This is a genomic window from Bacillus sp. MT94, assembly GCF_058792475.1.
This window is the reverse complement of the sequence record NZ_JBXAEZ010000006.1, coordinates 115,344-173,014: the sequence shown is the minus strand read 5'-3', so window position 1 is coordinate 173,014 and position 57,671 is coordinate 115,344. Positions and strand designations below refer to the sequence as shown.

Here is a 57,671-nt window from a genome sequence, read left to right as displayed (position 1 = left end):
CTCTTCTAATTCAGTTACGTTTTTTTGTAATTCTTCCATTTTTTCAATTTCTTCTTGAGAAAAATACGAAAATAACGCACTTACACGAAACGATTCAACTCCTTGTTCTTTACAGAACTGAACAACCATTTCTTCAAATGAGCTTGATAACCCTTTTAAACCATCAATGTACTGCAATTGCTCTACTTGCAACTTTTGAACTGCATTTACATTTTTATTTTTTAAATTCTCATATATTTGCTCTCCAAGCGCTTGAATATTTTCATACGCTTTTTGAATAATAACGAGTTTTTCATATAATTGTATGTACATATAGCTTCCTTCCTTTTACAAGACTAAATTCACAATTAAACCATGGATTTCTCCAATTTGATTTAACATTTCTAAATGTCCTGTTTTCGTATTAATTAAATTCATCACATCTTCTAATTCATTCAATCCCATTTCTGCCTGTTTCACAATCGTCATTTTCTGTGAATATCCGTAACGCGGGTGACGAGACATGACATCTTTATACTGCAATACATTATCAACGTAAAAATTCAAAAATGATTTTACTGTATTTTTGTATTCCATTACATTATCAAGCGTTAATTCCATTTCAATTTTCTCTTTAATTTCTCCAATATTATCCACAAACGCTTCCATTTGTTCTAGTAATTTATCTTTTTTCGGATCTGCATGCAAATTATCCGAAAATGCAAGTCCTGTCCTGACATTTGCTTCTTTCGGCATTTGAGTAGCAGGCGGTATATGCGATAAAATTGGATTATGCGAGATAGAACGTAGCATATATATCACCTATTTATTTTTTTATTTCTTCCTAAACTTAATCGTAAAATCCAGTTATTTATAATTATACTCTGAACAGTAATATTTTGCAGTTATTTTTTATAAAAGATATGTTACAATTTAGCATGAGGTGGCACAATTCTATGAATATTTTCCTTTGTGGTTCAAATCAATTAACAGCATTAGATCAAGAAGAAATTAAAAAATTTTTAACTGACTATGCTCACAAACATAAAATTTACATATTATGTTATAAATCTATTGAAAATGAGGTTCTTCGTTTTTTCGTTGAGAATGAAAGACTCGCTCAAAATTTATGCCTTTACACGCTGCAACCATTGCAAGCAATAACAGATGAATTTCAAGAAGTCGTTGATTACTTAAAAAAACACGGAGCCGAATATGTTGCTTTTGATCATCCTTCTGACTCCATTTACCGATCAGATTATATGTTTTTTGTTAAACAAATTATTGAAGACACTGATTTAGTTCTCTGTTTTTATAATGGGGACAAACATACATCTGTCATCCCTGTCGATGTTGCAAAAGAAGCAGGTATTGATGCTGTCATTTATGATTTACCAGGATTACATGAAAAGCAAATGAAAAAAAGCTTTGAACAAAAAATTCGTATGATGTAAAGGGGGAGGCACAATATCATTATTGTGCCCATTGTAAATATGATAATTGAACAAGATTATGATCATTTTATCGCGAGTTTTAAACAACAATTCAATATGGATATCGCTTCTTATAAACAAGATAGAATGCGCCGTAGAATCGATGCTTTCATTTCGAGAAAAGGCTTCGAAAACTACACTAATTTTTTAAACAAATTACGCGCTGATCAAAATTTATTTTTAAATTTTATTGACTATATTACAATTAACGTTTCAGAGTTTTTTAGAAATAAAGAACGCTGGCAAACTTTAGAGTCGAAAGCACTACCAAAATTACTCGAACAAAATAGCGGAAAATTAAAGGTATGGAGTGCCGCTTGCGCTGCTGGTGAAGAACCGTACACACTCTCTTTAATTTTATCAAAGCATCTAGCTCCATTTCGTTTTGAAATTCAAGCAACAGATCTTGATTTTCATATTTTAGAAACCGCAAAACGCGGTCAATATACAGAACGTTCTCTGAAGGAATTACCTAATGATTTGAAAGAACGTCATTTCACAAAAGAGAATGATATATATTCATTGCATCAAAACATTAAACAAAACGTTACGTTCAAACAGCACGACCTTTTAATGCAGTCGTTCGATACAAATTATGATTTGATTATTTGTCGTAACGTAATGATTTATTTTACAGAAGAAGCAAGAGTAAAACTTTATGAAAAATTTAGTCGTTCTTTACGAAAAGGCGGTGTACTATTTGTTGGTAGTACGGAACAAATTTTAACACCCGAACGTTACAATCTTCAGCGATTTGATACATTCTTCTACGAAAAAATATAAAAAAGGTCGTCACAATGGAGTGACGACCTTTTTACATAACTCGAATTAAAATAATACCGACAATCCATATAAAGAGAAAAAGAAACGTCATAGACCATTTATGTTCTTGCACCGTATGTTTCAACGCCTGCGACAATTGTGTCATGTTCATTTCCGCAAGCGCTCTCCATACACTTACATCCCGATCTTTAGCAATGCGGTCTGTAACGCTAATTAAAATTGTTTCGTTAGACAGTTTCGTTATATAAGCAGTAATAACCGTTACCATCAAATTTATATTTCCTTCTGAAGAATCACCTTCCACTCTAGAGATAAGTGCACTCACATCTAGTAACGGAATATGTACTTTTCTACCAAATGATAGTTGTACTTCAGCGAAATCATATGTTCCATCTAACAAAGGAAGTTCTTTTATATGCGCCTGCTTAACAAGCCCTTGTAGGCTTCTAATTACTTGTTCAAATATTTTTTCTGTTTGCTTACCTTCTCCAGATAACGTATGTAACTTTTTAAAAAGTTGTAACACTGTATCCATCTCTTTAGAAAGAATTTCCTTCATAATCTTTCCATCACTTAAACTTGCAAGTAAAATACCTATTTCATTATTTTTCGAAATAATTTTAGACTGTCCAGTAAACACTAAATTGCTACGCTTTCGTTCTTTCTGGATTTCATGCTCCGAAATAGCTACAGGCTGTTTTAATGGTTGTAACGCCTTATCTTCGATTGTCGTACGTTTAATCTCCATTTAAGCGCCTCCACTACTATGAAATAATTAGCCCCATTCTTTATTACTCTTTAAAACTAAAAACAGTACGAATAAACCTGACATGATGGTAAACACATCAGAAGCTTGCACTCCCTGTTCACCTTTTTCTTCTTTCTTGTCTTTCGGTTCTTCTTTTTGTTCTTTCTTTTTAGAGGCAACTTGTTTGTTATTTTTCTCTTTTCGGTCCTTCGCCTTATGTACTTCCTTGTTGTCTTCGAACGGCTCTTTTATAACGTAAGTAAATTCCTCTTTCTCTTTCAACGGTTCTTTTATAAACTTATTTACTATCTCATCCTGCTTCGGAATTTGAACAACTGGCAAATTTTCTTCTGGAAGCGGGTTTTTAACTTTCGAATCTTCTTGCTTCTCATTTTCTTTCTTATCTTCTAATTCATTTTCTTTCTTATCTTCTAATTCATTTTCTAGTTTATTATCTAATTTTTCTTCTTTCTCTTCTATCTTTTTATCATCTTCGTTTTTGGGCGCCAAAACAGAAATGGTATATTCACTTTCCTCAACAAGTTTATTACCTGCTGCATCTATTATCTCTACAAGTAATTCATATGGCCCAGCCGGCAATGCTTCTGTTATTTCAAATACTTTTTGCCAATCCATATCATGCTTGTTGTAGTCTAATAAAAAGGAAAGCTCTTTATTTTCTTTCCCTTTTAATGTAACGCGCACTTCTTTTACAACCGATTCTATATCTGACGCTTTTACTCGTATATGTATAGAATCTCCCTGTTTTCGTTCAACTAAGTTCTCTTTTACTTCATCAATAGTAACTTTCTGTAACTTTGGCAATTCTTTATCTATAGTTGGCGTTTCATTTTTAATACGAATGAGCGGGACTTTCACTTCATTTTTTATGAGCTCTTCTTTCTCATTCTCTTTGTAACTTTGAACGAGCTGAAGATTCCAATCACCTTGCAAATCAAAATCCCCTGCTTTATAGTTAGCAACCCAGCTCTTCGTTTCTTCATCATACTCAAAAGATAACATTCTTTCTTGCGCATATTGCTCGCCATTTTTTTGTAACTGCAATATACCTTTCATACTTTGAATGTTTTTCCCATTTGGTTCTACAGCAATCCGCACTTCTTCGCCAACTTTAAGCTCCGGCTTATTTACTGTAATAATTCCCTGTTCCGTTTCTATCTTTTTTTCACTCAATTGTTTATTTGCTACTTCTTGTTGTTCTGTTTCTTTTGGTTTCTCTTCATCTTGTTTCGTTTCCACTTGCTCTGGCGGTTCTTGAGATTCCTTATTTTCTTCTTGTACATTCACTTCATTTATTTTTTGATCTGGCTCAATTTGTTCCTCAGCCTGACTTTGCAAGGGGAAGAACAAGCACACATGTATGCATAGCCAACTCATTAGAAAAAACTTTACGTTTTTCATCTACTAGTTCAAACTCCTATTTCAATGCCTTATAGTGATTTCGTCACTTTTACTCCGAAAAATCCATCTACATTTACAAGTTCACCATACGCCACTAATACATCATTTACATAAATACGAATTGGTTCATCAATATCCTCATCTAGTACAACTGCTTCATTTTCTTGTAAACTTAATATATCTTGAATCGTTTTCACTGTACTTCCAAATACAAATTTCACGTTCATTTCTACATTTTGTAGAATGGACGTGTCCATATATACTGGTTCCATTTGTTTTACTTCTTTAAATTCAATAGGTTGCACAACTGGTTCTACAATTTTTTCTTCTTCAATTTCTTCTGTGGCAATCTCTTCTTCTTCCACCATTGGATACAGAAGTCGCCTTACCATTTCTTTCGCTTCAGAAATTGGCAAAATTTGATACATTTTAGATTGAAGCAGATCACCAATTTCAAGATTGAACGTAATTTGAACGAGTTCGTCCACTTCCATTGATTCTCCCAAATACTCCATTTCTTCTTTTAACGTTACAAATTTAACATTTGGCGGCGTCATGTCCATTTTTTCTTGGAACATTTCTGACATCGCCGTAGCAGCGTGACCCATCATTTGGTTCATAATTTCTTTAATACCGCTCAGTTCTAATTCAGTAAGCTCTTTTTCCGGATCAACTTCCCCTGTTCCCATCATCATTAAATCTACCATTGTTAAGGCGACATCTTTCGTAAATACGAATACATTCTCATTCTTTAGCCCTTCAACAAAGTCAACATTTAAAATAACAAATGGCACTGGTACTCCATCATAATGACGAACATTGATTGCTTCCACATTTGGTGTACTAATTGTAACTGGCTGATTTAAAAGCGTTGACAATACTGTTGAAGCGGAACCAATTGAAATATTTGCAATTTCACCAAGCACATCTTTCTCTTCTTGTGTTAAATGCTCTTTTTCAACTTCTTCTACAATCTCAGTTTCCACTACTTCTGCTGGCTCGTCTTTTTCTTCTACTCCACCAGATAATTGCATTAATTTATTTACCATTTGTTTCGCATGCTCAACTGAAACAATTTGTACAAGTTTAGAGTTTACAAGATTATCTATCTTTAAATCAAACGACACTTTAACAATCGTATGATTCCCATCGATTTCAGAGATTTTCTCCATTTCTTCTGATAACTTTACAACATTAATCGTCGGCGGAGACATATCTACTGTATCTTGGAAGAATTCCGACATAGATGTAGCTGCGAATCCCATCATTTGATTCATCGCTTCTTGTACAGCACTTAGTTCTAATTCACCAAGTTCTTTTCCATCCTCCACTTCACCTGTTCCCATCATCATTAAATCAGCAATGGACAATGCAACATCTTGTTTAAGAACAAGAAGGTTTTCCATATCTAATCCTTTTGTAAAATGAATGTTTAATACAACATGTGGAACTTCGACATCTCTTGAATCATATAAATCTACCAACTCTATGCGAGGAGCAGTAATGCTTACTTGCCTATTTAAAATCGTTGATAATACAGTCGAAGCTGAACCAAATGATATATTTGCAATTTCGCCAAGAATATCGCATTCTTGAGGCGTTAAATGCTCATTTTCTTTTTCTAGCACAATCGTGCTCGTATCCCCTTTTGTGTGTTGCTCAGGCATTTTCCCTGCCTCCTCATTTCTGTTTTTCTATCAAATAATATAAACTCTCATTTGATTTTAGCAAACTTATTATATAAAACGTTAATATGTATGTATTCCCATTATTAGATTGGTAACGATTAGCCAAAAAGCTCCCCAATTGTATACAAGTGGGGAGCTTTCCTTCATTCCTATTATAAACCTTCTGGGTTTAAAATGAGGACCACTCGTCCATCACCGAGAATCGTCGCACCAGAGAAATAGTTAGAACTCTCTGCAAAGAAGTCACCTAATGACTTTAAGACTATTTCTCTTTGACCGATAATTGTGTTTACAATAAGTCCATAGCTGCGATGTGTATTACGAACAATTAACACAGGAACCATTTGACCATCATATGACGCAAACGCCTCATCTACTGTTTTTTCACCAAATACAGTACTTAAATGTTTCACTTCAATAATTTGATTACGATAATTTAACACATCTTTTCCTTGTAAGGATTGGATGTCTTCTCTCTTAATTCGAATTGCTTCAACGATATTTCCAAGAGGTAAAGCATAGCGCTTATCATTCGTTTGAACAAGCATAGATTGAATAATAGACAACGTTAACGGAAGTTCAATTCTAAATGTACTTCCCTTTCCTTCCTCAGAATCAATGATTAAATGTCCACCTAAACTATGAATCGTATGTTTTACAACATCTAATCCGACACCGCGTCCAGAAAGATCTGATACAACTTCAGCTGTACTAAATCCTGGTTGGAAAATAAGATCAAACACTTCACGATCTGTTAATCTATTTGCATCTGCTTCAGTTACAACGCCATTTTTAATCGCTTTTTCTAATACTTTCCCTTTATTAATACCGTTTCCATCATCCGTAATTTGAATAACGACATGATTTCCACTATGAAAGGCTTCTAATTTAATAGTACCTGTCTCATTTTTACCTGCATCACGTCGTTTTTCAACAGTTTCAACACCATGATCGATTGCATTTCGAATTAAATGAACGAGCGGATCACCGATTTCATCAATAACAATTTTATCTACTTCAGTATCTTCACCTGTAATTTGTAAATCGATTTTTTCCCTAAATCTTTCGCTAACATACGTACCATACGTGGGAAACGATTGAACACAGTTTCAATCGGCACCATACGCATATTTAATAGTACGTTTTGAATATCTTTTGAAATATCGCCTAATCGATTTAAATGTTCAATTAACTCCTTGTTTTGAATCGTTTCAGCCAATTCATCAATGCGCCCACGTTCAATTACACTTTCTTCAAACATATTCATTAATCTTTCGATTTTCTCTAATTGAACACGAATTGAACGATTCTCCACTTTAGCATTTTTCGTTTTTGTAGTACTTTTAGCTGGCATAGCACTTGTAGGTTGATTCGTTGCCACTATCGGTGATTCTACCTGCGTAGCCACAGCTGGTTGTAGCATTTCTTCTACTTGCACAACTTCTTGTGTAACAACTTTTTTAGAAGCTACTTCCCTCGATATAGGTTCTCCTTGCTTTACTTCCACTTTCTCAATTTCAGAAACATGAAGTACTACTTGTTTCAATTCTTCTATACTACAATCAGTATCCATAAATACCGTAAATTCAAATCCGAAAGCATCTGCTTCAATTTCTTCAATACTCGGAGCTGTTTTTTGTATATTCCCTACATTCTGCAATGCTTCAATACACATAATGGCACGTACTGCTTTTAAAATTGCTTGCTGTTCAACTGTTATATGCACTTCATGCGAAACTGCATCATCGTTGTCTATATGATTTTGCTCTATATGTTCCGTAGAAGTTTCTACATTACCGTTCAATAATGCTTCTAATTTCTGTTTAGTTGAGACTACATCAATATTGCCCATTCCACCTTGTTGCACATCTGCAACCATCTTCTCCAAATTATCAATGCACTCAAAAATCACATCAATAATATCCGCATTTACAACTATATTTCCATGACGAATTTCATCTAACACATTTTCCATCTTATGCGTTAAATCAGCCATCTCTGTAAATTCCATACTCGCAGACATACCTTTGAATGTATGAGCGGAGCGGAATATTTCTCCTACAACATCCATATCAGCAGGATTTTGCTCTAACACTAGCACATTTTCATTTAGCGACTGTAAATGTTCTTCTGACTCTTCGAAAAATATATTTAATAGATCTGTTTGCATTTTTATCCCCTACCTGTCTAACAAACATTTCATTTATGTATAACAATTTAGTGTTTTACAATGAGAAAAAAGGGGGCCACACGTCGATCCGCTATCACTGTTTTGATTCCTTGTGGCACCCCTTCTATATTAACTATTTGCTACTTTTGTTAAAGCTTCAATTACACGATCCGCTTGGAATGGCTTTACAATAAAGTCTTTTGCCCCGCCCTTAATTGCATCTAATACCATACCTTGTTGTCCCATTGCAGAACAAATAACAACCTTTGCACTTGAATCAATTTTAATAATTTCTTTTAATGCTTCAAGCCCGTCCATTTCTGGCATAGTAATATCTAATGTTACAATATCAGGTTGAAGTTCTTTATACTTTTGAATTGCTTCTACCCCATTCTCTGCTTCGCCGATAACTTCAAATTCAGCATTACTTTTTAATAAGTTTTTAATCATCGTTCGCATAAACATCGCATCGTCTACTACTAAAATTTTATGTGCCATTCTTTTTAATTCTCTCCTTCTATGTATAAATATATCTTAATATTTCACCTTATCATTCTCACTCATTATACAAAATAAAATGATAAAATTTAATATTTTTTTAAAAGAATTTTCGTATTTTTATTATTTTATTATTAAAATAATAATATACTACTCTTTTATATAAATAACAACGCGACGGTTTTTTTCCCAGTTTTGCGGTGAATCATTTGGTACAATTGGCTTTGTGTCTGCATATCCTACCGCAGCTAGCCTTTTATCATCCACATTATACACTTCAATTAAATGGTGAATCATATTTGCCGCTCGTGCTGAAGATAACTCCCAATTAGAAGGGAATTTCTCGTTATGAATAGGTCTACTATCTGTATGTCCCTCTACAACAATTGGGTTAGGTACGGATTGAAAAAATCCAACTAATTGACTTATTATCCCTTTCGCTTCGGGCTTAACGTTCGCATCGCCTGTATCAAATATTAAATTATCTACTATAACGACGCTTACCCCTGTATCCTCTCGATATACATTCACTTGACTAATACCGTTATTATCTACGTACGCTTTCAACTTCTTATATAATTCATCCATTCTCTTTTTTGAGATCATTTTTTCATCATTTTTTTCATGTGAAATATCTGGTATTGTATTTTCCATTACTTTTGCATCTACTTGCCCCGTATCACTAAACTTTTCAAGCATCTTTGACAATTTTACTGCATCTTGCTTTGATGTAGCAACTAGTAATACGAAGAAAGTTAATAATAACATCGTTAAATCTGTAAAAGTCGTCATCCAACGAGGCGATCCCTTTTGCGGTCCTTTACTCATCATACCACTCCTTGAAATATTAGGCTGCTCCTTTTACCTTTGTTTCGTATACGTATGTATCCAGTTTCAACTTTAATTTAGAAGGGATTTGTCCTCGATACAATTCTGAAATTGCTTCTATTACAAACTTCTTCTCTGTATATAAATCTTCAATACCACGGTATACTTTTTCCGACAGAGGGATTGCAATCATATTCGCAAGTACAGACCCATATAATGTCGTTAACATCGCAACTGCCATCCCTGTACCAATTTGCGATGTATCTTGTAAGTTTTGGAGCATAATGATAAGACCGATTAACGTACCAATCATTCCCCAAGCTGGAGCAAAATCACCAATTTTATCTAATAATGCCGCTCCTTTTCTTAACTCATACACTTCCGTTTCAATATCTTTCAATAACACTTCTTTTAATTCATCTTCATCGTAACCGCTTAACATTAATCGAATTCCTTTTTGAATAAAAGGATTGTCTACTTGCTCTCCATCAACCTCTAAAGAAAGCAAGCCATTCTTTTTAGACTTTTTCGAAAAATCAACAAACAAATCCGTTAACTGTTCTAGATCTTCTTCTCTTCTATGTAAAACAGTGAAAATACTTTTCGTATATTTTTTTATTTCTCCAAATCGATATGCCACAACAATTGTCGCTGTTGTTCCCCCTATGACAATTAAAATAGATGAAATATCTAAAAAGTTTTTAAAAGCTTTTATTCCACCGCCGCCAAGCATAATCGCCGCTATCACTATGATGAAACCTACTATAATGCCCACTGGGCTAGAAATATCAAACTTCCTTTTTCTTCTTTGTGGTCTAGCTAATACTTGATTTTTTTCTCCCATATTTCTGCCCTTTCCTTTCCATTTTCATATAACATTTTTTTATTTTAATAATACGTTTTCACATATAACATGTATTATACGCTTATCATCTGTTTATCGCAATATACTCATGAAATTGACACATTTCATTTCTATATTAGAATTATGGTATAAAAACATGAGGAGGCTCACGATGGAACACAACATTTTACAAGTCATTGCATTAGCAGAAAAACTAAAATATGAAATGCGACATAGCTGGCTTTCCAACGGACGTCAAGAAAGTGTTGCCGAACATACATGGCGTATGTCTCTAATGGCCATTTTAGTTGAACCTTATTTGGATCAAAAAGTAAATATTGAGAAATTACTTAAAATGGTTATTATTCACGACCTAGTCGAAGCCGAAGCTGGTGATATCCCTGCATTTGATACGATGAATAGTCACGAATTACAGCTACAAAAACAAAAAAATGAACTAGAAGCTATTTTAAATATTAAACAAACGTTAACAGGTTCTCTCGGTGAGGAATTATATGACTTATGGATGGAGTTTGAAGCAAAAGAAACGTACGAAGCAAAAGTTGCTAATGCACTCGATAAACTTGAGGTGAAAATCCAGCATAACGAAGCTGATATTGATACGTGGCTACCAATTGAACATAAAATGACATTCCAAGTAGCAAAGCATACAAACTTTGATTCTTTCCTATCTAAATTACAAAAAATTATTGAACAAGATGGAGAAAAAAAGTTAATTGCTGCCGGCATTGATGTTGAGGCATGCAAGCAATAATGAAATAAGACACTCAACAAGAGTGTCTTATTTCATTATTGTTGATATAGCCTGCTTATAAATAAGCTGTTGTTTTCCATCCACTAAAATTAAAACTGTAAATTTATCTACTCCAACAACTTCTCCTACTATTCTAACGCCACTCTTTAAGAAAATTGTAACTGTACCTTTTTCTTCTTTTATTTGTTTATACAATTCTTCCTGTAAATGTTCCAATTACTGTCCTCTCCTTCCTGTGAAACATCTTAATATAAAAAACTATAAATTTTTTATTTATGCACTTTGTCTTTTATATTCATAAACTTATTAATTAGTATATCTAAATCACGACTAAATAACAAAACTTTATCATGATCCAATCCGTGTCTCGCAACAAGTTGAATTAATTCTTTCTTTTTGTTTTCTATTTTATTTTGTAATTGTCCCATCTCCATCTCTATACTAAAACTCCCTTTTCCCATAATATTACTTGTAAAATTATAGTACATATTCTCTCATAAAAAAATAAAAAAATGGTTTTTTTTACAATTTTTTATTTTTCTATGCCTAAATTACAAATCATGTAAAGGTTTATTTACAAATCACTAACATACAATCCTAATGAATCTACAGGCATTTGTCTAATTATAAATGAGACTGGCTCGTTTTCTATACAAAAAACATACTGTATATAGTAGTCCATGAACCATATAGATTAACTTACTAAAAAGGAGGAAAACATATGAGTTATGGTGGAAGTTGCGCTGGTTTCGGCGGTGGATTTGCTTTGCTTATCGTACTATTCATCCTTCTAATCATCATTGGATGTAGCTGTTGGGGTGGCGGCGGATACGGATATTAATATATCCTATCCTTGACAAATGAACGAAAAACTATAGAAAAACAGCTCATATTTGAGCTGTTTTTTTCATACTTTCGTATGAATTTATATCCCTCTTATTTGCGATTTCAACTAGCAACATATTGTTTACTACGGAATAAGAAACATTTTTACTAAGGGGGATTACAATGATTAGAGGTCTTTACGAAGCACATTTACCTGTCCGCAACTTAAAAGTATCAATACCTTTTTATGAATCACTAGGGCTAAAATTATATAAACGAGGAGATAATATTGCTTTCTTTTGGATTAAAGAAAATGAGAGTTGGCTCGGCCTTTGGGAAGGCACAGAATACAAAGTGTATTATCACCCCTCTTTACGATATATCGCCTTTCAAGTAAGTTTACATGATTTAGAAAATGCGATTCATTGGCTAAATCAAAAAGGAATTTCAGCACGAAAAGACTTTGGAATGGAACCAATTGAACCGATTGTTTTTCCGGAATTAGCACATGCAGCCGTATACTTTAACGACCCTGATGGAAATAGTTTAGAATTGATTGCACAATTACCTGTTGGACTTCCTACAGCGGAAAAATTGTATTTAAGTGAGTGGAAAGAACAAATTCAAACATCGTCATTACATAAGGAGTAATCTATTTATGTCGGTTTCTTATTCCACACTTCTTAAAACAAATAAAAACTTCAATAAACTATTTTATGGGCAAACATTAAGTGTACTTGGGGATTGGTTCCATACGGTAGCTTTATTAACATTTGTCTACAGCATAACGGAATCGCCGTTTATGATCGCACTTACTTTTATAAGTAAAAGTTTACCACAGCTTCTTCTTAGTCCATTCATAGGCGGAATTGTAGATCGTTTCTCTAAAAAGAATATTATGATTTTTACCGATATTACACGGGGAATTCTAGTCCTTACATACTTACTCGCAGGCTATAAAATTGAGATTATTTTCATTGCTAATATATGTTTATCTGTACTTGCTTGTTTATTTGAACTGGCTAAACAAGCAATCCTAAAAAATATCGTACACCAAAATCATTTCGTAACTGCTAACTCTCTTTCTAGTACAATTAATGGTTTTATGTCTATTATGGGGGCTTCTTTGGGCGGAGTAATTGCACAATCTTTACATATTGAGTTCGCTTTTTTAGTAAATAGCCTATCATACTTTCTTTCAGCCTATTTTATTTATAATATGAGTATTCCTGCTCATGATACTTGTAACAAGAACAAAGCATTTTTCACTGATATAAAAGGTGGTTATACATACATATTACAAACAAAAATCATTTTAACATTAATTCTTGTCGGCATTTCATGGGGGATTATTGGAGGCGCTTATCAACTACTTCTAACGATCTATGCCGAAAAAATTTTCCATACGAACATTGGGATTTTATATACGGTTCAAGGGGCTGGGCTTATGATAGGAAGCCTTCTCGTTAATCTTTATATATCCCATAATAAAGAAAAAATGAAAAAAGTATTCGGTTGGGCCTACTTATTACAAGGAATTTTCTTTCTCGGATTCATTCTATCCGATCAACTTATTATCGGTATCATTACTTTATTCTGTATGCGTATAGCAGGAGGAATCATGGTTCCACTTGATACGACATTACTTCAAACTTACACACACGAAAATATGATAGGTAAAGTTTTTTCATTCCATTATTCTATTTACGGATCTCTTATTCAGTTATCGATGTTTTTTACAGGAGGGCTGTTAGAAATTTTTTCTCCTCAAATGATTGGCAGTTTATTAGCTATATGTTGTATTTTTGTAAGTTTTATATGGCTGTTTTTATTTTATCGCGGGGAATTTAATGAAGAATCTCCTTCTACTTAATAGCATGTTTATAAACATGCTATTTTTATTTATGTCGAAATACAGAGGAAAAAGACGATTTATTTTCCTTACGTTCTAATTTTTTAGAATGTACAATAAATTTAGATTATAAGAAAAGGGGTGCCATAATGTTTGACGATAGACTTACTATTTCAGCTGAGCAGCAGAAGCTCATTTCCAATGCAACTCGCATTCAAATTCTTCACCTTTTAAAAGATGAAGCACTTACTGCAAAACAAGTTGCTACTAAACTAAATAAATCTGCTGGAAGCGTACATTATCACGTTCAAATTTTATATGATGGAGGGTTGCTTGAATTAGTAGAAACGAAGGAAAAACGAGGGATTATTGAAAAATATTATAAAGCAAAAGCTGCTCATTTCTATATTGAAGAAAGCGGCACAGAAGGAACGAATACAGGTAGTCATATTGTATCTCATTTATTTTTAACTCCAGAGGAATTACAACAGCTTACTTGGGAGATTACACAAGTTTTATTACGCTGGGAAAACAAAACCGCTCGTCAATCAAACTCTGAAGAGGAATACGCTATTTCCTGCAGGATTAAAAAACAATGAAAGAAAGGGCCATTTATTCATGAAAAATAAATTATTATTATTGTCGGGAACAGGAATTTCTCGTTTAGGTGATTTTATGTATCTCATCGCTCTAAACTTAATGGTGTTAAATAGCACAAACTCACCTGCTGCTGTAGCAGGATTATGGATTGTTGGTCCAATCGCCACTGTTGTTACAAAAATATGGTCTGGTAGTATAGTAGATCGATTAAACAAACGGTCCATTATGCTCATCACAGATATAATTCGAGCAGCTCTCATTGGCTGTATTCCATTATTTGATTCTATTTGGGCCATTTATATGTTCATCTTTTTAACTCGCATCGCTACATCATTTTTCGATCCAGCTTCATTTACTTATAAAACAATGCTCATACGAGCTGAAGAGCGCTCTCAATTTAATGCATGGAATAGCCTATGTACAAACGGGGCTTTTATTATCGGTCCAGCTCTTGCTGGAATACTTCTCACCACGTACTCAGCAGCCTTTGTTATTTACTGCAACTCACTTTCATTTCTACTTTCTACCATTCTCATTTACTTCTTGCCAAACATTACATTACAAACAAAGCAAAACGAAGAAGTTGCAAATACTTTTGTACAAACATTACGAAGTGATTGGAAACAAGTTTTTTCGTTCGCTCAAACAGAAACGTACATTATTCTCATATTCGTTTTATTTCAAGCGACTATGCTTGTTTCTATGGCACTCGATTCACAAGAAGTTGTTTTTACGAGGCAAGTACTGTTTTTAACCGATATAGAATACAGTATGCTTGTTAGTATAACTGGCGCTGCTTACGTTTCCGGTTCATTTCTCGTCTCTCTCTTTGCCAAACGATTACCAATTCAACATTGTATCGGATTAGGTATGATTTTCACAGCAATAGGCTATGTAATTTTCGCCTTTTCAAATTCATTTATAGTCGCAGCAGGTGGTTTCATTTTACTTGGTATTTCTTCATCATTTGCTGGTACTGGCTTTATAACATTCTATCAAAATAACATCCCTATATATAGGATAGGACGTATCGATAGCGTGTTTGATTCCATAAAAAATTTCATCCAAATCTTTTTCGTTTTAGCAATTGGGGCATCCGCACAATTTCTTTCCGTTCAATTTACTGTAATAAGTAGCTCGTTACTCATTCTTTTCCTTTCCTGTTTATTAGCAATCCGAGTAATGACTCCTTCACGAGAAAAATACTTTAAAACTACAGGATCATCATTAGAATATTAAATGCAACATAAAAAGCGGCTATTTGCCGTGCAGTAAGCCTCCCACTGATTAAAGTTTCACTTTATGTTAAAATATTTATTAAATTTGATTATGTAGGGGGGCTATTTTGGAAATTATATTCATTTTCATATGTATTATATTAGTAGCTTCTATTTTACAAACAAGTACAGGTTTTGGCTTTTCTATTATGGCAACACCTTTCTTACTCATGTTATTTCTACCACAAGAAGCTATACAAATAAATATCATTTTATCATTAATTATTTCCATATCACTCATTTGGAAAATAAGAATAGATATTGATTTTATACTACTGAAAAGATTAATTTTCGGAAGTATAGTTGGTGTTCCTTTTGGCATTTTCATTTTCACTTCCATTAACATCAACACTTTTAAATTAACAATTAGCATCCTGCTTTTACTATTAACGTTGATGCTAATATGCAACTTTAAGATTAAATCAACAAAATCTAGAGATTTCTTAGTGGGCGGATTATCCGGTCTTTTAACGACAAGTATCGGTATGCCAGGACCACCCCTGTTACTTTACTTTACAGGAACTGATACGAAAAAAGAGAAATTGAGAGCAACTACTTTAGCTTTTTATCTATTTATATATTTCATTAGCCTACTAACTCAAATACTCTTTACTGGCACAAACAAAACAATTTGGGAATCAAGTTTTTACGCTATTCCAATCGTATTTCTAGGTTTGTATATAGGGCAAATTATTTTCAAATGGCTTAATCAACTAATTTTCAAAATATTTACGTACATCCTTTTAAGTTGCACGGGTATGTATCTTCTTATTGAAAGTTTGCATTTATTATAAGTAAGTTTTTCAAAATACAAAATCATAACTAAAATACTAACCAAACGATAAAAAGCGGCTATTATGCCGCTTTTTATTTTCACATTAAATATTTTAAAACTAGAAGCCCAGCTATCGCTGTTACAAACACATTGAAAAAAAATCATCCACATATTGTTTTTCAATAGGGGTACTTAATGATTTATGAATAATGTACAAAATTAATTTTCCATATTGATCAATTACTTCTTTCAAAGCATCTTGATCATGTTTTTTCATAGCTATAATTAAATCCTCTTCAGAATTGAAAATCATAAGCCTCTTCCTTCCTCAGTTCCCCTTTAGCAGCTGCTTTTACTTATTATTGGTATTTCATTCTCATTTTCTATCACTTTTGTAAAAAATTATTAATTTTTATTTCTATGTATATGATAACAAACAAAATACCTAAGATCAGAAAGAATAGACAACTTTCTGATCTTAGGTATTTCTCCTTTCAAAAAAGGCAAACCCATATCACAGGTTTGCCTCTTTACTCACTTCTTATTTAATCCTTTTTCACTTAAAAACTCTTTCATATGCATTCTTTTTTCTTTAGACATAAACGAACTCATTGATTCCGTCCATGTTACTTTTTTTTGATTTGATGATCTTTCTTTGTAATACGCGCTCATCGTTTCATCATATTCGTTTAATAATTCATCATATTTTTGTTCATCATATCCATTTTCATGAAGAACCGCTGCTACCGGTAAGCGTGGTTTAACTCCATGTTCTTCATCTGGTACACCGACTGTCATTCCGAATACAGGATATACTTTATCTGGTAAATGAAGCAATTCGCTCACTTCTCTCGGATTATTACGAATACCACCAATATAACAAATACCGTATCCTAATGACTCTGCTGCTAACGCTAAGTTTTGCGCAAAAAGTGAAGCATCTACCGTCGCAACGATAAAGTCTTCCACCCCTTCATGCTTTATCTCTGTACCATGTTTTTCACATGCAATTTCAAGTCGTTTTAAATCTGCACAACAAACAAAGAATGCTGCGCAGTCTTTCACATGGCGATTTCCGGATAACTCTGCTAATTTAGCCTTTAATTCCTGATTTGTTACATATATGACAGAATACGCCTGTACAAAATGTGATGAAGCCGCATGCTGTGCAGCGTGCACCATTTTTTCTACTACATCTTTCGGAATTGATTCTTCTTTATATTTACGAACTGAAACGTGTTGCTCTATCTTATGTATTATCTCATTCATGAAAATCACTCCTTTTTCTCTTCATAATGAAAAATTAACACATCTTTTTCAATATTCACAACTTATAAGCACAAAAAGAGCAATTCTTTTTGAATTGCTCTTTTTTTAAAACATCTATGAATACGGTAAATGAAATTATACTAATGGTAATTTAAATGAAATTTTTTCTTGTCTTATTACGCCGTTTTCAAAACTTTAATACCTTTTACGATATTCCAAATGAAGTAGTAAATTCCTACAAGAATGAACACTGCATATGTGATAATCATTCCAATTCCAGCACCGTCAGATTGATTGAAACCTAAACCGTACATTCCTGATACTGCTAGTCCTCCAAATAAGATTACGTATGGGAAAACATGTGACCAAAATGCTTTTTTCGCGTGATATTTCACTTCATCTTCTGCAACAAAGTACACGATAATTGGTAGTAAAAATGGTGCAAAAAAGATGCTAAAGTAACATAACGAAGATAAAATATTATTTCCTTTCATCCGATTCACCTCTAAATAGTTTTTGTTACCTTCATTATGTCAGGAAACCATTCTAGAAACTATCGCTTTACCTTTCACTAACGTGACATATTTGTAAGATTTTCCTCAAATCAAATCCCGTCTGAAGTTTCAGACGGGATCACTTTCACTATATTCGATTCATAAACCAATACTGTGTAATTGCTAAATATTCTCGTACATTCGATGGAATGATGATTGGTTTCGGTGTTTTTGCCGGAAGACCTTCTAATTGTAAACCTTGTTTGGCAGCTATTTTTTTCGCTCTAAACATATGAAAATCGTTTGTTACGATCATACCTTTTTTCATATCGACTGGAATTAACGGTTTTGAGAATGTAATATTCTCATCTGTACTCTTAGATTTGTCCTCCATTATAATACGGTCTTCTGCGATGTTTTGTTTTATTAGTCCTTGTTTCATTGCTAATGCTTCTGAAATGTCTTCACCTTTTCCTTGTCCTCCAGATACGATAGCGATTGTTTTCTCATGTGATTTTAAATATTCAGCTGCTTTATCAATACGATATTGCAATGAATAAGATGGTTTCGTTCCATTTACTTTCGATCCTAGTACAATTATGTACTCAGCATCGTCACTTGCATTCATATGTCCATGCTTATAAATGTGATATTGTAAAAACCCCGCATATACGGCGCAAATCATTATAACAACTAAAATACACTTTATTATTTTCTTCTTTCTCATACTCATATACTCCTATTTTCTTTTACTTCCTTCATGATAATATCCATTTATTTGTTTGTATACAGACAAATTCCAATAAACCCTAAATTATCCTCTGAAAGGTAATATTTATATTACTTTCGGGAATAGTAAGTACAACTTTACACCAAGGAGTGTCTCTATTGCTTCTCTTTTTATGTAACGTGTCGTTCTTTTTCATCTTATTTTTACTATCGCTTAAGTTACTCGGTAAATCCGCGTTAGCACAACTAACTCCTCATGATTTTGGGGCTATAATCTTTTTATCTTATTTAGCTTTCCAGGCCATACCCGTCTCTGGTGCTTTACAAGCATTTCTCGGTATGGTTGTTATTACATGTTTACATTTACTCCTTACAAAATTAAGCCTATTCAACAAACTAAATCGTTTTATTCTCGGACACCCTATCATTTTAATTAAACATGGTGATATTATTTTTGAGAACTTACAAAAAAGTAGATATCCCATTGCCGAACTACTTTCTAATCTTCGCGTTGCAGGATATCCGAGTGTTCATGAAATTGAATACGCCATTTTAGAAGCGAACGGAGCTATTAGTATTTTACCAAAAAGAGAACTTGTACCATTAACTCCAAAAGATTTAAACATAGATGTTAAGTATGCTGGATTACCAATTGCACTTATCGTCGATTCACAAATTCAATACGATAACTTAAAGTTAATCCATAAAGATGAAAAATGGTTATATAAAGAATTAAAAGAAAAAGGAATTACAAATATTAAAAACGTTGCTTTCGCTTCTGTTCAAGAAACGGATGGATCTTTTGCGATTAGTTTAAAGGAATAAAAAAATCCCCTTAATTGCTTAAGGGGATTTTCTTCATCATATCGCTTCTTTCTCTCCTGCCATATTTAATGGAACAGGATGTTTCATACGATTCATCGTAAATACGATAATTGCTGTCATTACTTCAGCAACTGGCATAACGAGCCAAATTCCGTTTATCCCAAATAATTTCGGCATAATCCATAACAATGGAATGATAAATAGTAACCCTCGGCTCATTATAATCAGTACTGATTTCTTCGTTTGTCGCACTGATTGGAAGTACTCTCCATACACAATGTTATAGCCTAAAAATACGTATTGAATAAAGAATAAGCTAATACCCGTTAATGTTAACTCCAATAATTCTGGAGATTGGACATCAAATAGACCAATGATATATTTCCCGAAGAATAATCCGACAATTATCGCAATGCCCCCAAGTACAACAGCAATTTTCACAGCAAACTGCAATCCTTCACGCAATCTTTCTGATAAGTTTGCCCCGTAATGGAAACTAGCAATCGGTTGCAATGCAGCACCTACACCGAAGAATAGTAGTAATGCCATTGCATGAATACTATTCACCATCGCATAGGAAGCTACTCCTACTTCTCCTGCATATTGGACGAATGCGATATTAAAACCAATCGTTACGATTGCAACCGTACTTTCTGCTGTAAAACTTGGGAAACCAATCACCATAATTTGTTTGACAGTATCCCATTCAAAATGGAATTTCGTCCATTTTAAAATACTACTTTTTCTAAAGAAATGAGTTAATAATACAAGGAAACCAATCGCTGCCGAAAGAATAGTCGCTGAAGCAGCACCTGTTACCCCCCATCCAAAGATAAAAATAAAGATATAGTCAAATACTATATTTAATACAGCCGTTACAACAAGACCTGCCATTGCTAAATTAGGATTTCCATCATTTCGTATAAATGTACTTAAAATATTTTCTAAAACGTATATCATTCCAAATGTTAATAATACGTGTAAATAGTCTAACGCATATGGTAAAATCACTTCATTTGCACCAAATAAGTACGCTAAATCTTCTATTCTCCATAAACAAATAGCCGCTAAAACACCTACGATAACAACTGCTACCGTCATGGATTGAGTAAAAATAGACCTTGCTCTTTCTCGTTTATTTTCACCTAATGCAATGGAATATAACGTTGCCCCGCCCATTCCGATCCATAATGAAATAGAGAAAAAAATCGAAAACGCTGGAATAGCCACGTTTACTCCTGCTAAACCGTTCGCCCCAACTCCTCTACTAATCATGACCGCATCAATTACAATATTAACTGACATTAATACCATTCCTAGAACAGCTGGTATTAAATAAGAAATAAATAAACTTTTTATCGGTTTTTCTCTTAATTTTTCTGTTGCTTCCATACTCTAATATGCTCCTTTTTTCAACTCTCTTCCCTCAGTTTAAACCTTCAAGTAACTTGAAGGTCAATAGGGAATTAAAAAATAGGTAACTTAATTATCGCGTTTGATGCTCATTTGTAATTATACGAGTCCTATAACTTATTGCTTTGTTTTTTCATTATAGGAATTTGAATTTCTGTTACTTGCTCCTCTGGATTTTCTGTTACAGACCAATCAATTAATGCAATCTCAATCGAATCTCCGTCTATTTCATATCCTTCTTGATCAATATATTTTATTAATTTCTTATATGTTTCATCAGTTTCTTCATATGGCCCGTGGTGATATACACAGGCAAATATACCTGCTTTAATTTCATCTGAACTATTCACTTGAAAGGGCATGTAATCCAAAAGAATGAAAACACTACTATATGCTTGAAACTCATTTTGCATTAATCCTTTTTTCGCAACAGTTACACCAATATCTCCAGAAAATAAACTATCATCCATTTGCCTCATATTTTTTTGCAACGAATGGATGTAGTACTCAAACATATCATCCGTCGTATTTGGAGCAACCGCAATTGCTGTAATTTTCCGCTGCGGAATCTCTTTAATTACCATTTGTTCAGCTTTTGCTTTTGTTGCTTCCTTAATTAAATGAATTCTATGTTCCATTTTTGCTAAGGCATATTCAATTTCTCTTTGTTTCTTCAGCATCATTTCTTGTTGTTTTTCCAGTAAATTGAGTGCGTATGTTGGATTTCTTTCATCAATATATTTCTTAATTTCCTTTAACGGAATATTTAACTGGCGTAAAAATTTAATCGTATCTAACAGTGAAAATTGATCGATTGTATAATAACGATAATTCGTTTGAGGATCAACAATGGACGGATGAAAAATTCCTTTTTCATCATAATACCTCAATGTAGATTCTGCGATATTATGCATTTTTGCCATTTCTCCAATTGTAAAGCGTTTATTTAATAACATGTTTCCTTCTCCAATTCATTAAAAATATTGCCTTATTTCTTCTTATTATATAGCCATTCCCTTCATACCTAAATCAAATTCCATCATGAAAATCTGCTATTTTTTCATTGATTTTTAATAAATTTTATTATATATTAATTACAGGTTCAAATTACGAGTTCAAAAGAACTTGTAATCAGACCCTTTTGTTTAATGGGTTTTACATATTTTCATTAGGCAAATTCCGAGAAATCGTATTATAAAATTAAAAATGACGAGGAGAGGATCAGATGGAATTCGAATTTTTCTTTCAAATTGCACTTATTTTATTAAGTACAAAGCTTGCTGGTGATCTTAGTGTTAGATTAGGTCAACCTTCTGTACTAGGTAAATTAATTGTCGGTATAGTTATCGGTCCAGCTGTATTAGGTTGGATTGAAAATTCAGAGCTTCTAACTCAATTAAGTAATGTCGGGGTTATTCTTTTAATGTTTATGGCTGGACTTGAAACAGACTTAGAAGAATTAAACGCAAATCGTAATTCTTCTTTAGCAGTTGCACTCGGAGGTATCATTCTTCCATTCGTAGGTGGTTACGTTTCCGGTCTTGTGATGGGAATGGAACAAGGAAACGCTGTATTCTTAGGATTACTTCTATGTGCGACAAGTGTTAGTATTTCCGTACAAACACTTCGTGATTTAGGTAAAATGAAAACACGTGAAAGTACGACGATGCTTGGAGCCGCTGTATTTGATGACATTCTTGTTGTTATTTTATTAGCATTTGCAATGAGCTTCTTAGGTACTGATGATGTTAACTTAACAATGGTTATCTTGAAGAAAGTAGTATTCTTCGCTTCTATTATTTTAATCGGATGGAAAGGTGTTCCTGCGATTATGCGCTGGTTATCACCACTGCGCGTATCTGAGTCTATCGTGAGCGCGGCTCTTATCATCTGTTTCTCATTCGCATATTTCGGCGAATTATTAGGAATTGCTGGTATTATCGGTGCTTTCGCTGCTGGTATTGCAATTTCTCAAACAAACTACAAACATGAAGTAGAAAAGAAAGTAGAACCAATTGCTTACGCTATGTTCGTTCCCGTATTCTTCGTTAGTATCGGTATGAATATTACATTTGACGGTATCGGCAATCAAATTTGGTTCATCTTAGCATTAACTGTTATCGCTGTATTAACGAAATTAATCGGCTGTGGATTCGGTGCTCGAATGACTGGATTTGACGCTAAGTCTTCTGCAATTATCGGTGCTGGAATGGTTTCTCGTGGTGAAGTTGCACTTATCATCGCAGGAACAGGACTTTCTTCAGGTCTATTGGCACAAGATTACTTTACAGCAATCGTTATTGTCGTTATTTTAACTACAATGATTACACCACCAATGTTAAAATACACTTTTGGTGCAAAAGATAAAGCAATGAAAGCAAGTAAATAAATTTACTATAATAAAAGGAGATTGCTATTTTATAAGATAGCAATCTCCTTTTTGTTTTATCTTTAAACAATCCCGTTCTTTTTTAACCATTTTTCAAAAATAATTCGTGCTTCATCATCATCAATATCATTCCCAAATGAATACACCATAATGCCATAATCATCTATATATTTACCTAGCTTCATTCCCTCCACTTTCTTATAAAAATCGTCTGCCTCATAGTGCGGAATATAAGCATCCCAAACTGGTTCATTTATTCTTTTGTACGCCGTCACTTCTAAATCATATCCGTCTTCATAATATCCGATGTGATAATGTTTGTTAGGATCATATTTCTCCATTAAAAGTCCCCTCCTACTAAACAAGAGCGAGCCTTATATTACAGCTCGCTCCTCTCTCTATTTATTAAATACGCTCCATCGCTGTCTTCAACGTTCCAACAACAAAGGCAATTTCTTCACTTGAAATAATAAGCGGCGGCGCTAATGTTAAAACGTTATTATATCCTGCTGTTGTCATACCGTTTCGTCCTATAATTAAGCCCTTTTCTTTACAAGCATTTACAACACTTGCTATTTTATCATTATCAATTGGCTCTTTCGTCTCTTTATCATTTACTAATTCAATCCCAACTAATAGACCTTTTCCTCTAATATTCCCAACAAGTGGATGTTCCCCAATTTCATCTTTTAGTTGCTCTAATAAAAGGGAACCCATTTGTGCAGATCGCTCAATTAAATTTTCATTTTCCATAATCTCTAAATTTTTAAGTGCTAATGCACAAGCTGCTGGATTCCCACCAAATGTATTAATATGGCGGAAAAATTCATATTCTCCTTTACCTTTAAAAACCTCATATATTTCTTTTTTCACAGCTGTTGCAGATAATGGTAAATATGCGCTCGTAATACCTTTTGCCATTGTAATAATATCTGGCTTCACATCATAATTCATAAATCCGAATGCTTTTCCTGTACGCCCAAAACCGCAAATCACTTCATCACTAATAAGCAAGGCACCGTGTTTTTGACACGTCTCATGAACAGCTTTCATATAGTCTTGTGGTGGCATTAATATGCCCCCGCCTGTAATAATAGGTTCCATAATAAACGCAGCAATTGTTTCACTTAATTCCCACGTCATAACACGATCGACTTCTTTCACACATTCTACATCATAAATATGCTGCCCTTCAATTTCAGGCATACGATAACAATCCGGTGGTGTTACATGTAAAAAACCTGAAGCAAACGGCTCATATTGATATCTACGCTGCGCTTGTCCCGTCGCTGCCATTGTCGCCATTGTATTCCCGTGATACCCACGATAACGTGACATAAATTTATAACGATGTGGTTCACCTTTTTGAGCATAGTATTGTCTTGCTATTTTAAAAGCTGTTTCGTTCGCTTCTGAACCACTATTTGAGAAGAAAATAACATACTCTCCCCCAAGCCACTCATTTAACTTTTCAGCAAGCTTTATAGCTGGCTCATGGGATTGTGACATTGGAAAGTATGATAATGTTTGTAATTGCTTATAAGCCGCTTCTGCGAGCTCTTTTCTTCCATATCCACTATTCACACACCAAAGGCCACTCATACCATCTAAATATCTTTTTCCTTGTATATCTTCAACCCAGCACCCTTCAGCTTTTGCCCCTACCATTGTACTATTTGGACTAAAGGGACGCATTCCATGCCAAACATATTGCTCATCTTTTGCTAATAATTCATCAGTTTGCTTCGTTTTCATCATTACTTCCACCTTCCATAACAACTTATTTTTCACAAAAGCTGCGCTGGTGCCATGATGACTTAAATTTCTCCCTGCTATTTTCATTCCACAAAATTAAGACAAATCCTACTTACAAATCAGTAATATTTACAAGAAAATGACAAAAGAAAAAAGAGCTTTTCTTATCTATCGAAAAGCTCCTCTTTTATTTAATGTGAAGACGCATCGCTAATGCCATGACCAGTATTAGATTTCACTAGAATTTCATCAAATTTCGCTGCATCTTCTTTCTTACTAGATAAAACCGTTCCTAAATATGCTGCAAGAAATCCGAGTGGAATTGAAATAATTCCTGGTGTCGTATATGGGAATAACGCTTCCCCAACAAAAATAGCTTTTCCAGCTACAGGGTTCCAAACATTCGGACTCAACGCTACAAGAACAATTGCTGATACAAGACCTACAATCATACCCGAAATAGCACCCGTTGTATTAAAACGCTTCCAATATATTGTAAATAAAATTACTGGTAGATTTGCACTCGCTGCAACTGCAAATGCTAATGATACTAAAAATGCTACGTTTAATGTTTGGGCAAATAATGCAAGTATGATAGATAGTATCGCTACTCCAATAGATGCATAACGAGCCATGGATACTTGCTCTTTTTCCGTTGATTTTCCTTTACGAATGATTTCATTATAAAAATCATGAGCGAATGCTGATGCTGCTGTTAATACAAGACCTGCCACTACAGCCAAAATCGTTGCAAAAGCAATTGCTGATACGAAAGCAAATAAGAAGTCTCCACCTAACGCTTTGGCTAATAAAGGTGCCGCCATATTACCAGCTGGGTTCGCTTTAATAATCGCTTCATTTCCTACAAACGCTGCCGCACCAAATCCTAAGAAAATCGTCATAATATAAAATGCACCAATTAACCACGTCGCATATACGACAGATTGACGTGCAGTTTTTGCATCACGTACTGTAAAAAAGCGGACTAGTATATGTGGTAATCCAGCTGTACCAAGTACTAGTCCTAAATTTAAAGAAAGTGTATCAAGACCATCCTTATACTTTACACCTGGATTTAAAAATGAATCTTTTAAAGGTGTAGCTGTTTTCATTTGGGCGAACATTTCAGTCACGCTGAAGTTGAATTTTGCGAAAACGATAACAGAAATAATAAACGTACCAGCCATAAGTAATACAGCCTTTACAATTTGTACCCAGCTCGTTGCTGTCATACCTCCAAAAATAACATACACCGTCATAAGTGTTCCAACGATTAATACAGATGTCGTATATTCAATCCCTAATAATAATTTAATAAGTGCACCCGCGCCAACTAATTGTGCAATCATGTAAAAGATAGAAATCGTCATCGTATTAAGAGCTGCAACTCCGCGAACTTTTTTCGCATCAAAGCGTGCTGCAATCATATCCGCCAAAGTGTACTTTCCTAAATTTCTAAGCGGTTCTGCAACAAGATACAGTACAACTAAATAAGCAACTAAAAAACCGATACTATAAAAGAATCCATCAAACCCAGTTAATGCGATTGCTCCGGCTATACCAAGAAATGAAGCAGCAGACATGTAATCTCCAGCAATGGCTAGACCATTTTGCCAACCAGTTAATCCCCCTCCGGCCGTATAAAATTCACTCGCATTTTTCGTTTTTTTCGATGCAAAATAGGTTATGACTAGCGTACCAAGAACGATAATTAAAAATAGTGCAAACGCAGTAGTATTCAAGTTCAGCCCCTCCCTTTTTGCATGTTTTGCAGAATTTTTCGGGAGATTTCATCAAATGATTCTGCTTTTTTGCTATAAATCATACATAGTGCCCATGTCATGATAAATTGGGAAAAAGCAAATACCCACGCCCATGTAACGTCACCAAATGCAGGTGTATTAAGCACCTTTGAATACGACGTTAAAATAGGCAGTGCAATAAAAAAACTAAAAAAGAAAATACTCATTGGAACGATAAACTTCTTTTTCGTATTTAATAACAATTGAAATTCTTCCGACTGAACGACCTCTGTATAATTCACCTCATTTTGCAACTTACGTGCTGACGTATCATCTCGTTTCATTAACCGATCCCCTCTCTTACTTGAAATACACTTCCCCTTCGCACACCTAAAGACTAAATTTTATAAATATTCAGAAACTTATACTCATTTTAGACAATCCATACATTCATGCAAAGATTTTTCGATAGACATTTTTCGGCAAATTTCCCCAAATTTTTAATATACTTTTTCAAAATAAAGTGACACCTTACTTTTTTTCTTCATTAAGACAAAAGCAGTGCTTAACGCACTACTTTTGTCTTTTTTTCCTTTTCCAAATTACGAGCTGTTTCGCTTAACTCAACATCTTTTCCGTCTTTAAGTGTTCCAAATATAAAATCGAATACTGGATTTGAAACACCGAACCAAAACTTTTCGTTTTTATAATGGTGTAATATATGTTGTTTTTTTAGCCATCTTCCAAACTTAGTGACGGGACGAATCGGTCTATGGGCAATATAATGTTTCCATTCGTAAACGAGCAGCATGATAATCATTCCGATTCCAAATGAAAGTGTAATAGTAACACTTTTTGTAATACCATATGCTATAAGCAAATAAATAGTAAAACTAGGTATACTAAACCATACAGGTAAAAACAAAAGTTTTAAATCCTCTGGATATACGTGGTGATCATAATGTAATCTTCTTAACATTTTTAATAGAAATGTGTTTTTAGGTGGCTTTATATGGAATAAAAAACGATGTGTCATATATTCATTAAGTGTATAGAAAACAATCCCAAACATACATGCTAACATGCCAACCCAAGAGAAAAATTGCATTTTTAAAATAATAATGAAAATAAATAGAATGCTATACATAATAACGATATCATGTTGTAAAAAGAACTCTTTCCCCACTTTCTTCATCTTGTTTCCCCCTTTTCCCAAAAAACAGCCGCAACATATCGTTACGACTATTTCTTTTCTATTCTTATTCTATTCACTTTACAAATTTGCCTGCTGTTCTATTGTCGAGAAAAAATTATTTGGTCCAAATATATTTTGCTTCGGAATAATATGTTCCACTGCAAACACTGTTACTTCTCCTCTTTGCACTTCTCCAATAATGAGACCAAATATTTCATGATTTACTGCAAACGTCGGTTGCTTTGTTTGTAGCAATCTTGCAGCATTATGAAATACCGCTTCATATAGTGGATTTCTATCAGTAATTTCTTTTCGGATTTTTGGCGCTAACGTAATTATAATTTCTTTTCCGTCAATAGTGGTTCGATACATAAAAATCTCCCCTTCAATCTTATGTGAACAACTGTAAAGCTTTGTATGCAAAATGTATAGAGTAACCTACTAAAATAATACCTGCTCCGGCTGTTATGTAGCCCAGCGCTTTTGGTTTTAATAAAGTTCTTCCAAAATGTACAGAAAATGCAATATTTAAATTCCATAAAATAATACCAACAATAATGCAAAGACTGTACAAAAAAGCTTCTTGTTTCGTTACCTTCGTAAGTAATGAGCTAAGTGTACTTCCGTATATACCAAACCAAAAAACAAGATTTAATGGATTGGATATCGCAATTAAAAACCCTGCCATAAACGATTGCTTAAGGCCACCTACCTCTTCTTTTTTATATTCCATATTCGATTCGAAAATTCCTTGTTTTACACTTTGAAATCCTAAATAAAATAACAAGAAAAAACCCGTGCAATACATGAAGGCTTGTACATATGTATACATAAACACAGAAGATAAACCGAAATAAATGAGAAGCATAAATAAAACATCTGCAGTCATTCCACCAATTCCAACAACCCAAGCGTGCCAAAACCCACGTTCAATTCCTCGTTTTAACATTTCAATATTAATCGGCCCTACTGGCGCAGCTAATGATATACCTAATACAATTTGCTGTATAATTGCTCCAATCATCGCTCTATCCTTTCTACTCTCTTTACTACTAGTTAATGATGTAATTTGAAAAAATAGACTAGCTTTCGTAATAAAATACCCTTTTTTATCCAAAATATACAAAAGAGCCATCTAGGTGATGGCTCTTACTTTTTTATCTTATGAAGAAAAGGGCATTTCCCTTTTATTGGTTCTACATCGTCTCCTATGAAATATTGTTTCCATTCACGATGCTCTGGGTCACCATAATGACTAATGTTAGGATGTTTCGGCAATTGATCCCACTTTTCAACTCGCTCACGGACCATTTGTCTTGAATATGCTCCTTTAGGACGATCTCCCTCTAATCCATCAAAAATAGTGCGTGGCTGAAACCCAATAACGAGAGCATTCCCTAAATGTCTAGTTTTTCGTTGTTTATAAGCTGGCGCATTTCCAAATGCGAATATTGGCTCACCACCAAATGAAAATTCCCATAAATAATGGTCTGGATCTTCAGGAATTTGCTTTGGCCATGCTTGATCATCGTTTTCATGCAAATACTGTAGCACTTTCCAAAAAGAATCGCGGTAATATTCGAGTGATTGTTCTTCACATTCCGGTTCTATAAAAAGGAAAAAGCCCCTTCTTACAATCGGCCTCTCTTTCATTAACTCTAAAAAAGATAACATTGTATGCGGCAAATGACTCCAATCATTATGAGAAAGAAATGAATAACGAAGTTCATTCTTTTTCAAAGCTGTTAAACCGAAATAACATGGAAAAGTTGGTTCTAACACGACACTTGAAAAAATCTCAAATTCTTTTGCAACCCAATCCGGTATGTCGGTTCTCGTTCTTATTCCTTCATTATCTAATAAATAAGACTTATTCATTCTTTCACCTCATTATGTATAGCATTCAATTAAGAATATTACATACTCGGCCTGTCCTATACCTATTTAAAAATTCGACTGAAAAATTATTTAAAAATACAAAAAATAAAATCGCTTACTTGACTAAATTCTCCCAATTCGTGTATATTTAAATTAATCATTTAGCAGAATATTCAAGAATATAGCATTTTTAGTTTATATTATTTTTCAAATGAATTTCACTAAATGAAAATAGTAAACGCTTTTAGGAGGAATTATAACATGCAAGGAAAAGTAAAATGGTTTAACAACGAAAAAGGTTTTGGATTTATCGAAATGGAAGGCGCTGACGATGTATTCGTACATTTCTCCGCTATTCAAGGAGACGGCTACAAAGCTTTAGAAGAAGGTCAAGAAGTATCTTTCGACATTACTGAAGGTAACCGTGGACCTCAAGCTGCTAACGTAGTAAAACTTTAATCCAACATATAACAGGAGGTTACCTTACTTGGTAACCTCCTTTATTATTCCTTTGTATATTTCCGTTTTACAGAGCAAAAACTATGTGAAATGCGCAATATACAAAGGAGGCAGTAACAATGGGATCAGAAGTAAATGATTTTGAAGAAGTAAAATTCCGTGTAGAAACAGCACAAAAAATGGTAGGATCAGCAACAATTTCAATGGATCCAGATACATTAGAGCATGCTACTACTGCAGTAGAAGCAGCTCGCTCACAGCTTGAAATTATGAAATCTGTTGCAGTAGATTTAGATGAACCATTTTTAATGAACGAGGAAAAGAAACTAAGCAAATGCGAGCAGCAATTAAACGAAGCAAAGCACTAAAAAACATCCAGAGAATTTTCTCTGGATGTTTTTTTATGACAACTGTTCTCCATACTTTTTCAATGTTTCTCCAACTGTACATTGTCTTATACAAAATGAATGAGCATAATACTTACTATTTGTCTTTCGATTATGTTCTCGCAAGAAACATCCTTCACAATATGTTTCTAATAAGTCATTTACCTCTGTAATGAGTTGCTTTTTATCCACCTTTGCACCTCTCTATTCGGTTATTTCTTTATGACTATCAATGACTGTCCCTTCTAATGCTTGCGTTGCTAATTGATGTGCTTCTTTATTTTGTTTTCTAGATATCGGTTCACATACAAGTTTTAATTTCATTTGCTTCGCCTTTTGTTCAATTTGATCTAAATAATGATTTAAATGCTCATCATAACAAGGCCATTCTCCGGCTAATTGCTGCAGTACCACTTGTGAATCTCCGCGAAGTGTAACTGCTTCATACTTAATCCCTAGTTCCTCGAGTATATTCATACCGTATAATAATGATGCATATTCCGCTTCATTATTATCATATATACCTTCTATATATGCATTGCGGCGAATGCGGTAGTTTGTATTTCCTTTTTTATAATACACACATATACCAACGCCAGCTTCTTTCGTTTGCACATCATACCCCCCATCAAAATAAACGAGTATTTCTTGGGGCTCTTCCTCTACTTGCTTACTTAACTTTTTCATCTCTTTTAATGACCATTCTGCGTCCATTTCATCGTAAAATAAAAGTTCCTTAGCTCTTCCTGTTTTCTCAAAATCCTCTGCAAATTGAAGTACTTCTTCTATGTTCATATACTCTGTTGTTAATTCCGTCTGCAATCCACGCTTCGTTTTATACAACCAATGAATTTTATATTTCATACTACATTCCCCTTATGTAAGACTTCTTATATATATCCGGCTAATTGAAGCCTCACTTTATTTTATTATATTTTATCTAGAGTCACAGCATTATATTCAATATGATTACATACAAAAAGAGCTATCCCTATAGGAATAGCTCTTTCATCTATTACATAAATCTTTCAAATTGTACTCGCTTATTAATCCAGTACATTACAGGCATACCGATCGCCATGACAACAAATTCACCGATTGCACAAGTTAACCAAGACAACATAAATGGTAAACCCAATGCAAGATGAAGTTCAATTGCAATCATAAACATTGTAATCGTAAAGATAACTGTATTAAAAATCATACGAGCCCAAACACCTTTAATAAATCGCATAGAAATAATCGTTGCAACTAACGCAAGAATAGATTGCCCTACTCCAAATACTAAATCGTAAGCGATCATAGGTGAGAAAAAGAGATTCGTTAAAAATACACCTAATACAATTCCGTAAATTGCTTTCTTGTTAAATACAACGAGATGATTAAACATCTCTGAAATACGAAATTGTACATTCGTAAAGCCAAATGGCTGAATAAGCATAGAAACAGCAATATATAATGCCGCTAAAATACCATTACCGACTAAAGTTCTAATATTCATGACAAAATCTCCTTAGTTTTTTTACGTGGGATGGTTTCGAACCACGTTATTCGTTTTTTAAGCAACAAGATTATATTTTACGTGGTAGCCCCTCTTTCGTCAATAGATTCCTATCATAAACTACCTTTTTCCTTTTAGACAACGTATAATGAAACATATGAAAGATTTAGGAGGTTTCACTTCATGACAGCAACAATTCAAAATGAAAAAGTGATCGTTTCCATTTCTGACAAAGGTGCAGAATTACAGAGCGTTCGCTTAAAAGAAGACAACACAGAATATTTATGGCAAGGTGATTCTACTTATTGGGGACGCCGTGCACCAATTTTGTTCCCAATTGTCGGCCGATTAGTAGATAATACATACTACGTAGACGGTAAATCATATTCATTAACACAACACGGTTTCGCTCGTGATCTTACTTTCTCTGTGAAAGAACAAAGCGAAACAAAAATCACTTATATCGTTACTAGTAATGAAGAAACATTAAAAAAATACCCATACGAATTCGAACTACTCGTTTCTTATGAGCTAGATGGACAAATCGTTCATGTAACATATGAAGTAAACAATCCTACTTCAAAAGAGATGTTCTTCTCAATCGGAGCACATCCTGGCTTCAACTTCCCTTTATTGGATGGTGAATCATTTACAGATTATCATTTATCGTTTAATGGTTCGGAACGCTTAGAAACAAGCGTATTAGAAGGACCTTATCTTTCAAACAAAAAGCAATTAATCGCTGAAAATACAACTGAATTGCCACTTACATATGATTTATTCAAAAATGATGCGCTTATTTTTGAAAATATGAATACGAATGAAATTTCGATTCGTTCTCATAAACATAATAAATTTGTAAAAGTAGAATTTGATGGCTTCCCATTTGTCGGCGTATGGACACCAGGGGATAACGCACCTTTCTTATGTATTGAACCTTGGTATGGAATCGCTGACGAAATAAATCCAGCAAAAGATTTCAAGGACAAAAAGGGAATTCAATCGTTACAAGCGAATGAAACATTTACATGTCGTTATAGCATCACAATCGGATAACTACTCTATCCCCTACTTCAAAAAGCATTTAAGTAGGGGATAATCTTATAATTTGGAGGTTTCTCATTTTGATTGAAGTATATATTGATGGTGCATCAAAAGGAAATCCTGGTCCTTCTGGTGCAGGAGTGTTTATTAAAGGCGTTCAGCCACCTGTACAATTATCATTACCACTTGGAACAATGTCCAATCATGAAGCAGAATACCGCGCTTTACTTCTAGCATTAAAATATTGCATCGAGCATAATTATAGCACTGTCTCTTTTCGTACAGATTCCCAGCTTGTCGAACGGGCTGTTGAAAAGGAATACGCAAAAAATAAAATATTTGCACCTCTTTTAGATGAAGCACTGCAGTACATAAAAAACTTCGATCTCTTTTTTATTAAGTGGATTCCAAGTAGTCAAAATAAAGTAGCTGATGAATTAGCTAGAAAAGCTATATTACAAAATTAACGGGGGTATGAGTGTGAAAAAAGAGTGGATTGCTCCTCTTGCTTTATTATTTGTCTCTTTTATTTGGGGAGCTACGTTTGTTGTCGTTCAAAACGCTATGTCTTTCGTTGGTCCATTTACGTTTAATGGTATTCGCTTTTTATTCGCTGGAATTATTTTATTATTCGTTCAAATTATTTTCTCACAAAAAACTTCAAAACAAGATATAAAACATAGTAGCACGGCAGGGATAATCGTTGGTTTTTTCTTATTTGTCGGTTATTTATTGCAAACATTTGGCTTACTCTATACAACATCTTCAAAAGCAGGTTTCTTAACTGGGCTAAGCATTGTTATGGTCCCAATCTTATCATTTATCTTTTTAAAACAAAAAGCTACCATTTTCATCGTACTTGGTATTGCTGTAGCTACAACGGGTTTATACTTATTAACAGCTGCTGATTCTTTCCAATTAAATATAGGAGATATACTTGTTCTCGGTTGTGCAGTCGCTTTCGCTGCCCATATTCTTATTAACGGCTTCTTTTCTAAAAAAATATCACCTTTATTATTAAGCACATCTCAAGTATTAGCTGTTGGTATATTTTCTTCTATTTGCGCTTTCTTGTTTGAAGATTGGGAAAAAATATTTTCAGTAGTACTATGGACGAATTCTTCCTTTTTATTCGCTCTATTTTTAACTTCCCTATTTGCGACATCCATTGCTTTTTTCATTCAAACATCAGCACAAAAACATACGTCTCCAACGAGAGTAGCAATCATTTTCGCCATGGAACCCGTTTTTGCTGCCTTAACAGGCGTTCTCGTTGCAAACGAACAACTTTCTATTTCTGCTATTATCGGATGCCTCTGTATATTCCTAGGCATGATTTTTGTTGAATTACCTTCCAAAACAAAAAAAGAAGCGCAGGCTGCGTGAAGTTACGCTTGTAACTTCCGCATAAAAGCCTTAGCGCTTTTTTTATCTGTAATTTCTTCCTCTTTCAATCGTTCTAATAACGCAACGAAATAACTACCATCAAACTGTAATTGATGTTTAATTGTCGCTTCTATTGCTGCGTTCACAATCCCATCAGACGCACCAGTATATCCTTGTCCGAACATAATAAACCCTTGCGCTTCCTCTGATAATTTAAATCCTTTCGTATGTAAGAATGAAAGATAATCTTCTACTGTTTGCATGTTATTCCCACCTACTCAAAAATTCTCCATCTCCTATGATACATGTTTTTACACGCTATGAGAATGAAATTTCTTTGACAACTTTGTAAATCAATCTTCTACTTCGCTTACAATGGAGGATTTTCTAACAATCTGAAGGAATATGTAAAGTGGAACTTATTTCATATTAAAGGGGAGACACGATGAAACAAGCACTATTAATTATCGACGCTCAACAAGAATTAATTGATGGAAATGAGCAAGAAAATGAAGTTTTTCGTAAAACCGAGCTATTATCTACACTAAATATAGCACTGCAGAAAGCAATAGATTCAAATGCTCTTATTGTTTTCGTAAGAGATATCGATGTTGCTTCTGGCAGCGGAGAAGGATTTGAAGTACATAATCAAATTAAAGTACCTCAGTCTGCAATCCTTATTAATAAAGCAGCAACAAACGCATTCTATGGCACTTCTTTACTCGAACTTTTAAAAGAAGAAAAAATTAACCATATCGTTATAGGCGGATGTAAAACAGAACATTGCATCGACACTGCCGTTAGGACAGCAACTGTAAAAGGATTTGACGTTACATTAATTAAAAACGGTCATTCAACAACTGATTCTAACGTATTGTCTGCAGAGCAAATTATTGGTCATCACAATAAAACTTTACACGGTCATTATAACGTTGATCATTTTTCTATGGTGAGAGACATCGAGGAAGACCTCTTTCAGCCAACTCATGACCAATATCGTGATTAAATTAGCTCAAAAAAGAATCCTTCATTTAAAAGGATTCTTTCTTTATCCAAAAATTTGCGCTGCAATACTATATAGTTCACCATTTCTTTTTAATAACCGATTACTATTTTTCATCATAATTGGCGGTGTATTCACCTTTTTAAAACCAGCAGTCTCTAATTCTTTCATGAAATCGTTCTTCCCTTCTGGTACATCCATTCTTAATTTTCCATTATGCCCTCTTGCTAAATCATGTACTATTCTCATTGCCATCGCATTATTTTTAGCAACGACTGGTCCTACTATTTTATTTTCTGGCGTTTGTATACTTAAACCGTATCCTTTACAACGACACACTGCTCACTTTGCATAATTCTTTGTTTTAAAAACTCGTTTCGGCTTGTCCCAAATGCGCCTTCATCTATTTTTATTATCCCTTCTAAATCACCCTCTTTATAAACCATCATACATTCTTCATTTTCTGCACATTTATGATTCGCATTGTACGAGTTACAAATATATTTAGAAACATAGCTTACTACCCTAAATCCTAATTTTTCATATAAGGGCTTCCCTTCATCCGTAGCAATAAGCATAATTGGAGTTTGAGCTGATACGCTGTTCATGCATGAATTCGTTATCACCCTTCCTATTCCTCTTCCCTTATAATCTGGATGTACAATTACCATTCCGATAGATGCCAACGCCTCCCCGTATAATATTATTGCTGCGCTAGCAATAAGTTCCTTTCGCTCATTCCATACGCCGTATACAATACCTGAGTTAAAAACTGTATCAATTTCTTCTCTGTTATAATCCCAGCCAATATAAGAAGATAATGCTACAATATCGCCTATTTGTTCTTTCCTAAGACGCTCCACCCTAATTTCCAATTCAATCATACTCCATCCCCTTATCTAGACATTTAAATCATTATTACTAAATCAACTTGTACATGTTTCCATTCATTTGTCACATACATATGTTATTTTGACCAAGACTATATTGTAAATGAGGTGACAACATGCCCATTACGAATCGATTTTCTACCACCACTAACGGCGCACTCGCTATTACTGGAAATACTTTAGGCTTAAGCAAAATTAGTAATCAAAACCGTGCTGGTACAATCGGGGCAATTGGTGCATTCGCAACTACGAATACTGCTTTACAAGTACCTACTTTTCCTGCTGGTACAACGTTAAACTATACACAAAATAGTTCTACCGCTATTTTAAATATCCCTGCTGGTAGTACTATTCTTTACGCAGAACTCGTTTGGGGTGGCAACTATTTATCTCGTGATCAAAACATTACGAGTGTATTAGGAAATCCAGTTTCTTTTACAACACCTATTTCAACATACTCGATTACCCCTTCAGCTGTTACGGCTTCAAATCAAACATTTGTTTCAAACTCTATTACATTTGGCTTTTACACTCGTTCAGCAGACGTAACAACCCTTATTCAAGCGGGAGGTTCTGGTTCCTATACTACAGGCGCGGTTCCTGGACTTGTAGATCCTATAGATGCTTCTAATGGAACAATTAATTCGGCTGGATGGACGCTTATCGTCGCTTATCAAAACGGGACATTGCCAGCAAGAAACTTAACCATTTATGTAGCGGGTAACCGTGTTTCTGCTGATACCGGTAGTGCAGATGTAGCTGTTTCTGGATTTTTAACACCTTCAGGAGGACCTGTAAGCGGGAGGTTATTTTTAAGTTCTATTGAAGGAGATGCAGATTTAATAGGGGATCAAGCTTTATTTGGACCAAATTTCAGTTCATTAAATGCTTTATCTGGGCCAAATAATGCTGTAAATAATTTCTTCGGTTCTCAAGTTAATAATGCTGCAGGAAACTTAGATACAACTGGGACATTTGGAACGCGAAATCAAAGTGCTTCTACAGGTACAAACATCTCCGCTGGAAGACAGGGCTGGGATATTACTTCTATTGATATTTCTCCTTATTTAACAAACTCACAAGTATCCGCCGCAATCCGTTTAACTACTAACGGAGATGCATATATGTTAAATACAGTCGGCTTACAAATTAATATAAACTCCCCAAATATACAAGCAACGAAAAGCGTAAATAAAAGTGTTGCTGCAATTGGAGATATTCTCACTTATACAGTTACTATTCCTAACACCGGGCTTCTTCCTGCCAATAACGCTATTTTTATAGATAGCCTCCCTAACGGTACTTCTTTTATACCCGGCACTGTAACAGTAGATAACGTACCACAAACAAATGCAAATCCTGCAGCTGGTATATCTCTTGGAACAATTAATAATGGTACTTCTCGCACAGTAACTTTCCAAGCTACTGTCGTTTCTCTTCCAAGTCAAAATCCTATCTCTAACACTGCTAATATTACATTTCAATATACACCTATCGCTGGAGGAACAACCTTTAACGGTCTTGCAACAAGCAACTCTGCTGGAACACAAATTAACCTGGCAGATATTAATGGAACAAAATCAGTTAACAAACTTTTCACAGATATTGGTGAAACATTAACTTACAGTATTGCCCTAGCTAATATAGGAAATATTGCTGCAACAAATGTTATATATACGGATCCGATTCCTAGCGGGACTACTTTCATTCCAGGAAGTGTAACTGTGAACGGAGTTACTCAAGCTGGCGCAAATCCCGCTAATGGTATATCAATTGGATCAATTGCTGCAAATTCTACTACTACTATTTCATTTCAAGTATTTGTTCCTTCTATCCCCCAAACAAATCCAATATTAAATAGTGGTACAACAACATATCAATACATTCCTGTACCAAATCAACCTGCAGTAAGTGGGACTGATACGACCAATATCGTATCTACTCAAGTGAATAACGCTACTGTAACAATGGCAAAAGCAGTAGATAAAAATTTTGCAGATATTGGTGATACACTAACGTACACCGTTTCCTTTACAGGTACAGGTAATACAAATGCGAACAATGTTATTTTTACGGATGTTATTCCTACTGGAACAACTTTCGTTCTAAACAGTTTAACAATAGATGGCACGACACAAGTGGGCGCAAATCCCGCTAGCGGTGTGAACATTGGATCCATCCCAAGCGGCACAATAAAAACTGTTGCATTTCAAGTAGTAGTAAACACAATACCCGCGTCAAATGTCGTATCTAACGGATCAAGCGCTTCTTATCAATATACCGTCAACCCTAGCCAATCTCCCGTTACAAAAAACATTTCTTCTAATCTCGTTTCCACTCAAATTAACAATGCGAATTTAACATTAACAAAATCAACTAACAAACAATTTGCCACAATTGGCGAAACGATAAGTTATACAATCCTTATTACAAACAGTGGAAATGCAACCGCTAATAACGTTCAACTAACAGATCCACTTCCAAACGGAACGATATTGACTCTTGGTACTGTAACACTAAACGGAGTTTTGCAGAATGTAGATTCTCTCGTTGCTTTACCTATCGGCACAATTCCTGGTGGAGCTACTTTTACCTTATCCTTTCAAGTAACAGTCATTAACATTACTGCCCAAAACCCTATTATTAATAATGCTTTCGCCTCTTATATTTACACTGTAAATCCAAGTTTGCCACCGACTTCAAAAACAGCAAATTCTAATTCTGTTACATCAACAATTAGACTAGCAAATCTCCACGTTAATAAATCTGTAGATAAAACGTTTGCGGAAGTTGGCGATGTATTAACTTACACCTTTGCTCTTACTAACGATGGAAATGTTGCAGCGAACAATGTATTACTATCTGATTCAATTGCGAATGGAACCGCCTTTGTCCCAAACAGCGTTATAGTTAACAGTGTTACTCAACCAGGCGTTACACCAGCTAGCATCAATATTGGTAGCATCAATGCTAATACTACAATTACAGCTTCATTCCAAGTAGTAATAACTAGCATTCCAAATCCAAACCCTATTTCAAATAGCGCTTCCATCTCCTATAACTTTATCGTTGATCCAAACACTTCACCTGTAAGTAAGAACACTACTTCAACCACTACATTTACTCAAGTAAACGATGCAAATGTCATTTCAGCCAAAACAGTGGATCGAGAGTTCGCTACCGTAGGGGATATATTAACTTATACTGTTACTTTGACGAATGCAGGAAGTGTTTCTGCTGATAGCCCTACTTTCGTAGATACGAATCCAGACGGTACTACCTTTATTCCAAACACTTTTCTTATTAATGGTGTACTTCAAAATAACGCAGATCCAAATATAGGTGTTCCGCTACCTTCCATTGCTGCTAACGGTTCACTTACCGTCTCTTATCAAGTAACCGTCACCTCTTTACCAACACAAAATCCAACATTAAATTCATCTAGTACACAGTATAGCTTTATTTTAAATCCGGGCGATCCACCAACTATAGAAACATCTGTAAGTAACACTGTAAGTACACAAATTAATTTAGCAAATGTCGTTATTGTCAAAGAAGTAGATTTAACTATCGCCGACGTCGGGCAACCAATCACATATACAATTTCTTTAGCTAATCTTGGCAATACTACAGCAAATAATGTTATTGTTACCGATATAATCCCTAATGGCACCACTATCGTTCCAAATAGTATTTTTATAGGTGGTGCTTTACAACTAGGTGCAGACCCTAGTGCCGGTCTTCAAGTGGGCTCCATTCCTTCGGGTGGTTTTACAACGATTGTGTTTCAAATAAGTGCAAATGGGCTACCTTCACCAAACCCAATTCAAAACAGCGCTGCACTTCAATATAGCTTTATCGCTGATCCAAACTTACCTGCTCTTGTTAGAAACACTGCTAGCAATATAGTAACTACACAAATTAATACTGCTAATATCGTTGCTACAAAACTAACGAGTACGAACTTCGCTGATGTCGGTGATGTCATACTATATGCGACTATTTTAACGAATAACGGGAATATCCCTGCTGCTAATGTAACATTTACAGATATCATTCCAGCGGGTACCCTCTTCATTCCTAATACTGTAACGATTAATAATGTCCCTATAGCTAATGCAAATCCTGCTAACGGCATTTCGATTGGTACGATAGGAGCGAATTCATCACGCACTGTTGCATTCCAAGTTTTTGTACCAACTATCCCTGCTGTAAACCCAATTACAAATCAATCAGGCACAACATTCCAATATACGTATGATCCATCCAAACCAGCTGTAATGCAGATGGTTGCTTCTAACACTGTACAGACAACTATTAATAACGCCTCAATTGCCGCTACTAAATCGGCAGATAAACAGTTTGCTAACGTAAATGATATTATTACGTACACAACTACTTTAACGAATAACGGGAACACACTTGCATCAAATGTAATATTTACAGATGTAATTCCAAACGGGACATCGTTCATTCCTAATAGTGTTACTGTAAACGGGAATACACTGCCTAATGTCAATCCAGCAAGCGGAATTGCAATCGACCCAATAAATTCGAATGCAAATACAATCATCTCATTCCAAGTACAAGTAAATTCTATCCCGAACCCAAATCCAATCCCGAACCAAAGCAATACAACGTACCAGTATGTCGTAGATCCTAACTTACCTCCAGCATCCGCCAATACGTTAAGTAACGTAATAACAACTCAAATTAATAACGCTACTATTGTCGCTACTAAGTCTGTGAATACACCGACAGCTGCAATTGGTGATATTGTTACCTATACGATTGCAGTAACAAATACAGGTAATATCCCTGCTAGTGCAACTGTTTTAACAGATGGGCTTGGCGCAGGAGCTTCATTTATCCAAAACTCCGTAACTATCAATAATGTTCCACAACCAGGATTAGATCCATCACTTGGTGTTCACTTGGCAGATATTTCGCCAGGAGATACTGTATTCATTACTTTTCAAGCACAAATTTTAGCGATACCACCTAGTGGCACATTAACAAATAATGCTCTTGTAAATTATGAATATACCGTGAACCCAAACCAATCTCCTGCTGTTGGTAGCACCGTAACAAATACAACAGTTACACCAATTATTGACGCTACTTTAGTAATAAATAAAAGCGCTAGTACAACTTTCGCTACAATTGGTGATACAATTACATTCAATTCATCTATTACAAACACCGGAAATACTATTGCGAACAACATTATTTTTACTGATACAATTCCAAACGGTACTACCTTTATCCCAAATAGCTTTAAGATAAATGGTGTAACCGTTCCGAATGCAAATCCACAAAACGGTATCAATATTGGTAACTTGAATTCAAATGCATCTGCTACACTCAGTTTTCAAGTAAACATTACAACACTTCCAAACCCGAATCCAATCCCGAACAAATCATCGCTTCAATATAGCTTTATTGTAGATATAAATGAACCGCCAGTTTCACGAACAGTTCAATCTAATAAAACTTTTACACAAGTAAATACTGCTTCTGTTATCGCAACAAAAACTGCAAGCAGTGCTTTTGCTGCTGTTGGAGATACAATTACGTATACAACTACCCTCACCAATAGCGGAAATACTACCGCAAACACACCTGTTTTTATCGATATATTACCACCTGAACTTTCATTCGTTCCTGATAGCGTACAAATTAATACCATCCCACAACTTGGATTTAGACCAGATAGCGGGATCTCTTTAGACTCAATTCCAGTTGGAGGAACGACAACAATTAGCTTTCAAGCTATCGTTGGCTCAATACCAGCTACCAATCCAACTTTGAACCAATCTAGCACAACATACTTGATCATTGTTGATCCTACCCAGCCGCCTGTGACAGAAACAGCTACAAGTAATCCAACTTTAGTTCAAATTAACGAAGCAATTATTCAAGCAACGAAAAGTGTGGATCGACTATTTTCTGACGTAGCACCTGGAAATTCATTTTTAACGTATACTGTTTTATTGGAGAATATAGGAAACGCAACTGCTACGAATATCATTTTTACAGATCCAATTCCAAATAATACAGTGTTTATAGAGGATAGCGTTCGAGTAGGCGGGGTTTTATTACCTGGGGTAAATCCCGCGAATGGGATACCAATTGGGGATATTATTGCAGGAGATTTTACAAACGTTACCTTCCGTGTGCAAGTAGTTAGCATTCCAAATCCAATTTTCACAATTGGACCTGGGGGGCCAAACTCACCAGTTGTAAACGGAGCTTCCATTGATTATCAATTTATGACAGGACCTAATTTACCACTCGTTTCAAGAAATACGACATCTAATCCCGTTTCGACACAAATAAATTCTGGGGAAATTGTGGCAATCAAATCTGTAGATAAAACTTTCGCAACAATTGGCGATACAATTTCTTATACGATTACATTAAATAACCCTGGAAATGTCACTTCACAAAATATAATTTTCACAGATATTTTACCTGACGGAACGACATTCATATCTGGCACTCTTACAAACGATTCTGGTACACAGCAAATCGGAAATCCAGCTAACGGGATTCAGATTGGAAATATAAACCCAAATGGAACGGCCGTTATTACTCTCAACGTACTTGTTACAAACATTCCAAGTATAAATCCAATTTCTAATTCTAGTTCTGTACAATTTTCACATGTGGTCGACCCTAGCCAACCTGCCGTATCACAAACGAATGTATCTAATACGGTTTCGACAACTATTAACAGTGCGATATTAACAACCCAAAAAAGTGTGGATAAATCTATTATTTCCGTCGGGGATACACTTACGTATACAACAACTATTACAAATACAGGAAATACACCAGCTACAAATATAACTTTTACAAGTGCAATTCCAGCTAGTACTACTTTTATACCAGATTCCGTCACAATAAATGGCATCCAACAGCTTGGTGCACAGCCAGCACTCGGAGTAAATATACCAAATATCGCGCCTGGTGAAACAGTAACTGTTACCTTCCAAGTAAATGTTATTTCTGTTCCTCTTTCAAGTTCAATTATGGGTAACGATACAATTTTATATTCTTATACTGTTGATCCAAACGGAACTCCTGCTACTACTTCTACTTCAACGAATATTGTCACAAACCCAGTATTAGATGCTATGATAACGATGATAAAATCGGTCGATCAAACGCTTGTAACACTAGGCGATACCATTACCTATACGACAATTTTAACGAATAACGGCAATACAAATGCAACGAATATTACTTTCACTGATCTTATACCAGATGGTACAACATTTATTACTGACAGCGTTACAATAAATGGAATCACACAAATTGGATTGAATCCTAATACAGGCATAACGATTGGATCAATTGCCCCTAACAGCTCAATATCTATAGCATTTCAAGTGACTGCTACTTCTACCCCTGTTCAAAATCCTATTGCCAATTCCGCTAGTGCTTCTTACACATTTATCGCTGATCCCAATGCACCTATTGTTTCAAGAAATGTTACTTCAAACACAACGTTTACTACAATTAATACTGCTACCATTCTTTCATCGAAACAAGTTGATAAAGCTTTTAGCCACATCGGAGATACACTCACTTATACTGTCACTTTAACAAACAATGGAAATTCCTCCGCACAAAATGTTATTTTCACAGATGCTATGTCGAGCGGAACGACATTTATTACAAATTCATTTTCTATTAATGGAATTCCTCAAAGTGGTGCAGATCCAACAAACGGTGTAAATATTGGGCCGATAACAGCTGGGGCTACAGTAACTGTTTCATTCCAAGTAAATGTGACCTCATTACCAACCCAAAACCCAATTGTAAATTTCTCATCAACATCGTACCAATTAGTCTCACCACCTGATGCAGAAACTTCAATTAGTAATCCTGTTTCAACACAAATTAAAGAAGCAATATTATCTATGACGAAAAATGAAAGTGTATCCTTTGCAGATATCGGGCAAACTGCTTTTTATACTACTTCTATTACCAATGTAGGCAATTCCGATGCAACTAATATTGTATTCACAGATGCATTACCAAGTGGACTCACATTTGTTCCTAACACATTAACTGTCGATGGCGTTTTACAACCTAACGCGGATCCAAATACAGGTGTATTACTTGCAACACTTCCACCAAATGAAATATATAGTATCGTCTTTCAAGTTACAGTAAACAATATTCCCCCTAGTAACCCAGCACCAAATACAGCAGCAACGACGTATGAGTTTACTGTTGATCCTGTTAATCCCCCCATTTCAAGTGCAGCTACTTCCAACACTACACTTCTTCAAATAAACAACGCAACTATTATTAGCACAAAAACAGCAGATCTTACTTTCGCGGATATTGGTAATACAATAACATTTACACTTAACCTCCCTAATACCGGGAATGTGACCGCAACTGATGTAACTATTATCGATATTCTTGATAGCAATTTAAGTTTCGTTCCAAATAGTTTCACAGCTAATGGGCAAACCATTCCAAACGCCGATTTATCAACTGGTGTAAATATTGGTTCCATTAATGGTGGTAATACGGCAATCGTTACATTTCAAGCAACTGTTATTACACTTCCAACACTTAATCCCATTTCTAACTCTGCTTCTACCACATATCATTATGTCGTTGATCCTAGCCAGCCACCTATTACAACTTCCAATCAATCTAATACAACGACAACACAAATTAATAGCGCTATCCTTACTGCACAAAAAAATTCAGATGTATCTACGGTAGATATCGGGCAGGATATTACCTACACCGTTACAATTACAAATAGCGGAAATGTGAGTGCAACGAATGTTATTTTTACCGACCTTATTCCAGACGGAACTTCCTTTGAACCGAATAGCTTTACACTAAACGGAACTAGCATCCCAAATGCAGATATCATTACAGGCGTTCCAATCGGTGATATCGCGCCAAACGAATCTGTCATCGTAGCATTTCACATTTTCGCCAATGGAATTCCGCCTATAAATCCAATTACTAATCAAGCTAGCGTTAGCTTTCAACATATCGTTAATCCAGCTAATCCTCCAGTTTCAAAAAATATTATTTCTAACAACGTTACAACAAAAATTGAAAGTGCTATTTTAAATACTATTAAAATAGGAGATAAAACTTTTGCAACGATTGGTGATACAATTACGTATACAACGACTATTACGAACACAGGCAATATTCCTGCTAACAACGCTATATTCTCAGACCCTTTACCATCGTGGACACAATTTGTTGCAGGATCAGTTATTGTTGATGGCACTCCATTACCATCGGCTTCTATCATTGACGGTGTTGGCATAAATACAATCAATCCAAATCAAACTGTTACAATCATATTCCAAGTACAAATCGTAAGTAATCCAACAACGTTCACACCTGAACTCCAAAACTTAGGATTTGTTAACTTCCAATATAACGTAGGCAATGCATTACAGGCTCAACCTGGCAATGTGGAAACGAACGTCTTCGTTACCTCTATTAATTCAGCAATACTTTCAGCTGTAAAAACTGCTAATACAGCCTTTGCAAATATTGGAGATACGATCACTTATACAGTTTTGATTCAAAATAGCGGCAATACAAATGCAACGAATGTAAATTTCTCAGACATGGTTCCAGCAGGTACGACCTTTGTTGAAAATAGTTTTGCTGTAAATGGAAGTACCATTCCAGGCGCAAATCCAAATAATGGAGTTAATGTCGGAACAGTTAGCGCAGGTAGTTCCTTAACCGTTACTTTCCAAGTCATAGTTACATCAACTCCACCTTCAAATCCGATTACAAACGTAGCATCTATTCAATACGCATTCATCGTTGATCCGGCCTCTCCTCCTGTTACAGGCACAATAAATTCTAATAGCGCTTCAACACAAATTAATAACGCGACTGTTACAACTGTTTTACAAGCAAATCGTTCAATTGTATCTATCGGGGATATAATTACGTATACAGCAACATTAACGAATACTGGAAACTTCCCTGCAAACTCTGTATTACTCATTAACGGAGTTCCTGAAGGAGCATTATTTGTTCCAAATAGTGTTACGCTCAACGGGATTTCACTTCCAGATGCAAGTCCAACTCTCGGTATTCCAGTTGGTATTATCGCACCAGGTGATTCCGCTACTATTACGTTCCAATTTCTTGCAAGTTCTATTCCACCGCAAGGAGCGATTATAAATCAAGCACTTACAAGTTACACGTATATTGTCGATCCAAGTCAACCTCCTGTTACAGCAACATCCTCGTCTAATACGGTTAATACAGCTGTTGTTGATGCATCGTTATCCGTAATTAAAAGTACAGATTCTCTCGTACAATCTACTGACGGTACAATCACTTACACAGTAGTCGTTCAAAACAACGGAAATACTACTGCAAATACAGTTACTTTAACAGATTTGGTCCCAGAAGGAACTGCATTTATTCCGAATAGCGTAACTATTAATAGTATTTCCGTTCCAGGTGCCAATCCTAACGTAGGAATACCATTAAACTCCATCGCACCGTCAGAAAACGTCACTGTAACATTCCAAGTTATCGTTCAATCTATTCCAAGCGTGAACCCAATTTCTAATACAGCCCGTATTGACTATACTTTTATCGCCGATCCAACTGCCCCTATCATCTCTCGAACAATTACGTCTAATCCTGCTTTCACACAAATTTCGGATGCGACTATCCTTTCTTTAAAAGGAGTCAATTCACAACAAGCAACAACAGGTGATATTTTGACTTACACAATAACACTAGAAAATACCGGAAATATTCCAGCTACTAATCTCATATTTTCAGATACTATCTCCCCAAATACTACATTCGTAGAAAATAGTTTTACACTTAACGGAACAACTATACTTGGTGCTAATCCAAATGTAGGTGTTACTTTACCTACCCTAGCAGCAAACGCTACTCATCTTATTTCGTTCCAAATTCTTATTAACGATTCATTCTCGCAAGAATCGATTACAAATCAATCCAATACAACATATACAATCCAACCAGACCCAGGGCAACCGCCTATTACTGAAACATCTACTAGTAATATCGTCATTACAAATTTCGTGCAAGCACAATTGACAATTACTAAAACATCCAATCCAACAACTGTAGATATCGGTGGAACTATACTTTATATTTCTGAAGTGAAAAATATCGGTAATGTTGACGCAATAAATATTAATTTCACAGATTTTATTCCAGCTGGGACTACATTCGTTCCCGATAGTGTCACAATTAATGGTGTCCTTCAGCCAGGTGTAAATCCTGAAAACGGAATACCGATTGGAACAATTCCAGCAAACAGTTCCAAAACGATACTATTTCAAGTGCAAACAAATAATCCACCTACTGAAACCGAAATTGCAAATCAATCTTCAGCAACTTACCAATATGTAAGTATTCCTACAGCCCCACCAGTAAATCGCTCTGCAAATTCTAACATTGTTACAACATCACTTCAAAATGCAAATATTATTTCTGTTAAAAGCGCGGATGTAAATTTCATATCAATCGGGCAAATTATTACCTACACAAATACACTACAAAATATAGGAACCGTTCCGGCTAACAATACCGTGTTCATTGATAACATTCCAGAAGGTACTATATTCATTGAGGATAGCTTAGCAATAAATAATGTAACTCAGCCTGGCGCTAATCCTGAAAACGGAGTAACTCTCGGCACGATACAACCAAATGAAACAGTCACTATTTCATTCCAAGTACAACTTACAAATATACCAGAGGGCAATACAGTCATTAATATTTCAGACACTTCGTACGAATACCAAATTGACCCTAGTTCTCCAATTATTCAGCGTAGATCGTTATCAAATGCAGTAAATACTGAAGTGCGAACGGCAAATGTTAGTGCAATTAAATCCGCTAACAGATCCATTACACGTATCGGTCAAATCATCACATATACAGTCGCAGTTACAAACGCCGGTACAATACCTATTACAAATACTCTCCTACTTGACGCAATTGCTGCTGGCACCACATTCGTTCCAAATAGCATTCTTGTAGATGGCGTACCAAGACCTAACGAAAATCCAATTACCGGTATCAATCTTGATATAATTCTTCCAAATAATACGATTATTGTTACGTTCCAAGTAAGTGTAGTCTCTATACCGCCACAAAATAACATTAATAATATCGCCGTCATTCACTATGAGTATCGACCAGACCCAAGCGGACCACCAATTTCAGAAACAACCTCTTCCAATAGTACAAATATACAATTTATTGATGCTATTCTTATTGCTACAAAATCCGCTAATACTGTATTAGCTAACATTGATGAAACCATTGAATATACAGTATTCATTCAAAATAATGGATCGACTACAACTAACTCCATCTTTTTTACAGATACTATAGCGGATGGAACAGTATTTATTCCAGGAAGTGTAATAGTTAACAATACTGTACTTCCTGCAGCAGATCCGAATATCGGCTTTTCCATTCCTAATGTCGCAGCAGGTCAAATGGCTACAATAACATTCCAAGTTTCCGTTACGAATTTACCTGCTGTAAATCCAACACCTAATACTGCAAACATCGTCTACGACTTTATTTTCAATCCTGACTTTGCACCAATTCAAAAATCTACTACTTCCAATACTACTTTCGTTCAAATTAATGATGCTGATATCGTTTCACTTAAAACTGTTGATTTGACCTCTGTAACAATTGGTGACATTTTAACTTATACAACAACTTTAACGAATACAGGGAATACGGATGCCACTGCTGTTGTATTTACAGACAATATACCCGATGGAACAACCTTTATTGACGGTAGCGTTTTAGTAAATAACATTCCTCAGCTTAACGCCAATCCAGGTGCAGGTATACTTGTAGGAACGATTGCTCCTAATATTTCTATCCCAGTCACATTTTCTGTTACTGTCGTAGCTCTTCCTGCTAGCGGCCATGTTCAAAATCAATCAACTTCTCGTTATACAATAAACGTGGAAGAACAAATATCGACTAGCAATATTACCTCCACTGAAGTTATTTCTGCTAATGTAATTGCGACAAAAACAACGCCTATCCAATATGCTGACCTACAAACTATTATCCCTTATACCATTTCCATTACAAACAATGGGAATATACAAGTAGAAAACATTATTGCTACAGATATCATCCCAGTAAATACGAGCTTTATAGAGAATAGTGTTATCGTGAACGGCAACGCTCGGCCAAATGACAACCCTCTTAACGGTATACAAATTGATACCATTCCACCTAATACGACAGCAACTATTCTATTCCAAGTACGGGTTACTTCGATTCCACAAACAAATCCAATCTCTAACACGAGTACAATTAAATATGAATACACGGTACCAGATCGACCACCTATTACCGAAACTATTATTTCATCAGCTGCCGCAACAGAAATTAATCACGCAAATTTGAATAGTAATAAAGCTGTTGACCTTGCATTTGCAACGGTTGGTGATACGTTAACATATACGATTACACTAAATCAAACCGGTAATGTTGCAACAAATGATGTGATCATTCAAGATATTATTCCTCAAGGTACTACGTTTATAGAAAATAGCGTCATTGTAAACGGAGAAACTCTTCCAGGAGCGAATCCAGTAAGCGGCATACCACTTGGTACTATAACTATTGACGGAAATGCTATCGTTTCATTCCAAGTAACTGTGACTTCTATTCCAACACCAAATGAACTAAACAACAACGCAATTACTACTTTTAACTATATAGTCAACCCAAATAACGTACCTGTTACAAATACGACTACAACAAATACCGTCACAACTACTGTCCAAAATGATAATGTCATTGCCATAAAATCTGTTGATGTAACGAATGCCTTACCTGCTCAAACTTTGACGTATACAATTACGATTACGAATAGCGGTAATGTAACGATTGAAAACCTTCTTGCCATAGACACCGTACCAATAGATACGACTTTTGTTGCTGGTAGTGTTACGATTAACGGAATCAATCAGCCTAATGAGAATCCTGAAAATGGTATTACGTTAGGAAATCTTGCTCCTAATGACTCTGTCTTTATTACGTTCCAAGTGACAATATCTTCTTCTACTCTTCAACCTACAATTAATAACGATGCTTCTGTTTCCTATACCGTTATCATTGATCCAACAAAACCACCTATTACAATTACAAAGCAAACAAATACCGTTACAACGACAGTCATTGATCCGATGGTTCGTATTGAAAAAACAACTGACAAATCTATTGTCGTTATAGGAGATATCATTACATTCACATTAGCGGTATTTAATCACTCCCCAATTCCGACAATCAGCACTTCTGTTATAGACACAATTCCAGCTGGTACAACATTTATAGAAAACAGCGTAACAATTAACGGTACTCCCGTTCCAAATGTTCGTCCAGACACTGGTATTAATATCGGCTCTTTACCTGCAGATTCAGTAGCAACTATAACATTTCAAGTCCTCGTAACTTCTATTCCTTCAAACAGTACAATTATAAATTCTGCAACAGTTACCGCTGCCTTTCAATTGACACCACAGGATCCAATTATTACTTTCATTGTTAATTCAAATATCGTTCGTATACCAGTTCAATTTATAACTACAACAGTCACGAAAAATGCTTCCGTCAGCTCTGCTTATTTAAATCAATATTTTGATTACACGGTGCGCATTACGAATACTTCCAAAATTTCACTCTCAAATATTTCATTACAAGATACTATTCCAGCAGGTTTACAATTTATAAACGGCACTGTCTTTATTAACGGTGAACGCTCTCCACTAGCGAATCCGAATATCGGTTTCCTAGTCGCTACTAATTTGGAACCAAACGAAACAATTATCGTATTATTCACAGTACAAGTAATAAGTCCACCTGTTAATAATGAATTTAAAAATACGGCCAATATTTCGTTACAACTTCAAGTCTCACCTACCGACCCACCAATTACAGTAACCGTTACAAGTAACGAAAACATCGTCACCTTTGTTCCAGAAAATCCAGATGAAACACTTCCAAATTTAAATTGCTTCTTTGACGGTGAGCGCTTCATTCGTATTACTCCTCGAAATGTACGAAATTACCTTTGGACTTGGATTTGGTGGAAGTAATTGAAACAAAAAAGAGATTGTAGTTTGGTTGAAACCAAATTACAATCTCTTTTTCATTACCTATATTCCACTACGTTGTAACTCGTCCAATGATATACGATTAAACACCATCTCAAGTTATTTTAGTCGTAATAAGTTGGCCAGCTTCATTAATAGTAACTTTCCATTTCACTCCACTAGCAGTCTTCATGATTATACCTTTACTTGCCTCTATTTCAATATCTCCAAACATTCTTCCTCCAGTTGTCGCTAACCAAGCACTCCCATTTTCCATAGAAGATCTTGCAAAGATACGATTAATTCGAAAACGCTTATGGTCTTGAGAATAACCACTTAATGTAATTCTAACTTTATATAACTGACTCGCCTTCATATTCGATATAATTGTATCGCCAACATTTAATGGAACATCCAACGCGATAACCCAACTTCCAGTTGCACTTAATGCATATTCAATTTTAATTTTCTTTGGACTCTCTCCCCACCCAAAATACATTCCAAAACAATTTAACATTTGTATTGGTTTTTTCGTAAAATCCAGTTCAATTACAACTGGATTACTATCTGGAACGTCAATATAGTTTACACTTTGTTCATCTATTAAATTAAAGCAATTTGTGAGATTTCCCCCGTACGGCACTTTTCCACTTACTTGCTTAACGTTATATTTCTGCTGAGCATTTACTAAAATATCATCTTGATTTCCTATTAAATGAGGTCTATTTAACGTCAAAGGTAACTGAATTCGTAGGGATTCTTCATAAGTAGACTTACAAACATTGTATTGTCCTTTATCTACAATAGTTGTCGAAAGCAGATTTGAAAAAAGGTAGTTACGATGAGAATTGGAAGAAAATTCAATGACAATTTGTTCACTACTCATCCGGTACGTATCCCAGATCATACAATCAAATGTATTATACGCACCTGAACAACGAATTACTTTGTTCGTTTGTTGTCTACATTGCACTTGAATATCATGAAACGTATTTCCTGAACTTTCATTTGGCAAATCACTATTTCCATCTACTTCAATCCCATACACACATCCATCAATAAATATAGATTGAAATACATTGGCGTTAATCCAACAAGGTGTATTAATATCATCTATATACTCTGTTTTTAAATATATTGCAGTTTGAAAGTTTTTAATTTGAATAAATTTAACTTGAAAGAAACTAATATAATCCCATGCCTTTTGACAATAAAAATGTATAGCTTTTCCTTTATACGATGGAGTTGTATTTATTATATTTATATTTGATATAACAGATTGATTAGGTACTTCGATTTGTTGTGAACCAGAAACATAAATAACAGCAGATTGAAACAATGGATTTATAACTTGAATAGTACCACCAACTATCGAAGCGTTACTTTGTAGCTCAAATGCATTAAAATCTCCATCAATTTGCAGCGTTACGGTAGGATCTAACTCTAATCTTACGTTTGATTTAATAACAATCGGCTTTACAATTTTGTACGTATTTACTCCTGTAATTTTTACTGTCGAAATTCGGTTAGCTACACAATAATCAATAGCTTGTTGAATTGCTAATGAGCTATCATTTACCGAGTTTGGAACTGCGCCAAAACAATCAATGTGAACGCTACTTTCTGGCGCACAATCTTCTTGGGAAGAAATATATTCTGACAAAATAAATTCACTCCTCATATTACCTTTTTTCATATAATATGTGAGTTCTCTCTTAAAAGTTTCTATAATAAAAAAAACAAACGACCTACCCGGTCATTTGTTTAACTCATATATATTTTTCGTTTCTTCTATCATTTTAGTTAACGAGAAATACCTCACTGCTTTCTCTCGTGCTTTCAATCTAATATCATTTACCCTTTCTTCATTCCCTTGTAGTTCTTCAAGTGCACTTGCGAATTCGGATTCGCAATATTCAGATATCAAAACGCCTGATTCTCCATCTATTACCGCTTCATTTATTCCGCCAACATCTATTGAAACAATTGGTGTCCCTGTAGCCATCGCTTCAATTACTACCATTGGAAACACTTCACGAAAAGATAATAAAAGTAAGGCATCCATATTCCCTATAAACTCATGCGGCTCTGAAATATTCCCTAGCATCTTCACCCTTTGCCGCAATCCATATTTTTCTATTTCTTTCATAATCGATTCTTTCTCTGGTCCATCACCAGCAATATAAAACATAAAATCATTTCTCTTTTTCAACACATTTGCAATTTTGACAAATAGTTGATGGTTTTTCTCTTTGGATAATCTAGCTAATATCCCTATTTTATATGTAGGTTCTTTCTTCTTCTGCTGGAATAAAAACTTTTCAATATCGACACCGTTATAAATTGTATTTATTTTTTCTTCTGCTACATGAATTGAAATTAAATTATTCTTTTCAAACTCACTTACTGTAATAATATTGTTTACATATTTATTCATGAAATAACGAAAAAGCGTTGGTATTTTCTTTTCTAATATCGTTACATTATGTTTCGTATAAACAATTTTCATCTTTTTTTTAATAAACTTTTGAATTAGAAAAGCATATAATACCATTCGCAAACTATTTGCATGAATAAGTTCTATCTTTCGTTTACAAATTTCGTTTCGTAAATAATAAATATTTCTCAAATGATTCCATCGACTAAGTAATATAAAATTTTCTTTTCTAGTAAGAGATTCATATAGTTCTCCATCACCTGCAGCTGTATAAATCTTAAAATCATCATAACGCAAATTACTTTCCAATTTACAGAAATAGCTCTCGGCTCCGCCAGTTATCAATTTATCTGTCATCAACAGTATATTCATAATTGCGTCTTCCCAACTACATTAATTTTATTTTTTTTATAAGCATGATAAGCATACTTACTAAAATAGTAAAAAATTTGCACCGAATTCAGTCGTTCTTGTTCCCTTAACAATTTCCAATACCGGAAAGCTGCTCTAATTTTATTTCTAGAAACAGAATTTGTAACAATTCTATATTTTGCTAACACTTGCTGTATCCCTTTTGCTTCATACCCTTCATGTAATAAGTTCAGCCATAACGCTGTATCTTCCGGCTGTATACTAGGCATTTCGACATATGGAATTTTTTCACGATCAATCATCACTGTTAAACAACCGATAATTGTATTTCCTACTAAATAATGATAGTCAACAGATTTTGGTGCACTCACTTCACGATTTAATTCATTACCATTTTCATCAATTAAACTATACGACGCATATGAAAAAGCAATATTCATTTCTTCCATAAATAACAATTGTGTCTTCAATTTATGCGGCAACCATATATCATCACTATCTAAAAAGGCAATGTACCTTCCTCTTGCCTCTTGGATCGCTAAATTCCGAGCTTTAGCAGCACCAACATTTTCTTTTAATGATAATAACCTAATTCGTGAGTCTCCTTCTATTATCTCTTTAATTTTTGCGGCAGATTGGTCGGTTGAACCGTCATCAACGATAATCATTTCCCAGTTTTCATACGATTGATTCTGTACAGATGAAATTGTCTCACCTATAAATCGTATACTATTATAAGAAGGTGTTATTACAGAAACATAAGGCGGCTCGTTAGGCTCGTTATGTACTGATAGACATTTTACCATCTATCTTTCCCCTTCCTTCATATATTGAAATATACTTCACAACAACTGCTAAAAATAAAAAGAACGCTTCGTTAATAATGAGTGACAATGACATCATCTGAAATAAAAATGCAATCATAGTCAATAGAAGATATGGTTTTTCACGAAACAAAGTATGCTGCGCTAGCTTGAACATTAATATGAATAAAAACGCGCTATATAGAAGAAAACCAATTGTACCCGATTCAGACAAAATTTCTAAAAATGTATTGTGTACATATAATTTTTCATTAAATTGATACTCATAATAATTCGAAAAGTTAAAAGCGCCTATTCCAATATATGGATTAGATAAATAATATTTAAAAGCAGCTTCCCATAATGTAAATCTACCACTTCCATTATCATGGGAAAAATCAGAAATTCGTTTATTTAATATATCATCTAATTGGCCCCCCATTACACTATTCGATAAACTAAAAATAACTACACTAAACAATACTAAACTCATAATTATTTTTATTTTTTTGGCGAAACTAGACATACATATATATATAAAAACGACAAGTACAAGCGCTAATATACCGCCCCTTGAAAAGGTTAATAGACTTGTTGTAACACATAAAATCAATCCTAAGATGTTAGTAATATTTTGTAAATTCGTCATATAGTACATAAAAAATATTGTATTATAAAAAATAAAAATGTTAGGATCATCTAGCAATCCAATTAATCGTGGATATCCTCTATCCACTAATAACCCAGCAAAAATTTCTCTCTCTTCTCCACCGTATAAACTAAAGTATTGTAAACCAATTATATATAGTATTAGACTTACAACATTAAATACTACTCCTACATAAGCAATAGATGATTCAAGTACCACTATTTCAGTATTCCCCAATAAATTCCTCATTATAAAATAGCATCCTAAAACGAGTAGCACGCCAAAAATCATACGAATACTAGCATTTAAATACATAGAAAGAATTCCACTTAAACAATAAATGAAATAAAACAGTAAAAATACAACTTCATGAAAATATAACTTTTGAATATGAAAGTTTTTAATTGTTAAACAAAAATATATGACTAAAAAAATCATATATATCTTCAATGAAAATCCAATATATAAATTGTATTTACTTAACATAACAAATAATATTAGAAGAATAATCCATCCCATCGATACTTTCATATTATTTTCCATAGGCTATATCCCCTGTTTCGTAATATAATCCTTTTTGCGTATTTTTCTTATAAAAGAAAGAAGAAGTTTTTTCAGCTCATAATCATATAGGAATATGGCAGCTACTACGATTAATATATTAAGAACAAGCGCAATTAAATGATATGTATGCAATATATATTGCACTCCAATAAAGGTTACACCAAAATAAATTGTATACGGTATTACAATTTGGAATACAATTTTTTTCTTCACTACACTTACCGCTATGTATCCCACTAAAGCGACGATTTCAAATAAAACCATAGCATATGCCGCTCCTATCACTCCACCAATACTACTAAAGCTATAAAGCATAACCCCACCTATCACCAATGCTACACACTGCACAACAGTTCTCTTATTTTGACATCCACTCGTCGTTAAACCGTCAGCAATAGCAATATTTAAACTTTGTAGCACAATAAGAAATGATAATATTTGGAGTGGCTCTACTGCATTGCTCCATTCTTCATGAAAAAATATAGAAATAAAGTATGGTGCTAAATGATATAAACCGATCGTCATACATATCCCTACAATCGCCATTGATTTAATTTGAAGCAAATTTAATTTCGTATGCTCTTCTATATTATTCTGGTTATAATGCTTAAAGAGCACTGGAAAAAATGCACCTGCAATTACCCCTGGTACTTGATATAAAGCTGCCGGCATCCGGTACGCCACTGCAAAAACACCTACCATACTTAATGGCAATGTATAGTTAAGCAAGATAGGTGCTAATTGTGGCGTACTCATTATTAAAAAACCGCTAATAATAAAGGGAG

Annotated in this window: 51 protein-coding genes, 2 pseudogenes and 1 riboswitch (2 of these 54 cut by a window edge); of the genes and pseudogenes, 18 read left to right on the top strand and 35 right to left on the bottom strand. The window is 34.6% G+C overall.

Features of this window, described 5'->3' with window-relative positions; all coding sequences use genetic code 11:
* Positions 1-312: the 5' portion of a hypothetical protein gene (locus AC1Q51_RS21880; protein ID WP_000275878.1), read on the bottom strand. 141 nt of this gene lie to the left of the window's left edge; 312 of the gene's 453 nt are visible here — the first part of the coding sequence; the start codon lies at positions 310-312; its stop codon lies off the left edge, out of view.
* Positions 313-327: 15 nt separating this feature from the next.
* Complete coding sequence (locus AC1Q51_RS21875; RefSeq protein ID WP_000946323.1) at positions 328-792, bottom strand: YaaR family protein; 465 nt, start codon at positions 790-792, stop codon at positions 328-330.
* A gap of 143 nt (positions 793-935) precedes the next feature.
* On the opposite strand from AC1Q51_RS21875, the gene AC1Q51_RS21870 reads away from it, so the two are divergent.
* Entirely contained in the window at positions 936-1,433 is a 498-nt protein-coding gene (locus tag AC1Q51_RS21870) for a flagellar motor switch protein FliG (protein ID WP_001020110.1), read from the top strand.
* Positions 1,434-1,472: 39 nt separating this feature from the next.
* On the top strand, positions 1,473-2,255 hold the full coding sequence (gene cheR, locus AC1Q51_RS21865; protein WP_000582875.1) for a protein-glutamate O-methyltransferase CheR: 783 nt from the start codon (positions 1,473-1,475) through the stop codon (positions 2,253-2,255).
* A gap of 31 nt (positions 2,256-2,286) precedes the next feature.
* On the opposite strand, the gene AC1Q51_RS21860 is transcribed toward cheR, so the two are convergent.
* The 7 genes and pseudogenes from AC1Q51_RS21860 to AC1Q51_RS21830 all read right to left on the bottom strand — a co-directional run bounded on the left by AC1Q51_RS21860 (position 2,287) and on the right by AC1Q51_RS21830 (position 10,453).
* A complete protein-coding gene (locus AC1Q51_RS21860) occupies positions 2,287-3,003 on the bottom strand; it encodes a hypothetical protein (protein ID WP_000403955.1) in 717 nt (238 codons plus the stop codon).
* A gap of 27 nt (positions 3,004-3,030) precedes the next feature.
* Entirely contained in the window at positions 3,031-4,425 is a 1,395-nt protein-coding gene (locus AC1Q51_RS21855) for a hypothetical protein (RefSeq protein WP_000800063.1), read from the bottom strand.
* A gap of 29 nt (positions 4,426-4,454) precedes the next feature.
* Positions 4,455-6,092: a flagellar motor switch protein gene (locus tag AC1Q51_RS21850; RefSeq protein ID WP_001115016.1), complete on the bottom strand. Its 1,638-nt coding sequence runs from the start codon at positions 6,090-6,092 to the stop codon at positions 4,455-4,457.
* 173 nt (positions 6,093-6,265) lie between these two features.
* Positions 6,266-8,283 (bottom strand): annotated as a pseudogene (locus AC1Q51_RS21845) (chemotaxis protein CheW).
* A 129-nt stretch (positions 8,284-8,412) separates the two neighbouring features.
* A complete protein-coding gene (locus AC1Q51_RS21840) occupies positions 8,413-8,781 on the bottom strand; it encodes a response regulator (protein ID WP_000940568.1) in 369 nt (122 codons plus the stop codon).
* 150 nt (positions 8,782-8,931) lie between these two features.
* Positions 8,932-9,609 carry an OmpA family protein gene (locus AC1Q51_RS21835; RefSeq protein ID WP_000033627.1) on the bottom strand — a complete coding sequence of 226 codons (678 nt, stop codon included), beginning with the start codon at positions 9,607-9,609 and terminating at the stop codon, positions 8,932-8,934.
* Positions 9,610-9,628: 19 nt separating this feature from the next.
* Positions 9,629-10,453: a MotA/TolQ/ExbB proton channel family protein gene (locus AC1Q51_RS21830; RefSeq protein WP_016513062.1), complete on the bottom strand. Its 825-nt coding sequence runs from the start codon at positions 10,451-10,453 to the stop codon at positions 9,629-9,631.
* 172 nt (positions 10,454-10,625) lie between these two features.
* Here AC1Q51_RS21830 and AC1Q51_RS21825 point away from each other — a divergent pair, with 172 nt between their 5' ends.
* Positions 10,626-11,228 (top strand): HD domain-containing protein, encoded by a 603-nt coding sequence (locus tag AC1Q51_RS21825; protein WP_016513063.1) that lies wholly within the window; start codon positions 10,626-10,628, stop codon positions 11,226-11,228.
* 27 nt (positions 11,229-11,255) lie between these two features.
* Here AC1Q51_RS21825 and hfq read toward each other — a convergent pair whose 3' ends face one another.
* Both hfq and AC1Q51_RS21815 read right to left on the bottom strand, forming a co-directional pair.
* Positions 11,256-11,444, bottom strand: a complete 189-nt coding sequence (gene hfq / locus AC1Q51_RS21820; protein WP_000400665.1) for an RNA chaperone Hfq — start codon at positions 11,442-11,444, stop codon at positions 11,256-11,258.
* Between the two features lie 53 nt (positions 11,445-11,497).
* Positions 11,498-11,716 carry an aspartyl-phosphate phosphatase Spo0E family protein gene (locus AC1Q51_RS21815; protein ID WP_000291691.1) on the bottom strand — a complete coding sequence of 73 codons (219 nt, stop codon included), beginning with the start codon at positions 11,714-11,716 and terminating at the stop codon, positions 11,498-11,500.
* Positions 11,717-11,949: 233 nt separating this feature from the next.
* On the opposite strand from AC1Q51_RS21815, the gene AC1Q51_RS21810 reads away from it, so the two are divergent.
* The 6 genes from AC1Q51_RS21810 to AC1Q51_RS21785 all read left to right on the top strand — a co-directional run bounded on the left by AC1Q51_RS21810 (position 11,950) and on the right by AC1Q51_RS21785 (position 16,576).
* Positions 11,950-12,069, top strand: a complete 120-nt coding sequence (locus tag AC1Q51_RS21810; protein WP_000120179.1) for a YjcZ family sporulation protein — start codon at positions 11,950-11,952, stop codon at positions 12,067-12,069.
* 167 nt (positions 12,070-12,236) lie between these two features.
* Positions 12,237-12,704, top strand: coding sequence for a VOC family protein (locus AC1Q51_RS21805; RefSeq protein ID WP_000617957.1), 468 nt, complete (start codon positions 12,237-12,239; stop codon positions 12,702-12,704).
* A gap of 7 nt (positions 12,705-12,711) precedes the next feature.
* Entirely contained in the window at positions 12,712-13,926 is a 1,215-nt protein-coding gene (locus tag AC1Q51_RS21800) for an MFS transporter (protein ID WP_016513064.1), read from the top strand.
* Positions 13,927-14,054: 128 nt separating this feature from the next.
* On the top strand, positions 14,055-14,504 hold the full coding sequence (locus tag AC1Q51_RS21795; RefSeq protein WP_000459089.1) for an ArsR/SmtB family transcription factor: 450 nt from the start codon (positions 14,055-14,057) through the stop codon (positions 14,502-14,504).
* 19 nt (positions 14,505-14,523) lie between these two features.
* Positions 14,524-15,744 (top strand): MFS transporter, encoded by a 1,221-nt coding sequence (locus tag AC1Q51_RS21790; RefSeq protein ID WP_492331710.1) that lies wholly within the window; start codon positions 14,524-14,526, stop codon positions 15,742-15,744.
* A 106-nt stretch (positions 15,745-15,850) separates the two neighbouring features.
* A complete protein-coding gene (locus AC1Q51_RS21785; RefSeq protein ID WP_016513065.1) occupies positions 15,851-16,576 on the top strand; it encodes a sulfite exporter TauE/SafE family protein in 726 nt (241 codons plus the stop codon).
* A 120-nt stretch (positions 16,577-16,696) separates the two neighbouring features.
* Here the strand turns inward: AC1Q51_RS21785 and AC1Q51_RS21780 are convergent, their stop codons facing one another.
* The 4 genes from AC1Q51_RS21780 to AC1Q51_RS21765 all read right to left on the bottom strand — a co-directional run bounded on the left by AC1Q51_RS21780 (position 16,697) and on the right by AC1Q51_RS21765 (position 19,047).
* A complete protein-coding gene (locus AC1Q51_RS21780) occupies positions 16,697-16,870 on the bottom strand; it encodes a hypothetical protein (RefSeq protein WP_016513066.1) in 174 nt (57 codons plus the stop codon).
* A 221-nt stretch (positions 16,871-17,091) separates the two neighbouring features.
* On the bottom strand, positions 17,092-17,826 hold the full coding sequence (gene nfsA / locus AC1Q51_RS21775; protein ID WP_001002380.1) for an oxygen-insensitive NADPH nitroreductase: 735 nt from the start codon (positions 17,824-17,826) through the stop codon (positions 17,092-17,094).
* Positions 17,827-18,002: 176 nt separating this feature from the next.
* A complete protein-coding gene (locus AC1Q51_RS21770) occupies positions 18,003-18,320 on the bottom strand; it encodes a magnetosome magnetite crystal formation protein family (RefSeq protein ID WP_016513067.1) in 318 nt (105 codons plus the stop codon).
* 148 nt (positions 18,321-18,468) lie between these two features.
* Positions 18,469-19,047, bottom strand: a complete 579-nt coding sequence (locus AC1Q51_RS21765; RefSeq protein ID WP_016513068.1) for a YdcF family protein — start codon at positions 19,045-19,047, stop codon at positions 18,469-18,471.
* A 161-nt stretch (positions 19,048-19,208) separates the two neighbouring features.
* On the opposite strand from AC1Q51_RS21765, the gene AC1Q51_RS21760 reads away from it, so the two are divergent.
* Entirely contained in the window at positions 19,209-19,874 is a 666-nt protein-coding gene (locus tag AC1Q51_RS21760; RefSeq protein WP_000923922.1) for a DUF421 domain-containing protein, read from the top strand.
* Positions 19,875-19,910: 36 nt separating this feature from the next.
* Here the strand turns inward: AC1Q51_RS21760 and AC1Q51_RS21755 are convergent, their stop codons facing one another.
* Positions 19,911-21,266: an MATE family efflux transporter gene (locus AC1Q51_RS21755; protein WP_000388396.1), complete on the bottom strand. Its 1,356-nt coding sequence runs from the start codon at positions 21,264-21,266 to the stop codon at positions 19,911-19,913.
* A gap of 131 nt (positions 21,267-21,397) precedes the next feature.
* Positions 21,398-22,243: a MerR family transcriptional regulator gene (locus AC1Q51_RS21750; protein WP_000925940.1), complete on the bottom strand. Its 846-nt coding sequence runs from the start codon at positions 22,241-22,243 to the stop codon at positions 21,398-21,400.
* A 269-nt stretch (positions 22,244-22,512) separates the two neighbouring features.
* On the opposite strand from AC1Q51_RS21750, the gene AC1Q51_RS21745 reads away from it, so the two are divergent.
* Complete coding sequence (locus AC1Q51_RS21745) at positions 22,513-23,676, top strand: cation:proton antiporter (RefSeq protein WP_000393901.1); 1,164 nt, start codon at positions 22,513-22,515, stop codon at positions 23,674-23,676.
* Between the two features lie 62 nt (positions 23,677-23,738).
* Here AC1Q51_RS21745 and AC1Q51_RS21740 read toward each other — a convergent pair whose 3' ends face one another.
* From AC1Q51_RS21740 to AC1Q51_RS21705, 8 genes are all read right to left on the bottom strand, one after another.
* Entirely contained in the window at positions 23,739-24,017 is a 279-nt protein-coding gene (locus tag AC1Q51_RS21740; RefSeq protein ID WP_000417068.1) for a DUF3986 family protein, read from the bottom strand.
* Between the two features lie 64 nt (positions 24,018-24,081).
* Positions 24,082-25,431 carry an aspartate aminotransferase family protein gene (locus AC1Q51_RS21735; protein ID WP_492331709.1) on the bottom strand — a complete coding sequence of 450 codons (1,350 nt, stop codon included), beginning with the start codon at positions 25,429-25,431 and terminating at the stop codon, positions 24,082-24,084.
* Between the two features lie 191 nt (positions 25,432-25,622).
* Entirely contained in the window at positions 25,623-27,173 is a 1,551-nt protein-coding gene (locus AC1Q51_RS21730; protein ID WP_001098239.1) for a solute symporter family protein, read from the bottom strand.
* Between the two features lie 2 nt (positions 27,174-27,175).
* Complete coding sequence (locus AC1Q51_RS21725; protein WP_000817372.1) at positions 27,176-27,517, bottom strand: DUF485 domain-containing protein; 342 nt, start codon at positions 27,515-27,517, stop codon at positions 27,176-27,178.
* Between the two features lie 221 nt (positions 27,518-27,738).
* Positions 27,739-28,368, bottom strand: coding sequence for a sterol desaturase family protein (locus tag AC1Q51_RS21720; RefSeq protein ID WP_000755393.1), 630 nt, complete (start codon positions 28,366-28,368; stop codon positions 27,739-27,741).
* A gap of 78 nt (positions 28,369-28,446) precedes the next feature.
* Complete coding sequence (locus AC1Q51_RS21715) at positions 28,447-28,740, bottom strand: hypothetical protein (RefSeq protein WP_000286361.1); 294 nt, start codon at positions 28,738-28,740, stop codon at positions 28,447-28,449.
* A 19-nt stretch (positions 28,741-28,759) separates the two neighbouring features.
* Positions 28,760-29,503: a LysE family transporter gene (locus AC1Q51_RS21710; protein WP_139062871.1), complete on the bottom strand. Its 744-nt coding sequence runs from the start codon at positions 29,501-29,503 to the stop codon at positions 28,760-28,762.
* Positions 29,504-29,517: 14 nt separating this feature from the next.
* Positions 29,518-30,246 (bottom strand): YqcI/YcgG family protein, encoded by a 729-nt coding sequence (locus AC1Q51_RS21705; RefSeq protein ID WP_061660303.1) that lies wholly within the window; start codon positions 30,244-30,246, stop codon positions 29,518-29,520.
* A 261-nt stretch (positions 30,247-30,507) separates the two neighbouring features.
* Here AC1Q51_RS21705 and cspB point away from each other — a divergent pair, with 261 nt between their 5' ends.
* Positions 30,508-30,705 (top strand): cold shock-like protein CspB, encoded by a 198-nt coding sequence (gene cspB / locus AC1Q51_RS21700; RefSeq protein ID WP_001161731.1) that lies wholly within the window; start codon positions 30,508-30,510, stop codon positions 30,703-30,705.
* Positions 30,706-30,824: 119 nt separating this feature from the next.
* Positions 30,825-31,073 (top strand): DUF2564 family protein, encoded by a 249-nt coding sequence (locus tag AC1Q51_RS21695; protein ID WP_000534400.1) that lies wholly within the window; start codon positions 30,825-30,827, stop codon positions 31,071-31,073.
* Positions 31,074-31,106: 33 nt separating this feature from the next.
* Here AC1Q51_RS21695 and AC1Q51_RS21690 read toward each other — a convergent pair whose 3' ends face one another.
* The 3 genes from AC1Q51_RS21690 to AC1Q51_RS21680 form a co-directional block, all read right to left on the bottom strand.
* Positions 31,107-31,283, bottom strand: coding sequence for a zinc-finger domain-containing protein (locus AC1Q51_RS21690; RefSeq protein WP_000358801.1), 177 nt, complete (start codon positions 31,281-31,283; stop codon positions 31,107-31,109).
* Between the two features lie 12 nt (positions 31,284-31,295).
* Complete coding sequence (locus AC1Q51_RS21685) at positions 31,296-31,955, bottom strand: ribonuclease H family protein (protein WP_000875548.1); 660 nt, start codon at positions 31,953-31,955, stop codon at positions 31,296-31,298.
* A gap of 151 nt (positions 31,956-32,106) precedes the next feature.
* A complete protein-coding gene (locus AC1Q51_RS21680; RefSeq protein WP_001026474.1) occupies positions 32,107-32,592 on the bottom strand; it encodes a QueT transporter family protein in 486 nt (161 codons plus the stop codon).
* A 6-nt stretch (positions 32,593-32,598) separates the two neighbouring features.
* A riboswitch (PreQ1 riboswitch) is annotated at positions 32,599-32,643 on the bottom strand.
* 132 nt (positions 32,644-32,775) lie between these two features.
* Here AC1Q51_RS21680 and AC1Q51_RS21675 point away from each other — a divergent pair.
* From AC1Q51_RS21675 to AC1Q51_RS21665, 3 genes are all read left to right on the top strand, one after another.
* Positions 32,776-33,648, top strand: a complete 873-nt coding sequence (locus AC1Q51_RS21675; RefSeq protein WP_053564860.1) for an aldose 1-epimerase family protein — start codon at positions 32,776-32,778, stop codon at positions 33,646-33,648.
* A 68-nt stretch (positions 33,649-33,716) separates the two neighbouring features.
* The gene (locus tag AC1Q51_RS21670; RefSeq protein ID WP_000573877.1) at positions 33,717-34,103 is read left to right on the top strand and encodes a reverse transcriptase-like protein; all 387 of its coding nucleotides are present in this window, start codon (positions 33,717-33,719) and stop codon (positions 34,101-34,103) included.
* Between the two features lie 13 nt (positions 34,104-34,116).
* Positions 34,117-35,022 (top strand): DMT family transporter, encoded by a 906-nt coding sequence (locus tag AC1Q51_RS21665; protein WP_141526254.1) that lies wholly within the window; start codon positions 34,117-34,119, stop codon positions 35,020-35,022.
* Positions 35,023-35,024: 2 nt separating this feature from the next.
* Here AC1Q51_RS21665 and AC1Q51_RS21660 read toward each other — a convergent pair whose 3' ends face one another.
* Complete coding sequence (locus AC1Q51_RS21660) at positions 35,025-35,285, bottom strand: DUF6123 family protein (RefSeq protein WP_001195212.1); 261 nt, start codon at positions 35,283-35,285, stop codon at positions 35,025-35,027.
* Positions 35,286-35,467: 182 nt separating this feature from the next.
* Between AC1Q51_RS21660 and AC1Q51_RS21655 the strand changes: the two genes are divergently transcribed.
* Positions 35,468-36,028, top strand: coding sequence for a cysteine hydrolase family protein (locus AC1Q51_RS21655; protein ID WP_098289677.1), 561 nt, complete (start codon positions 35,468-35,470; stop codon positions 36,026-36,028).
* 42 nt (positions 36,029-36,070) lie between these two features.
* On the opposite strand, the pseudogene AC1Q51_RS21650 reads toward AC1Q51_RS21655, so the two are convergent.
* Positions 36,071-36,909 (bottom strand): annotated as a pseudogene (locus AC1Q51_RS21650) (GNAT family N-acetyltransferase).
* A 122-nt stretch (positions 36,910-37,031) separates the two neighbouring features.
* Between AC1Q51_RS21650 and AC1Q51_RS21645 the strand changes: the two are divergent.
* Complete coding sequence (locus AC1Q51_RS21645; RefSeq protein ID WP_098289679.1) at positions 37,032-52,064, top strand: DUF7507 domain-containing protein; 15,033 nt, start codon at positions 37,032-37,034, stop codon at positions 52,062-52,064.
* 112 nt (positions 52,065-52,176) lie between these two features.
* On the opposite strand, the gene AC1Q51_RS21640 is transcribed toward AC1Q51_RS21645, so the two are convergent.
* The 5 genes from AC1Q51_RS21640 to AC1Q51_RS21620 form a co-directional block, all read right to left on the bottom strand.
* Positions 52,177-53,724, bottom strand: a complete 1,548-nt coding sequence (locus tag AC1Q51_RS21640; protein WP_000006064.1) for a glycoside hydrolase family protein — start codon at positions 53,722-53,724, stop codon at positions 52,177-52,179.
* Positions 53,725-53,817: 93 nt separating this feature from the next.
* Positions 53,818-54,870: a glycosyltransferase family 4 protein gene (locus AC1Q51_RS21635; RefSeq protein ID WP_098836194.1), complete on the bottom strand. Its 1,053-nt coding sequence runs from the start codon at positions 54,868-54,870 to the stop codon at positions 53,818-53,820.
* Positions 54,867-55,676 (bottom strand): glycosyltransferase family 2 protein, encoded by an 810-nt coding sequence (locus AC1Q51_RS21630; RefSeq protein ID WP_000237699.1) that lies wholly within the window; start codon positions 55,674-55,676, stop codon positions 54,867-54,869. The genes AC1Q51_RS21635 and AC1Q51_RS21630 overlap by 4 nt, the downstream gene beginning before the upstream one ends.
* The gene (locus tag AC1Q51_RS21625; RefSeq protein ID WP_098836195.1) at positions 55,651-56,865 is read right to left on the bottom strand and encodes an O-antigen ligase family protein; all 1,215 of its coding nucleotides are present in this window, start codon (positions 56,863-56,865) and stop codon (positions 55,651-55,653) included. Before AC1Q51_RS21625 ends, AC1Q51_RS21630 begins: the two co-directional genes overlap by 26 nt.
* A 3-nt stretch (positions 56,866-56,868) precedes the next feature.
* Positions 56,869-57,671, bottom strand: partial view of an oligosaccharide flippase family protein gene (locus AC1Q51_RS21620; RefSeq protein ID WP_141541706.1) — the 3' portion only. The gene runs 634 nt beyond the window's last position; the window shows 803 of its 1,437 coding nt (coding positions 635-1,437); the start codon falls outside the window, past its right edge; the stop codon is at positions 56,869-56,871.

What these genes read in the sequence shown, in the direction of transcription:
- AC1Q51_RS21625 (WP_098836195.1), bottom strand. Translation starts at nt 56,865, where the DNA reads ATGGAAAATAATATGAAAGTATCGATGGGATGGATTATTCTTCTAATA.
- AC1Q51_RS21780 (WP_016513066.1), bottom strand. Translation starts at nt 16,870, where the DNA reads ATGATTTTCAATTCTGAAGAGGATTTAATTATAGCTATGAAAAAACAT.
- AC1Q51_RS21875 (WP_000946323.1), bottom strand. Translation starts at nt 792, where the DNA reads ATGCTACGTTCTATCTCGCATAATCCAATTTTATCGCATATACCGCCT.
- AC1Q51_RS21735 (WP_492331709.1), bottom strand. Translation starts at nt 25,431, where the DNA reads ATGAAAACGAAGCAAACTGATGAATTATTAGCAAAAGATGAGCAATAT.
- AC1Q51_RS21660 (WP_001195212.1), bottom strand. Translation starts at nt 35,285, where the DNA reads ATGCAAACAGTAGAAGATTATCTTTCATTCTTACATACGAAAGGATTT.
- AC1Q51_RS21635 (WP_098836194.1), bottom strand. Translation starts at nt 54,870, where the DNA reads ATGAATATACTGTTGATGACAGATAAATTGATAACTGGCGGAGCCGAG.
- AC1Q51_RS21860 (WP_000403955.1), bottom strand. Translation starts at nt 3,003, where the DNA reads ATGGAGATTAAACGTACGACAATCGAAGATAAGGCGTTACAACCATTA.
- AC1Q51_RS21680 (WP_001026474.1), bottom strand. Translation starts at nt 32,592, where the DNA reads ATGAATATTAGAACTTTAGTCGGTAATGGTATTTTAGCGGCATTATAT.
- AC1Q51_RS21745 (WP_000393901.1), top strand. Translation starts at nt 22,513, where the DNA reads ATGGAATTCGAATTTTTCTTTCAAATTGCACTTATTTTATTAAGTACA.
- AC1Q51_RS21720 (WP_000755393.1), bottom strand. Translation starts at nt 28,368, where the DNA reads ATGAAGAAAGTGGGGAAAGAGTTCTTTTTACAACATGATATCGTTATT.
- AC1Q51_RS21825 (WP_016513063.1), top strand. Translation starts at nt 10,626, where the DNA reads ATGGAACACAACATTTTACAAGTCATTGCATTAGCAGAAAAACTAAAA.
- AC1Q51_RS21755 (WP_000388396.1), bottom strand. Translation starts at nt 21,266, where the DNA reads ATGGAAGCAACAGAAAAATTAAGAGAAAAACCGATAAAAAGTTTATTT.
- AC1Q51_RS21695 (WP_000534400.1), top strand. Translation starts at nt 30,825, where the DNA reads ATGGGATCAGAAGTAAATGATTTTGAAGAAGTAAAATTCCGTGTAGAA.
- cspB (WP_001161731.1), top strand. Translation starts at nt 30,508, where the DNA reads ATGCAAGGAAAAGTAAAATGGTTTAACAACGAAAAAGGTTTTGGATTT.
- AC1Q51_RS21830 (WP_016513062.1), bottom strand. Translation starts at nt 10,453, where the DNA reads ATGGGAGAAAAAAATCAAGTATTAGCTAGACCACAAAGAAGAAAAAGG.
- AC1Q51_RS21740 (WP_000417068.1), bottom strand. Translation starts at nt 24,017, where the DNA reads ATGGAGAAATATGATCCTAACAAACATTATCACATCGGATATTATGAA.
- cheR (WP_000582875.1), top strand. Translation starts at nt 1,473, where the DNA reads ATGATAATTGAACAAGATTATGATCATTTTATCGCGAGTTTTAAACAA.
- AC1Q51_RS21630 (WP_000237699.1), bottom strand. Translation starts at nt 55,676, where the DNA reads ATGGTAAAATGTCTATCAGTACATAACGAGCCTAACGAGCCGCCTTAT.
- AC1Q51_RS21870 (WP_001020110.1), top strand. Translation starts at nt 936, where the DNA reads ATGAATATTTTCCTTTGTGGTTCAAATCAATTAACAGCATTAGATCAA.
- AC1Q51_RS21800 (WP_016513064.1), top strand. Translation starts at nt 12,712, where the DNA reads ATGTCGGTTTCTTATTCCACACTTCTTAAAACAAATAAAAACTTCAAT.
- AC1Q51_RS21750 (WP_000925940.1), bottom strand. Translation starts at nt 22,243, where the DNA reads ATGTTATTAAATAAACGCTTTACAATTGGAGAAATGGCAAAAATGCAT.
- AC1Q51_RS21835 (WP_000033627.1), bottom strand. Translation starts at nt 9,609, where the DNA reads ATGAGTAAAGGACCGCAAAAGGGATCGCCTCGTTGGATGACGACTTTT.
- AC1Q51_RS21715 (WP_000286361.1), bottom strand. Translation starts at nt 28,740, where the DNA reads ATGTATCGAACCACTATTGACGGAAAAGAAATTATAATTACGTTAGCG.
- AC1Q51_RS21685 (WP_000875548.1), bottom strand. Translation starts at nt 31,955, where the DNA reads ATGAAATATAAAATTCATTGGTTGTATAAAACGAAGCGTGGATTGCAG.
- AC1Q51_RS21815 (WP_000291691.1), bottom strand. Translation starts at nt 11,716, where the DNA reads ATGTACTATAATTTTACAAGTAATATTATGGGAAAAGGGAGTTTTAGT.
- AC1Q51_RS21675 (WP_053564860.1), top strand. Translation starts at nt 32,776, where the DNA reads ATGACAGCAACAATTCAAAATGAAAAAGTGATCGTTTCCATTTCTGAC.
- AC1Q51_RS21710 (WP_139062871.1), bottom strand. Translation starts at nt 29,503, where the DNA reads ATGGCTCTTTTGTATATTTTGGATAAAAAAGGGTATTTTATTACGAAA.
- AC1Q51_RS21850 (WP_001115016.1), bottom strand. Translation starts at nt 6,092, where the DNA reads ATGCCTGAGCAACACACAAAAGGGGATACGAGCACGATTGTGCTAGAA.
- AC1Q51_RS21790 (WP_492331710.1), top strand. Translation starts at nt 14,524, where the DNA reads ATGAAAAATAAATTATTATTATTGTCGGGAACAGGAATTTCTCGTTTA.
- AC1Q51_RS21805 (WP_000617957.1), top strand. Translation starts at nt 12,237, where the DNA reads ATGATTAGAGGTCTTTACGAAGCACATTTACCTGTCCGCAACTTAAAA.
- nfsA (WP_001002380.1), bottom strand. Translation starts at nt 17,826, where the DNA reads ATGAATGAGATAATACATAAGATAGAGCAACACGTTTCAGTTCGTAAA.
- AC1Q51_RS21705 (WP_061660303.1), bottom strand. Translation starts at nt 30,246, where the DNA reads ATGAATAAGTCTTATTTATTAGATAATGAAGGAATAAGAACGAGAACC.
- AC1Q51_RS21795 (WP_000459089.1), top strand. Translation starts at nt 14,055, where the DNA reads ATGTTTGACGATAGACTTACTATTTCAGCTGAGCAGCAGAAGCTCATT.
- AC1Q51_RS21765 (WP_016513068.1), bottom strand. Translation starts at nt 19,047, where the DNA reads ATGAGAAAGAAGAAAATAATAAAGTGTATTTTAGTTGTTATAATGATT.
- AC1Q51_RS21645 (WP_098289679.1), top strand. Translation starts at nt 37,032, where the DNA reads ATGCCCATTACGAATCGATTTTCTACCACCACTAACGGCGCACTCGCT.
- AC1Q51_RS21810 (WP_000120179.1), top strand. Translation starts at nt 11,950, where the DNA reads ATGAGTTATGGTGGAAGTTGCGCTGGTTTCGGCGGTGGATTTGCTTTG.
- AC1Q51_RS21840 (WP_000940568.1), bottom strand. Translation starts at nt 8,781, where the DNA reads ATGGCACATAAAATTTTAGTAGTAGACGATGCGATGTTTATGCGAACG.
- AC1Q51_RS21655 (WP_098289677.1), top strand. Translation starts at nt 35,468, where the DNA reads ATGAAACAAGCACTATTAATTATCGACGCTCAACAAGAATTAATTGAT.
- AC1Q51_RS21725 (WP_000817372.1), bottom strand. Translation starts at nt 27,517, where the DNA reads ATGAAACGAGATGATACGTCAGCACGTAAGTTGCAAAATGAGGTGAAT.
- AC1Q51_RS21855 (WP_000800063.1), bottom strand. Translation starts at nt 4,425, where the DNA reads ATGAAAAACGTAAAGTTTTTTCTAATGAGTTGGCTATGCATACATGTG.
- AC1Q51_RS21770 (WP_016513067.1), bottom strand. Translation starts at nt 18,320, where the DNA reads ATGAAAGGAAATAATATTTTATCTTCGTTATGTTACTTTAGCATCTTT.